Annotated in this window: 71 protein-coding genes and 1 pseudogene (2 of these 72 only partly in view); 35 read left to right on the top strand and 37 right to left on the bottom strand. The window is 71.3% G+C overall.

Translation table 11 applies throughout. The features are described from left to right. The 5 genes and pseudogenes from ACEN9V_RS12410 to pucL all read left to right on the top strand — a co-directional run. Nucleotides 1-258: the final stretch of a class I SAM-dependent methyltransferase gene (locus ACEN9V_RS12410; protein WP_413600566.1), read on the top strand. 528 nt of this gene lie to the left of the window's left edge; the window shows 258 of its 786 coding nt (coding positions 529-786); the start codon falls outside the window, past its left edge; the stop codon is at nt 256-258. Nucleotides 259-437: 179 nt separating this feature from the next. Then, nucleotides 438-920: an FBP domain-containing protein gene (locus tag ACEN9V_RS12405; protein ID WP_413600565.1), complete on the top strand. Its 483-nt coding sequence runs from the start codon at nt 438-440 to the stop codon at nt 918-920. A gap of 165 nt (nt 921-1,085) precedes the next feature. Further along, a pseudogene (uraD, locus tag ACEN9V_RS12400) lies at nt 1,086-1,547 on the top strand (2-oxo-4-hydroxy-4-carboxy-5-ureidoimidazoline decarboxylase); the annotation flags it as partial. Beyond that, nucleotides 1,545-1,883 carry a hydroxyisourate hydrolase gene (uraH, locus tag ACEN9V_RS12395; protein ID WP_413603058.1) on the top strand — a complete coding sequence of 113 codons (339 nt, stop codon included), beginning with the start codon at nt 1,545-1,547 and terminating at the stop codon, nt 1,881-1,883. The pseudogene uraD and the gene uraH, both read left to right, overlap by 3 nt. A gap of 3 nt (nt 1,884-1,886) precedes the next feature. Beyond that, on the top strand, nt 1,887-2,792 hold the full coding sequence (pucL, locus tag ACEN9V_RS12390) for a factor-independent urate hydroxylase (RefSeq protein WP_413600564.1): 906 nt from the start codon (nt 1,887-1,889) through the stop codon (nt 2,790-2,792). A 22-nt stretch (nt 2,793-2,814) separates the two neighbouring features. Here the strand turns inward: pucL and ACEN9V_RS12385 are convergent, their stop codons facing one another. Continuing rightward, nucleotides 2,815-4,203, bottom strand: coding sequence for a nucleobase:cation symporter-2 family protein (locus ACEN9V_RS12385; RefSeq protein WP_413600563.1), 1,389 nt, complete (start codon nt 4,201-4,203; stop codon nt 2,815-2,817). Nucleotides 4,204-4,382: 179 nt separating this feature from the next. Beyond that, on the bottom strand, nt 4,383-5,369 hold the full coding sequence (locus ACEN9V_RS12380) for an aldo/keto reductase (RefSeq protein WP_413600562.1): 987 nt from the start codon (nt 5,367-5,369) through the stop codon (nt 4,383-4,385). A 129-nt stretch (nt 5,370-5,498) separates the two neighbouring features. Between ACEN9V_RS12380 and ACEN9V_RS12375 the strand changes: the two genes are divergently transcribed. Continuing rightward, a complete protein-coding gene (locus tag ACEN9V_RS12375; RefSeq protein WP_413600561.1) occupies nt 5,499-6,026 on the top strand; it encodes an acyl-CoA thioesterase in 528 nt (175 codons plus the stop codon). A 44-nt stretch (nt 6,027-6,070) separates the two neighbouring features. Beyond that, nucleotides 6,071-7,615 carry an FAD-binding oxidoreductase gene (locus ACEN9V_RS12370; RefSeq protein ID WP_413600560.1) on the top strand — a complete coding sequence of 515 codons (1,545 nt, stop codon included), beginning with the start codon at nt 6,071-6,073 and terminating at the stop codon, nt 7,613-7,615. A gap of 139 nt (nt 7,616-7,754) precedes the next feature. Here the strand turns inward: ACEN9V_RS12370 and ACEN9V_RS12365 are convergent, their stop codons facing one another. Continuing rightward, the gene (locus ACEN9V_RS12365) at nt 7,755-8,138 is read right to left on the bottom strand and encodes a hypothetical protein (protein ID WP_281266189.1); all 384 of its coding nucleotides are present in this window, start codon (nt 8,136-8,138) and stop codon (nt 7,755-7,757) included. Between the two features lie 122 nt (nt 8,139-8,260). Between ACEN9V_RS12365 and ACEN9V_RS12360 the strand changes: the two genes are divergently transcribed. After that, a complete protein-coding gene (locus ACEN9V_RS12360) occupies nt 8,261-8,857 on the top strand; it encodes a YdeI/OmpD-associated family protein (protein ID WP_413600559.1) in 597 nt (198 codons plus the stop codon). A 33-nt stretch (nt 8,858-8,890) separates the two neighbouring features. Further along, complete coding sequence (locus ACEN9V_RS12355; protein ID WP_413600558.1) at nt 8,891-9,772, top strand: aldo/keto reductase; 882 nt, start codon at nt 8,891-8,893, stop codon at nt 9,770-9,772. 25 nt (nt 9,773-9,797) lie between these two features. Here the strand turns inward: ACEN9V_RS12355 and ACEN9V_RS12350 are convergent, their stop codons facing one another. Continuing rightward, complete coding sequence (locus tag ACEN9V_RS12350) at nt 9,798-10,529, bottom strand: SDR family oxidoreductase (protein WP_413600557.1); 732 nt, start codon at nt 10,527-10,529, stop codon at nt 9,798-9,800. Nucleotides 10,530-10,652: 123 nt separating this feature from the next. Between ACEN9V_RS12350 and ACEN9V_RS12345 the strand changes: the two genes are divergently transcribed. Further along, complete coding sequence (locus ACEN9V_RS12345; protein ID WP_413600556.1) at nt 10,653-11,243, top strand: TetR/AcrR family transcriptional regulator; 591 nt, start codon at nt 10,653-10,655, stop codon at nt 11,241-11,243. Between the two features lie 11 nt (nt 11,244-11,254). Here ACEN9V_RS12345 and ACEN9V_RS12340 read toward each other — a convergent pair whose 3' ends face one another. After that, nucleotides 11,255-11,464, bottom strand: a complete 210-nt coding sequence (locus ACEN9V_RS12340; protein WP_413600555.1) for a hypothetical protein — start codon at nt 11,462-11,464, stop codon at nt 11,255-11,257. Nucleotides 11,465-11,541: 77 nt separating this feature from the next. On the opposite strand from ACEN9V_RS12340, the gene ACEN9V_RS12335 reads away from it, so the two are divergent. Further along, nucleotides 11,542-12,522, top strand: coding sequence for an aldo/keto reductase (locus tag ACEN9V_RS12335; protein ID WP_413600554.1), 981 nt, complete (start codon nt 11,542-11,544; stop codon nt 12,520-12,522). Between the two features lie 83 nt (nt 12,523-12,605). Next, nucleotides 12,606-13,490: an aldo/keto reductase gene (locus ACEN9V_RS12330; RefSeq protein WP_413600553.1), complete on the top strand. Its 885-nt coding sequence runs from the start codon at nt 12,606-12,608 to the stop codon at nt 13,488-13,490. Between the two features lie 18 nt (nt 13,491-13,508). Here ACEN9V_RS12330 and ACEN9V_RS12325 read toward each other — a convergent pair whose 3' ends face one another. Together ACEN9V_RS12325 and ACEN9V_RS12320 are read right to left on the bottom strand one after the other, a co-directional pair. Continuing rightward, nucleotides 13,509-13,994, bottom strand: a complete 486-nt coding sequence (locus ACEN9V_RS12325; RefSeq protein ID WP_413600552.1) for a DUF4126 family protein — start codon at nt 13,992-13,994, stop codon at nt 13,509-13,511. A gap of 98 nt (nt 13,995-14,092) precedes the next feature. Continuing rightward, nucleotides 14,093-14,797: an SDR family oxidoreductase gene (locus ACEN9V_RS12320; protein WP_413600551.1), complete on the bottom strand. Its 705-nt coding sequence runs from the start codon at nt 14,795-14,797 to the stop codon at nt 14,093-14,095. 90 nt (nt 14,798-14,887) lie between these two features. Between ACEN9V_RS12320 and ACEN9V_RS12315 the strand changes: the two genes are divergently transcribed. After that, nucleotides 14,888-15,280 carry a MerR family transcriptional regulator gene (locus ACEN9V_RS12315; RefSeq protein ID WP_413600550.1) on the top strand — a complete coding sequence of 131 codons (393 nt, stop codon included), beginning with the start codon at nt 14,888-14,890 and terminating at the stop codon, nt 15,278-15,280. Further along, complete coding sequence (locus tag ACEN9V_RS12310; RefSeq protein WP_402727422.1) at nt 15,280-15,447, top strand: hypothetical protein; 168 nt, start codon at nt 15,280-15,282, stop codon at nt 15,445-15,447. Before ACEN9V_RS12315 ends, ACEN9V_RS12310 begins: the two co-directional genes overlap by 1 nt. Before the next feature lie 12 nt (nt 15,448-15,459). Here ACEN9V_RS12310 and ACEN9V_RS12305 read toward each other — a convergent pair whose 3' ends face one another. Genes ACEN9V_RS12305 through ACEN9V_RS12295 form a run of 3 tightly spaced genes read right to left on the bottom strand, consistent with a single transcriptional unit; the run spans nt 15,460 to nt 17,656 of the window. Next, nucleotides 15,460-16,065: a hypothetical protein gene (locus ACEN9V_RS12305; RefSeq protein ID WP_413600549.1), complete on the bottom strand. Its 606-nt coding sequence runs from the start codon at nt 16,063-16,065 to the stop codon at nt 15,460-15,462. Further along, the gene (locus tag ACEN9V_RS12300; protein ID WP_413600548.1) at nt 16,062-16,886 is read right to left on the bottom strand and encodes an endonuclease/exonuclease/phosphatase family protein; all 825 of its coding nucleotides are present in this window, start codon (nt 16,884-16,886) and stop codon (nt 16,062-16,064) included. Before ACEN9V_RS12300 ends, ACEN9V_RS12305 begins: the two co-directional genes overlap by 4 nt. A gap of 14 nt (nt 16,887-16,900) precedes the next feature. Beyond that, nucleotides 16,901-17,656, bottom strand: coding sequence for a glycosyltransferase family 2 protein (locus ACEN9V_RS12295; RefSeq protein ID WP_413600547.1), 756 nt, complete (start codon nt 17,654-17,656; stop codon nt 16,901-16,903). 94 nt (nt 17,657-17,750) lie between these two features. Here ACEN9V_RS12295 and ACEN9V_RS12290 point away from each other — a divergent pair, with 94 nt between their 5' ends. Together ACEN9V_RS12290 and ACEN9V_RS12285 are read left to right on the top strand one after the other, a co-directional pair. After that, nucleotides 17,751-18,587 (top strand): alpha/beta fold hydrolase, encoded by an 837-nt coding sequence (locus ACEN9V_RS12290; protein ID WP_413600546.1) that lies wholly within the window; start codon nt 17,751-17,753, stop codon nt 18,585-18,587. After that, the gene (locus ACEN9V_RS12285; protein WP_413600545.1) at nt 18,584-19,222 is read left to right on the top strand and encodes a hypothetical protein; all 639 of its coding nucleotides are present in this window, start codon (nt 18,584-18,586) and stop codon (nt 19,220-19,222) included. Before ACEN9V_RS12290 ends, ACEN9V_RS12285 begins: the two co-directional genes overlap by 4 nt. Here the strand turns inward: ACEN9V_RS12285 and ACEN9V_RS12280 are convergent. From ACEN9V_RS12280 to ACEN9V_RS12270, 3 genes are all read right to left on the bottom strand, one after another. Next, complete coding sequence (locus ACEN9V_RS12280; protein WP_413600544.1) at nt 19,210-19,959, bottom strand: glycoside hydrolase family 16 protein; 750 nt, start codon at nt 19,957-19,959, stop codon at nt 19,210-19,212. The two genes, ACEN9V_RS12285 and ACEN9V_RS12280, sit on opposite strands and share 13 nt — an antisense overlap. A gap of 146 nt (nt 19,960-20,105) precedes the next feature. After that, nucleotides 20,106-20,516 (bottom strand): NAD(+)--rifampin ADP-ribosyltransferase, encoded by a 411-nt coding sequence (gene arr, locus ACEN9V_RS12275; RefSeq protein ID WP_281266208.1) that lies wholly within the window; start codon nt 20,514-20,516, stop codon nt 20,106-20,108. A gap of 5 nt (nt 20,517-20,521) precedes the next feature. Further along, nucleotides 20,522-21,403, bottom strand: a complete 882-nt coding sequence (locus tag ACEN9V_RS12270) for an NAD-dependent epimerase/dehydratase family protein (RefSeq protein WP_413600543.1) — start codon at nt 21,401-21,403, stop codon at nt 20,522-20,524. Nucleotides 21,404-21,488: 85 nt separating this feature from the next. Between ACEN9V_RS12270 and ACEN9V_RS12265 the strand changes: the two genes are divergently transcribed. After that, complete coding sequence (locus ACEN9V_RS12265) at nt 21,489-22,067, top strand: TetR/AcrR family transcriptional regulator (RefSeq protein ID WP_413600542.1); 579 nt, start codon at nt 21,489-21,491, stop codon at nt 22,065-22,067. A 10-nt stretch (nt 22,068-22,077) separates the two neighbouring features. Then, entirely contained in the window at nt 22,078-22,515 is a 438-nt protein-coding gene (locus ACEN9V_RS12260) for a VOC family protein (protein ID WP_413600541.1), read from the top strand. Nucleotides 22,516-22,545: 30 nt separating this feature from the next. On the opposite strand, the gene ACEN9V_RS12255 is transcribed toward ACEN9V_RS12260, so the two are convergent. Continuing rightward, nucleotides 22,546-22,914: a VOC family protein gene (locus tag ACEN9V_RS12255; RefSeq protein WP_413600540.1), complete on the bottom strand. Its 369-nt coding sequence runs from the start codon at nt 22,912-22,914 to the stop codon at nt 22,546-22,548. Between the two features lie 62 nt (nt 22,915-22,976). On the opposite strand from ACEN9V_RS12255, the gene ACEN9V_RS12250 reads away from it, so the two are divergent. After that, entirely contained in the window at nt 22,977-23,438 is a 462-nt protein-coding gene (locus tag ACEN9V_RS12250) for a MarR family winged helix-turn-helix transcriptional regulator (RefSeq protein ID WP_413600539.1), read from the top strand. A gap of 94 nt (nt 23,439-23,532) precedes the next feature. Here ACEN9V_RS12250 and ACEN9V_RS12245 read toward each other — a convergent pair whose 3' ends face one another. Beyond that, the gene (locus ACEN9V_RS12245) at nt 23,533-23,808 is read right to left on the bottom strand and encodes a hypothetical protein (RefSeq protein ID WP_413600538.1); all 276 of its coding nucleotides are present in this window, start codon (nt 23,806-23,808) and stop codon (nt 23,533-23,535) included. A gap of 87 nt (nt 23,809-23,895) precedes the next feature. Here ACEN9V_RS12245 and ACEN9V_RS12240 point away from each other — a divergent pair, with 87 nt between their 5' ends. Then, nucleotides 23,896-24,414 (top strand): phosphotransferase-like protein, encoded by a 519-nt coding sequence (locus tag ACEN9V_RS12240; RefSeq protein ID WP_413600537.1) that lies wholly within the window; start codon nt 23,896-23,898, stop codon nt 24,412-24,414. On the opposite strand, the gene ACEN9V_RS12235 is transcribed toward ACEN9V_RS12240, so the two are convergent. The 6 genes from ACEN9V_RS12235 to ACEN9V_RS12210 all read right to left on the bottom strand — a co-directional run bounded on the left by ACEN9V_RS12235 (nt 24,398) and on the right by ACEN9V_RS12210 (nt 29,356). Then, nucleotides 24,398-24,529, bottom strand: coding sequence for a hypothetical protein (locus ACEN9V_RS12235; RefSeq protein WP_413600536.1), 132 nt, complete (start codon nt 24,527-24,529; stop codon nt 24,398-24,400). The genes ACEN9V_RS12240 and ACEN9V_RS12235 overlap by 17 nt on opposite strands. Nucleotides 24,530-24,590: 61 nt before the next feature. Beyond that, on the bottom strand, nt 24,591-25,361 hold the full coding sequence (locus ACEN9V_RS12230) for a GntR family transcriptional regulator (RefSeq protein WP_413600535.1): 771 nt from the start codon (nt 25,359-25,361) through the stop codon (nt 24,591-24,593). A gap of 12 nt (nt 25,362-25,373) precedes the next feature. Further along, entirely contained in the window at nt 25,374-26,240 is an 867-nt protein-coding gene (locus tag ACEN9V_RS12225) for a PfkB family carbohydrate kinase (RefSeq protein ID WP_413600534.1), read from the bottom strand. Next, nucleotides 26,237-27,178, bottom strand: coding sequence for a nucleoside hydrolase (locus ACEN9V_RS12220; RefSeq protein ID WP_281266219.1), 942 nt, complete (start codon nt 27,176-27,178; stop codon nt 26,237-26,239). The genes ACEN9V_RS12225 and ACEN9V_RS12220 overlap by 4 nt, the downstream gene beginning before the upstream one ends. Then, the gene (locus tag ACEN9V_RS12215) at nt 27,175-28,608 is read right to left on the bottom strand and encodes an MFS transporter (protein ID WP_413600533.1); all 1,434 of its coding nucleotides are present in this window, start codon (nt 28,606-28,608) and stop codon (nt 27,175-27,177) included. The genes ACEN9V_RS12220 and ACEN9V_RS12215 overlap by 4 nt, the downstream gene beginning before the upstream one ends. A 178-nt stretch (nt 28,609-28,786) precedes the next feature. Then, nucleotides 28,787-29,356, bottom strand: a complete 570-nt coding sequence (locus ACEN9V_RS12210) for a TetR/AcrR family transcriptional regulator (RefSeq protein WP_413600532.1) — start codon at nt 29,354-29,356, stop codon at nt 28,787-28,789. Between the two features lie 89 nt (nt 29,357-29,445). Here ACEN9V_RS12210 and ACEN9V_RS12205 point away from each other — a divergent pair, with 89 nt between their 5' ends. Continuing rightward, entirely contained in the window at nt 29,446-30,639 is a 1,194-nt protein-coding gene (locus ACEN9V_RS12205; protein ID WP_413600531.1) for an MFS transporter, read from the top strand. Here the strand turns inward: ACEN9V_RS12205 and pip are convergent. Beyond that, the gene (gene pip / locus ACEN9V_RS12200) at nt 30,596-31,537 is read right to left on the bottom strand and encodes a prolyl aminopeptidase (protein ID WP_413600530.1); all 942 of its coding nucleotides are present in this window, start codon (nt 31,535-31,537) and stop codon (nt 30,596-30,598) included. The genes ACEN9V_RS12205 and pip overlap by 44 nt on opposite strands. A gap of 55 nt (nt 31,538-31,592) precedes the next feature. On the opposite strand from pip, the gene ACEN9V_RS12195 reads away from it, so the two are divergent. Then, nucleotides 31,593-32,093 carry a GNAT family N-acetyltransferase gene (locus ACEN9V_RS12195; protein ID WP_413600529.1) on the top strand — a complete coding sequence of 167 codons (501 nt, stop codon included), beginning with the start codon at nt 31,593-31,595 and terminating at the stop codon, nt 32,091-32,093. Here ACEN9V_RS12195 and ACEN9V_RS12190 read toward each other — a convergent pair. Next, nucleotides 32,062-32,715, bottom strand: a complete 654-nt coding sequence (locus ACEN9V_RS12190; protein ID WP_413600528.1) for a hypothetical protein — start codon at nt 32,713-32,715, stop codon at nt 32,062-32,064. The two genes, ACEN9V_RS12195 and ACEN9V_RS12190, sit on opposite strands and share 32 nt — an antisense overlap. Continuing rightward, a complete protein-coding gene (locus tag ACEN9V_RS12185) occupies nt 32,708-33,625 on the bottom strand; it encodes a phosphotransferase (protein ID WP_413600527.1) in 918 nt (305 codons plus the stop codon). Before ACEN9V_RS12185 ends, ACEN9V_RS12190 begins: the two co-directional genes overlap by 8 nt. An 80-nt stretch (nt 33,626-33,705) precedes the next feature. On the opposite strand from ACEN9V_RS12185, the gene ACEN9V_RS12180 reads away from it, so the two are divergent. After that, a complete protein-coding gene (locus ACEN9V_RS12180; RefSeq protein WP_413600526.1) occupies nt 33,706-33,885 on the top strand; it encodes a hypothetical protein in 180 nt (59 codons plus the stop codon). 176 nt (nt 33,886-34,061) lie between these two features. Next, nucleotides 34,062-34,466 carry a GNAT family N-acetyltransferase gene (locus ACEN9V_RS12175; protein WP_413600525.1) on the top strand — a complete coding sequence of 135 codons (405 nt, stop codon included), beginning with the start codon at nt 34,062-34,064 and terminating at the stop codon, nt 34,464-34,466. A 31-nt stretch (nt 34,467-34,497) separates the two neighbouring features. Here ACEN9V_RS12175 and ACEN9V_RS12170 read toward each other — a convergent pair whose 3' ends face one another. Next, entirely contained in the window at nt 34,498-35,058 is a 561-nt protein-coding gene (locus tag ACEN9V_RS12170) for an MOSC domain-containing protein (protein ID WP_413600524.1), read from the bottom strand. Between the two features lie 100 nt (nt 35,059-35,158). On the opposite strand from ACEN9V_RS12170, the gene ACEN9V_RS12165 reads away from it, so the two are divergent. Together ACEN9V_RS12165 and ACEN9V_RS12160 are read left to right on the top strand one after the other, a co-directional pair. Next, the gene (locus ACEN9V_RS12165; RefSeq protein ID WP_413600523.1) at nt 35,159-36,559 is read left to right on the top strand and encodes a serine hydrolase domain-containing protein; all 1,401 of its coding nucleotides are present in this window, start codon (nt 35,159-35,161) and stop codon (nt 36,557-36,559) included. A 45-nt stretch (nt 36,560-36,604) separates the two neighbouring features. Next, nucleotides 36,605-37,486, top strand: a complete 882-nt coding sequence (locus ACEN9V_RS12160; protein WP_413600522.1) for an SMP-30/gluconolactonase/LRE family protein — start codon at nt 36,605-36,607, stop codon at nt 37,484-37,486. Nucleotides 37,487-37,580: 94 nt separating this feature from the next. Here ACEN9V_RS12160 and ACEN9V_RS12155 read toward each other — a convergent pair whose 3' ends face one another. The 4 genes from ACEN9V_RS12155 to ACEN9V_RS12140 are packed head-to-tail and all read right to left on the bottom strand — an operon-like array spanning nt 37,581 to nt 40,464. After that, nucleotides 37,581-38,477 (bottom strand): aminoglycoside phosphotransferase family protein, encoded by an 897-nt coding sequence (locus ACEN9V_RS12155; RefSeq protein ID WP_413600521.1) that lies wholly within the window; start codon nt 38,475-38,477, stop codon nt 37,581-37,583. Continuing rightward, complete coding sequence (locus tag ACEN9V_RS12150; protein WP_413600520.1) at nt 38,474-39,127, bottom strand: GNAT family N-acetyltransferase; 654 nt, start codon at nt 39,125-39,127, stop codon at nt 38,474-38,476. The genes ACEN9V_RS12155 and ACEN9V_RS12150 overlap by 4 nt, the downstream gene beginning before the upstream one ends. A gap of 39 nt (nt 39,128-39,166) precedes the next feature. Further along, nucleotides 39,167-39,928, bottom strand: coding sequence for a hypothetical protein (locus tag ACEN9V_RS12145; protein WP_413600519.1), 762 nt, complete (start codon nt 39,926-39,928; stop codon nt 39,167-39,169). Next, nucleotides 39,925-40,464, bottom strand: coding sequence for a histidine phosphatase family protein (locus tag ACEN9V_RS12140; RefSeq protein WP_413600518.1), 540 nt, complete (start codon nt 40,462-40,464; stop codon nt 39,925-39,927). Before ACEN9V_RS12140 ends, ACEN9V_RS12145 begins: the two co-directional genes overlap by 4 nt. 78 nt (nt 40,465-40,542) lie before the next feature. On the opposite strand from ACEN9V_RS12140, the gene ACEN9V_RS12135 reads away from it, so the two are divergent. Continuing rightward, nucleotides 40,543-40,782, top strand: coding sequence for a hypothetical protein (locus ACEN9V_RS12135; RefSeq protein ID WP_413600517.1), 240 nt, complete (start codon nt 40,543-40,545; stop codon nt 40,780-40,782). A 4-nt stretch (nt 40,783-40,786) separates the two neighbouring features. Beyond that, a complete protein-coding gene (locus ACEN9V_RS12130; RefSeq protein WP_413600516.1) occupies nt 40,787-41,212 on the top strand; it encodes a RidA family protein in 426 nt (141 codons plus the stop codon). Nucleotides 41,213-41,294: 82 nt separating this feature from the next. Here the strand turns inward: ACEN9V_RS12130 and ACEN9V_RS12125 are convergent, their stop codons facing one another. After that, nucleotides 41,295-41,636, bottom strand: a complete 342-nt coding sequence (locus ACEN9V_RS12125) for a MerR family transcriptional regulator (protein ID WP_413600515.1) — start codon at nt 41,634-41,636, stop codon at nt 41,295-41,297. Nucleotides 41,637-41,744: 108 nt separating this feature from the next. Here ACEN9V_RS12125 and ACEN9V_RS12120 point away from each other — a divergent pair, with 108 nt between their 5' ends. Next, nucleotides 41,745-42,614, top strand: coding sequence for an alpha/beta hydrolase family esterase (locus ACEN9V_RS12120; protein WP_413600514.1), 870 nt, complete (start codon nt 41,745-41,747; stop codon nt 42,612-42,614). Nucleotides 42,615-42,626: 12 nt separating this feature from the next. On the opposite strand, the gene ACEN9V_RS12115 is transcribed toward ACEN9V_RS12120, so the two are convergent. Further along, nucleotides 42,627-43,163: a cysteine hydrolase family protein gene (locus ACEN9V_RS12115; RefSeq protein WP_413600513.1), complete on the bottom strand. Its 537-nt coding sequence runs from the start codon at nt 43,161-43,163 to the stop codon at nt 42,627-42,629. A gap of 45 nt (nt 43,164-43,208) precedes the next feature. On the opposite strand from ACEN9V_RS12115, the gene ACEN9V_RS12110 reads away from it, so the two are divergent. Further along, entirely contained in the window at nt 43,209-43,802 is a 594-nt protein-coding gene (locus ACEN9V_RS12110) for a hypothetical protein (protein WP_413600512.1), read from the top strand. A gap of 101 nt (nt 43,803-43,903) precedes the next feature. Here ACEN9V_RS12110 and ACEN9V_RS12105 read toward each other — a convergent pair whose 3' ends face one another. Then, nucleotides 43,904-44,149: a PLD nuclease N-terminal domain-containing protein gene (locus ACEN9V_RS12105; protein WP_413600511.1), complete on the bottom strand. Its 246-nt coding sequence runs from the start codon at nt 44,147-44,149 to the stop codon at nt 43,904-43,906. A gap of 150 nt (nt 44,150-44,299) precedes the next feature. Here ACEN9V_RS12105 and ACEN9V_RS12100 point away from each other — a divergent pair, with 150 nt between their 5' ends. Continuing rightward, complete coding sequence (locus tag ACEN9V_RS12100; protein ID WP_413600510.1) at nt 44,300-44,584, top strand: YrhK family protein; 285 nt, start codon at nt 44,300-44,302, stop codon at nt 44,582-44,584. A 182-nt stretch (nt 44,585-44,766) separates the two neighbouring features. Here the strand turns inward: ACEN9V_RS12100 and ACEN9V_RS12095 are convergent, their stop codons facing one another. The 4 genes from ACEN9V_RS12095 to ACEN9V_RS12080 all read right to left on the bottom strand — a co-directional run bounded on the left by ACEN9V_RS12095 (nt 44,767) and on the right by ACEN9V_RS12080 (nt 47,558). Beyond that, the gene (locus tag ACEN9V_RS12095; RefSeq protein WP_413600509.1) at nt 44,767-45,534 is read right to left on the bottom strand and encodes an SDR family NAD(P)-dependent oxidoreductase; all 768 of its coding nucleotides are present in this window, start codon (nt 45,532-45,534) and stop codon (nt 44,767-44,769) included. 121 nt (nt 45,535-45,655) lie between these two features. After that, a complete protein-coding gene (locus ACEN9V_RS12090) occupies nt 45,656-46,312 on the bottom strand; it encodes an ABC-2 transporter permease (protein ID WP_413600508.1) in 657 nt (218 codons plus the stop codon). Further along, the gene (locus tag ACEN9V_RS12085) at nt 46,309-47,199 is read right to left on the bottom strand and encodes an ABC transporter ATP-binding protein (RefSeq protein ID WP_413600507.1); all 891 of its coding nucleotides are present in this window, start codon (nt 47,197-47,199) and stop codon (nt 46,309-46,311) included. Before ACEN9V_RS12085 ends, ACEN9V_RS12090 begins: the two co-directional genes overlap by 4 nt. Continuing rightward, nucleotides 47,184-47,558, bottom strand: coding sequence for a GntR family transcriptional regulator (locus tag ACEN9V_RS12080; protein WP_281266246.1), 375 nt, complete (start codon nt 47,556-47,558; stop codon nt 47,184-47,186). Before ACEN9V_RS12080 ends, ACEN9V_RS12085 begins: the two co-directional genes overlap by 16 nt. A gap of 77 nt (nt 47,559-47,635) precedes the next feature. On the opposite strand from ACEN9V_RS12080, the gene ACEN9V_RS12075 reads away from it, so the two are divergent. After that, nucleotides 47,636-48,427 (top strand): phosphatase PAP2 family protein, encoded by a 792-nt coding sequence (locus ACEN9V_RS12075; protein WP_413600506.1) that lies wholly within the window; start codon nt 47,636-47,638, stop codon nt 48,425-48,427. 62 nt (nt 48,428-48,489) lie between these two features. On the opposite strand, the gene msrA is transcribed toward ACEN9V_RS12075, so the two are convergent. Next, nucleotides 48,490-49,011, bottom strand: coding sequence for a peptide-methionine (S)-S-oxide reductase MsrA (gene msrA / locus ACEN9V_RS12070; protein WP_413600505.1), 522 nt, complete (start codon nt 49,009-49,011; stop codon nt 48,490-48,492). Nucleotides 49,012-49,441: 430 nt separating this feature from the next. Here msrA and ACEN9V_RS12065 point away from each other — a divergent pair, with 430 nt between their 5' ends. The 3 genes in view from ACEN9V_RS12065 to ACEN9V_RS12055 are tightly spaced (each overlapping or abutting the next) and all read left to right on the top strand, a layout consistent with a single transcriptional unit that may run on beyond the window. Beyond that, nucleotides 49,442-49,708 carry a hypothetical protein gene (locus tag ACEN9V_RS12065; protein ID WP_413600504.1) on the top strand — a complete coding sequence of 89 codons (267 nt, stop codon included), beginning with the start codon at nt 49,442-49,444 and terminating at the stop codon, nt 49,706-49,708. Further along, on the top strand, nt 49,693-49,878 hold the full coding sequence (locus tag ACEN9V_RS12060; protein WP_413600503.1) for a hypothetical protein: 186 nt from the start codon (nt 49,693-49,695) through the stop codon (nt 49,876-49,878). The genes ACEN9V_RS12065 and ACEN9V_RS12060 overlap by 16 nt, the downstream gene beginning before the upstream one ends. After that, nucleotides 49,862-50,065, top strand: partial view of an ArsR/SmtB family transcription factor gene (locus tag ACEN9V_RS12055; protein WP_413600502.1) — the 5' portion only. Its footprint extends 120 nt past the window's final position; the window shows 204 of its 324 coding nt (coding positions 1-204); its start codon is at nt 49,862-49,864; the stop codon falls past the right edge of the window. Before ACEN9V_RS12060 ends, ACEN9V_RS12055 begins: the two co-directional genes overlap by 17 nt.

The raw sequence follows: 50,065 nt of genomic DNA, 5'->3' as shown, positions 1-50,065 counted from the left end.
CCGATCCCCTTCACGTGCGTCGACGGGTTCTCCGAGGCGTACTACGGCCGACCCGAGCGGCTCCTCGACCCAGGCGCCCGCAAGGCGAACTCGGCGTGGTCCTTCGTCGACGAGATGAGCGCGGCCCGCAGTGTCGCCGCACTCCGCACCGCGCTCGAGACCGGCGCGTGGGACGACCGGCACGGCGCCCTGCGCGTCCAGCCCTCGTACGACGGCTCGCTCGTGCTCTTGACAGCGGCTCCTAGACTGGTGGGATGAGCATCCGTTCCGAGGAGGTCGTCGGCGCCCACAGCGCCGGCATCAGGGCCTGACGCCCCCGGTCGTGTCCGTCGGACGCGGCCACCGTCGTCGTGCACACGGCGTCGACCGTCCTCCAGAACACCCGCTCGGTGCGGCGCATCCACGCGCCCCGAGCGGCTCGACCGAAACGGTTCACCATGCTCCCCATCAGCGAGAAGACCATCCGCGCGTCCTTCGTCAACGCCTCCCGCAAGGAGACGAGCGACATCACCCTGCCCACCGACTTCGAGGACATCGTCTGGGACGACCTCGACTACCTCGGCTGGCGCGACCCGAAGATCGGTCGGCGTGCGTACGCCGTCGTGCCGACCCTCGACGGCGAGCTCGTCGGCATCCTGTTCCGCCAGGCCGACGCCTCGCCGAACTCCCGGGCGCAGTGCACGTGGTGCCAGGACGTGAAGCTCCCGAACGACGTCGTGTTCTACAGCGCGAAGCGGTCGGGCAAGGCCGGTCGGAACGGCAACACCGTCGGCACCCTGGTGTGCGAGGAGTTCCAGTGCTCCCGCAACGTCCGGAAGCTGCCGCCGCCCGCCTACGAGGGCTACGACGTCGAGGCTGCTCGGATCCAGCGGATCGAGGACCTGCAGCTCCGCGCGGCGGCCTTCGCCGCCGAGATCTGAGGCGACCACAGCGTCTGAGGCGACCACCGGGCGGACGGGAGGCACGGTGCCAGGCCGCCACGAGCCTCCCGTCCGTCGTCGGCCCCGTTTCAGGGCCGTGGCCGGCCGACCAAGGGGACACCGGACGGAAACGCCCGTGAAACACGCGTTCCATAGCGTTGCCGCATGGACCTCGGCGATTTCAACGACGCGACCGCCCTCGACGCAGCCACGACCGTCCGCGGGTGGGCCGATGTGCCCGACTGGGTGGACGCCCTCGTCGCAGCCCGGCCGTTCGGCTCCGTCGCCGCACTGATCGATCGTGCGCGCGCCGACGCTGCGGACTGGGGCGGGCCCGAGCTCGACGCGGCACTCGCGCACCACCCGCGCATCGGGGAGCGGGCGACCGACGCGTCCTCGGCGCGGGAGCAGTCCTCGATGCGCACCGCCGACGACGACGTCGCCGCGCGGATCGCATCCGGCAACGCGGCCTACGAGGAACGGTTCGGCCGCGTGTTCCTGTTGCGCGCTGCCGGACGGACGCCGTCGGAGCTGCTCGCGGAGCTGACCCGACGGCTGTCGAACGAGCCGTCCCGCGAGACGGACGAAGCCGCCAGGGCGCTGGCCGACATCGCCGTGCACCGCATCCGCGCGACGTTCGGCGTCGCGCACCTGACCACGCACGTCCTCGACGCGACGACCGGCACGCCTGCCGTCGGCGTCGCGCTGACGCTCCGCGGACCCGCCGGGGAGGTCGTCGCGACCGGGACGACGGACGCCGACGGCCGTGCCGCCCTCGGACCGGACGTGCTCGCTCGCGGTGACCACGAACTCCGCTTCGCGACCGGCGCCTGGTTCGCCGACGCGGGCGTCCCGACGTTCCACCCGTCCGTGACCGTGGCGTTCACCGTCGCGGGCACCGACCACCTGCACGTACCACTGCTGCTGAGCCCCTTCGCCTACAGCACCTACCGAGGGAGTTGACCCATGACCGTCCACCTGGGACCGAACAAGTACGGCAAGGCCGAGAACCGTCTGGTGCGGGTCACCCGTCACGGTGACCGGCACGAGCTCGCCGACCTGACGGTGACGTCGCAGCTCACGGGCGCCTTCGACGAGTCCTTCACGAGCGGTGACAACTCGTCGATCGTCGCGACGGACACGCAGAAGAACACGGTGTTCGCCTTCGCCAAGGAGTACGGCGTGGGGGCACCGGAGGACTTCCTCGCGCTGCTCGCCTCGCACTTCACCACCGAGTTCGACTGGGTGACCGGCGGGCTCTGGCAGGCGGAGGTGCACCCGTGGGAGCGCATCACCGTCGACGGGCAGCCGCACGACCACTCGTTCCGGCGGACCGGTTCGGGCACCAGGCTCGCGACCGTGCAGGTGTCGGACGGGCAGCAGCACGTCACCGGCGGGGTGCAGGACCTCGTCGTCCTGAAGTCGACCGGCTCGGAGTTCCACGGGTTCCCGCGGACGCGGTTCACGACGCTGCCCGAGGTCACGGACCGGATCATGGCGACCGAGGTCACCGCGCGCTGGCGCTACCTGCCGGAAGCGGTGTCGGCCGGGATCGACTACGACGAGGTGTACGCGTCCGTCGTGGCGGTGATGCTCGAGCAGTTCGCGACCGTGCACTCCCTCGCGCTGCAGCAGACCCTGTTCGAGATGGGCCGCGCGGCGATCGAGCTCCGACCGGAACTCGCCGAGGTGCGCTTCGCGATGCCGAACAAGCACCACTTCGTCGTGGACCTGTCGCCGTTCGACATGACGAACGAGAACGAGGTGTTCATCGCTGCCGATCGTCCCTACGGGCTCATCGAGGGGACGGTCGTGCGCGACGGTGTCGAGGACGCCCCCGCGGCGTGGGAGCACCTCCCCGCGTTCATCTGACGGGCGCCTCGCGGAGCGCGGCCTACTCGCGCACGGGCTGGAGCACGATCGGCGCCGTGGAACGGACCCCGTCGTAGGAGCCGACCGCCGGGTCCTCGCCGTACCGATCGGCCACCGAGCGCGACCCGAGCAGCAGGTTCAGCAGGATCGCCGCGACGGCCCCGGCCGAGATGCCCGAGTCGAAGACCAGCGTGAACCACGTCGGGAACTCGCCGTAGATCGAGGGCGCGATCGTCGGCAGCAGCCCGATGCCGAGGGGCAGCGCCACCACGAGCACGTTCCGGTTGTCGAACCGCACCTTCGAGAGCGTCCTGATGCCGCTCGCCGCGACCATCCCGAACAGCGCCACCCCGGCACCACCGAGGACCGCGTGCGGGATCGCCTCGACCACCGCGGCGACCTTCGGCACCAGCCCGAGCACGACGAGGATCCCACCGGCAGCCGTGGCGACGTAGCGCGAGCGCACCCCGGTCAGCGCCACGAGGCCGACGTTCTGCGCGAACGCGGTGTACGGGAACGTGTTGAACACCCCGCCGACGACCGTGCCGAGGCCGTCCGCCCGGAGTCCGTCGGCCAGGGTGCGCTTCGACACGGGACGCCCGGTGACCTCACCGACGGCGATCATGTCCCCGGTGGTCTCGGTCATGATCACGAGTCCGACGACGAGCATCGACACGATGGACGCCGGGTCGAACGTCGGCACCCCGAAGTGGAACGGCGTGACGAGCGCGAACCACGACGCGGACCCGATGCCCGATCCGTCCACCATGCCCGGCACGAACAGTGCTGCCACGGTGCCGACCAACAGCCCGAAGAGCACCGAGACCCGTGCGAGTCCCCGGGGCGCGAACCGCTCCACGAGGACGATCGCCAGCAGCACCCCTGCGGCGAACGCGACGTCGAGCGGCTTCGCTGCGCCGTCCTTCCCGCCGTCGGTGACCCACCCGGCAGCGACGCTCATGAGCGACAGCCCGATGATGAGGATGACGGTCCCGGTGACGATCGGCGGGAACAACCGGACCAACTGGGCGAACCAGGGCGCGACCACCACCATGAACACGCCGCACGCGATCGTCGCCCCGTAGACGGCGGTGATCCCGTGCTGCGACCCGATCGCGATCATCGGTCCGACCGCGGCGAACGTCACGCCCTGCACGAGCGGCAGCCGGACGCCGAACCGCCAGAAGCCGACGGACTGCACGATCGTGGCGAGCCCGGCGACGAACAGGTCGGCGCTGATCAGGAACGCGAGATCGGCGCTCGAGAACCCGAGCGCGCCGCCGACGATGAGCGGGACGGCGATCGCTCCGGCGTACATCGCGAGGACGTGCTGCAGCCCGAGCGGCAGCAGTCGTGCGAGCGGCGGAACGGCGTCGACGCCGTCCTCGCCCCTGGTCTTCGTGGTCGTCATGACTGCCCCTCGCGGTCGGTGGATTCCCTGTCCTCCGGACGCTATGCAGCCCCTGTTTCGCCGAGATGACGGCGGTGGGTCGCGTGGATCACGCGCCCCACCGCCCGAAACGCACCCCGGAACGGACGGGAGGCTCGGTGCCAGCGGGCACCGAGCCTCCCGTCCGGGAGACGGCCGGGTTACCGGCCGATGCCCGACATGTCGGGGTAGCGGTCGCCGGTCGGGGCTGGCAGCGCCGACAGGCGCGCCACCTGGTCGGCGGTGAGGGTGAGGTCGGCTGCGCCGACGTTCTCCTCGAGCCGCGAGACCCGCTTCGTGCCGGGGATCGGGACGATGTCGTCGCCCTGGGCCAGGAGCCACGCGAGGGCGACCTGCGCGGGAGTCGCGCCGGCCTCGGTGGCGACGGCCTGCACCTCGTCGACGATGCGCATGTTCGACGCGAACGCCTCCTCTTGGAAGCGCGGGTTGACGCGGCGGAAGTCGTCGGCGTCGAGGTCGGACGGCTTCGTGATCGCGCCCGTCAGGAACCCGCGGCCGAGCGGGGAGTACGGCACCAGGCCGATGCCGAGCTCCCGGAGGGTGTCGAGCACGCCGTCCTCCGGGTCGCGCGTCCACAGGGAGTACTCGCTCTGCAGCGCCGTGATCGGGTGGACGGCGTGCGCCTTCCTGATCGTCTCGGCGCCGGCCTCCGACAGGCCGATGTGGCGGATCTTGCCCTCCTGCACGAAGCCGGCGAGCTGGCCGACGACGTCCTCGATCGGCACGTTCGGGTCGACGCGGTGCTGGTACCAGAGGTCGATGTGGTCGGTGCCGAGGCGCTGGAGCGATCCCTCCAGCGCGATGCGCACCGACTCGGGGTCCGAGCTGATCGCGCGTTCGGTGCTCGGCGTGATCTCGCCGGGGGTGTGCGTGATGATGCCGAACTTCGTGGCGAGGACGACGTCGTCGCGGCGGTCCGCGATCGCGCGGGCGACGAGCTCCTCGTTGATGTACGGGCCGTACATCTCGGCGGTGTCGATGAGCGTGACGCCCAGGTCGAGTGCGCGGTGGATGGTGCGGATCGACTCGTCGTCGTCCGTGCCGGCGCCCGAGTAGAAGGCGCTCATCCCCATGGTGCCGAGGCCGATCGCGCCGACCTCGAGTTCTCCGAGCTTCCGTGTCTGCATGCTCCCGGTCTACTCCGCGCGGCTCGGTTGGAGGGAGGCACCGGTCGTACCGGTCACGGGCAGGCCCTGGTTCGTCCGGTTCCTCCAACGTCCGGGTCCGGTCGGCGCGCGTCTGCTCTGATCGGATGCGTGAACCTGTACTTCCGACTGCTGCTCCTGCGCCTGCGGACCCGCACCGGTCCGCGACTGTCGCTCTGGGACGAGGCGCGGACCCCGTTCCGGGTGACCCTCACCGACCTCGATCCGCTGCGGCACGTCAACAACGGCAAGTACCTGTCGATGCTCGACCTCGGGCGGCTCGACCTGATGATCCGGTCGGGGTTCTGGGGTTCGTTGACCGACCGCGGGTGGTACCCGGTCGTCGCGGCGCAGACGATCACGTACAAGCGGTCGCTGACGCTCGGGCAGCGGTTCGAGCTGGTGACGCGGGTGCTCGGGGTGGACGAGCGGTCGGTGTACCTCGAGCAGACGTTCGTCCGGCGGGGGAAGGTCATCGCGCGTGCCGTCGTGCAGGGGCGGTTCCTCCGGAAGACGGGCGGGACGGTGTCCCCGTCGGAGCTCCTCGACGCCGTGGGCGGGGCGCCGTCCGACCTCGCGCTGCCCGAGTGGGTGCACGAGTGGGCCGGTGCCGTCCGGATCAGCAGCGCCGCGGCGTGATCGAGGCAAGGGGAGCGCAGGCGGGGAGCGCGTAGAAAGGGTGGGTGACCGAGGGACGCAGCACGACCACACGCAGCACGACCACACGCAGGGGGCTCATCGCCGGGGGAGTCGGGCTCGGGCTCGCAGGGGTCCTGGCCGCCTGCACCGGGCCGTCGCCGTCGCCGACCCGCACGCGGACACCGAGTCCCACCCCGACACCGTCGTCACCAACGGGCCCGGACTCGTGGGACGCGCTGGCCGCCGCGGTCTCCGGCACGCTGCTGCGCTCCGGCTCGACGGGGTGGGACGGCGCACGCGTGCTCGAGAACCCCCGGTACGACGACGCCGACCCGCAGGGCATCCTCCGCGTCGCGAACAGCGACGACGTGGTCGCCGGGCTCGCGTTCGCGAGGAACACGCACACCCCGGTGGCGCTCCGGGCCGGCGGCCACTCGTACACGGGGTGGTCGGCCGGCGGTGCACCCGGGACCGACGTCCCGCGGTCGCTGGTGATCAGCACGCAGGCGCTGGACGGGATCGACGTCTCGGGCGACTCCGTGACGATCGGCCCCGGCGCACAGCTCGGCGACGTGTACGCGGCGCTGGCGAAGGCCGGCCGGGCGATCGGCGCGGGATCCTGCCCGACGGTGGGCATCGGGGGGCTGACGCTCGGCGGCGGTGTCGGCGTCCTCGTGCGGTCCTTCGGGCTGACGTGCGACCAGCTCACCGGAGCCACGGTCGTCACCGCCGACGGAGCCGTGCACGAGGTCTCGGCCACGCGCGAACCGGACCTGTTCTGGGCCTGCCGCGGTGGGGGCGGTGGAACCGTCGGCGTCGTGACGTCGATGACGTTCCGGACGCAGGCCGCGCCTCCCGTCCTGCTCTTCAGCATCGTGTTCCCCTGGTCGGCCGCCCGGGACGTCGTACGCGCCTGGCAGGACTGGGCGCCGAAGGCGGACCCGGCGCTCTGGTCGACGCTGAAGCTGCTCGCCGGATCCCGGCACAGCGCGCCCACCGTGACGGTCACCGGCACCTGGACCGGCGAGAAGTCGGGCGCGGACACCAGCGTCGACGGTTTCATCACGGCGACCGGAGTGACGCCGACCACACACACGGCGACCGAACTGACGTACGGACAGGCCATGGCGCAACTCGGCGGGAAGCCGCAGCGGGTGTCGCAGGCGGCGACCTCGTCGATCGGGACCGCCGCGTTGACGGACGCACAGATCGACGTGCTCGTGCAGCAGGCGTCGGGTGCGGGGCAGGTGTCCGGCGTGCTCGAGGGCGGGGTCGCGCTCGATGCCCTCGGCGGGGTCGTGGCCGATGTCGGGCGGACGGACAGTGCGTTCCCGTGGCGGTCGGCGCTCTGCACGGTGCAGTACACCGCGGTGTTCCGGAACGGTGCCGACCCGGCGCCGTTCGACCAGTACGTGCGCGGGTTCCGGAAGGCGATGACGCCGGCATGGGGCGACGGGGCGTACGCGAACTACTGCGACGCGGCGATCACGGACCCGGCGGCGTACTTCGACGTGAACACCTCGCGCCTGCACCGGATCGCCGAGCAGGCGGACCCCGACGGCCGCTTCGCCCAGCCGCACTGGGTGTGACGCGGGGGCGGCGGCGCGGTGCCGTCCGCGTCAGCACAACCGGAAGCAGCTCGAACCACCGACTTGCGTGGTGCGAGCTGCTTTCGGTTGTGCGGACGCGAAGCGCGCCGGGCGGGCCCCGCAGGCGCGCCCGCGCGCCTCAGCGGCGGAAGTAGGCGTTCGACGCGGGGAGGAACATCAGGATCGTCGCGATGATCACGGCGATGAGGCCGATCGTGCCGACGATGCTGAACGCGCTCACGACTCCGAGGACCTGCAGGATCGCCAGGACCAGCAGCACGATGCGGGCCCAGTTCCGGCCGTCGCGCATGCGGAACACGATGAAGAGCTCGACCAGGGCGATGACGATCGCGATGACCGCACCGATCACGAGGGCGGTGCCGCCGGCAGCCCCCTGCACCTGCGAACCGGAGGAAGCGAAGCCCACGATGCCGCCGATGATCCCGATCAGGACCGTCACCAGCCAGAGGACGAACGAGATGGTGACCGTGGTCGGCCGACCCGAGGCAGAAGAGCTGCTCATGATGTGTTCCCTTTCGTGGCCGACTTCGGCCGTGGCGACCGGGCGGTCGCTCGGATCAGAAGGTAGTCGCGCGCATCACTCACGTCCGGACCATCCGATCGACGCGTCCTACGATGTGCCGCATGGAGATCGAGCCGTTCGTCGTCGTGGACGCCGCAGCCTGGCGCGCGTGGCTCGACGCGAACGAGGACTCCTCGGACGGGGTCTGGCTCGTGCTCGCGAAGAAGGGCACGACGGAGCCGACGTCCGTGACCTACGCCCAGGCGCTCGACGAAGCGCTCTGCTCCGGGTGGATCGACGGTCAGAAGCGCAGCCTCGACGCCGCGACGTTCCTGCAGCGGTTCACGCCGCGCCGGAAGGCCTCGCTGTGGTCCGAGCGCAACATCGGGCTCGTCGCGACGCTCATCGCCGACGGGCGGATACGAGACCGGGGTCAGGCGGAGATCGACCGAGCGAAGGAGGACGGGCGCTGGGACCGCGCGTACGCCGGAGCCGCCTCGATCACGGTGCCCGACGACCTGCTGGCAGCGCTCGCCGCCGCCCCGGCCGCAGCCGCGCTGTTCGCGGAACTCGACGCGACGAACCGGTACGCGGTGCTGCACCGGATCACGACCGCCCCGAGCGCGACCGCGCGGACGAACCGGTTGACGAAGCTCGTCGAGATGCTCGAGCGCGGCGAGACGCCGTACCCGCGCCGGGCAGGGGGACAGGGCCGCTGAGGACGAGGCAGCGAGACGGGGTAGACCGGACACATGACGACAGGTCCTGACACCACCACCCGTCCCGCCGACGCCTCCGGTACGTTCCGCATCGGCGGCGACCTCGAGGTGAACCGCCTCGGGTACGGCACCATGCAGCTCACCGGCCCCGGGGTCTGGGGACCGCCGAAGGACCACGACGAGGCCGTGCGCGTCCTGCGGCGCGCCGTCGAGCTCGGCGTGAACTTCTTCGACACCGCCGACAGCTACGGCCCCTACGTCGCCGAGGAGCTGCTCCACGAAGCGCTCCACCCCTACGGCGACGACATCGTGATCGCGACGAAGGCCGGCCTCACCCGCACGGGTCCGAACGAGTGGCCGCCCGTCGGCCGACCGGAGTACCTGCGGCAGGAGGCCGAGATGAGCCTGCGCCGCCTGGGGCTCGAGCGCATCGACCTGTTCCAGCTGCACCGCATCGACCCGAAGGTCCCGCTCGAAGACCAGATCGGTGAGCTCAAGAAGCTCCAGGACGAGGGCAAGATCCGGCACATCGGCCTGTCCGAGGTCCAGGTGGACGAGGTGAAGGCCGCGCAGGAGATCGCCACGATCGTCTCGGTGCAGAACCTCTACAACCTGCAGAAGCGCGACGCCGAGGAGCTCCTCGACTGGTCCACCGAGCAGGGCATCGGCTTCATCCCGTGGTTCCCGCTCGCCACCGGCGGCCTGACCGGTGACGACTCCCCACTGACCGACCTCGCGAAGCGCAAGGACGCCACCCCGGCGCAGATCGCCCTCGCCTGGCTGCTCAAGCGATCACCGGTCGTGCTGCCGATCCCCGGCACCTCGAGCGTCGCGCACCTCGAGGACAACCTCGCGGGCGCGACGATCGAGCTGACCGACGACGAGTTCGAGGAGCTCTCCGCGCTCGGCAACTGACGCGCGAACGGGACGCGCGGGCCGCTCAGCCCGCGATGGCCGCCATCGCCTGTGCGGTCGCCTCGCCGAGGTCCTCGGCGGGGCGGCTCAGCAGTCCCTTGACCATCCGGGTGTCGTCGTCGGCGAGGACCTCGAACGCGCCCACGACCGCGCCGTCGTACGCCTGCGCGACGACGCTCGCCGGGCTCACCTTCGGCACGTCGAACCGTGCCCCCATCGCGGTGTCGATCATGCCGACGAGGACCCCGGTCACGGTCGTGCCCTGCGCCGCCAACTCGGTCCGCAGCCCGTTCGTCGCGGACCAGGCGGCCGCCTTGGACGCGGCGTACACCGTCGGGATCGGCGTCCACGCGGCGAGGGACAGCACGTTCAGCACGGCGCCGCCGCCGTTCCGGGCGAGCACGGGGGCGAACGCGCCGGAGACCTTGATCGTCCCGAACACGTTCGTCTCGAAGACGGACCGGAGCACGTCGTCGTCCGCGCTCGCGATCGAGCCGTCGGAGGCGGGGGCGATGGCGGCGTTGTTCACGAGGAGGTCGACGTCGGGAGCGGCCGTCGCCGCCGCTGCGATGGACCCCGCGTCGGTCAGGTCGAGAGTCAGCGGCACGATCCGGTCGTCGTCCCACTGCCGCGGGGAGCGGGCGGTCGCGTACACCTTGGCGGCGCCGCGTTCGAGGGCCTGGCGCACGAACTCCTCGCCGAGCCCGCCGTTCGCTCCGGTCACGAGAACGATCCGGTCGTCGAGTCGCTCAGTCATGGTCACTCCTGTAGGTTGAGGATGAAACGGGGATTGTCCCCGGATCAGTATGTGGGGAGTCCCCCCACTTCTGTCAACCGAGCCCCACTTCTGTCAACCGAGACGGACCAGATCGGAGACGCCGTGGACCAGACGACCACGAAGCCCATGCGCGCCGACGCACGACGCAACCGTGACGCGATCATCTCCGCGGCTCGACAGGTGTTCGAGCAGGACGGCATCCTCGCGCCGATCGACGGCATCGCGACCGCGGCCGGTGTCGGGAACGCGACGCTCTACCGCAACTTCCCGACGCGCGAAGACCTCCTCGCGGCCGTGATGGCGGAGAGCTTCCACGCAGCACTCCGCGACTCCCGCGACCTCGAGGAGCTGCCCGCCGACGACGCCCTCGCCGAGTGGATGTTCCGCGTGACCTGGCAGCTCCGGATCTGGCAGAACCTGCCGACCTGCATCGCGGGCGCGATCGGTGACGACGACTCGCCCGTCAGCAGCGTCTGCGCCGGCCTGACCGAGCGGACGGGGGAGTTCCTCGAGCGGGCCCGGTCGGACGGATCAGCGACCGACGCGGCGAGCGCCGAGGACGTCTTCGAGTTGCTGACGACGCTCTCGTGGGGAGTGGACCGGTTCGGCGACGACCAGGACCGAGCCAGGGCTCGGGTCCGGCTCGGCACCGCCGGCCTGTTCAGCGGCGCAGCGCGACCGGCGCAGCGCTGAAGGCTGCGCGCTCAGCGGCGCCGGAACAGGTCGGCGAGCGCCCACGGCCCCGGAGCCAGGCGCACCGCCATCTCGTCGCGCACCCGGGCTTCGCGCTCGCGGTCCCGCGTGAGCTCCGTGATCTCGGCGTTCACCGTCCACCACATCGCGACGCGCTCGCGCAACGAGGGCCGTCCGGCCGCGGGGGTCGTCGTCTCGATCGTGCTGGTGTCGTCGTGCATGTCTCCACGGTAGGAGCGGAACGCGCGGTGAAGGAGGCTCCACCAGTACACGGCCCAGCGGGACTACCGTCGTGACCATGCAGCGACGCACCCTGGCCAGCACCGGCCGTGAGACCTCCGTGATCGGCCTCGGCACCTGGCAGTTCGGCGGCGACTGGGGTCCGGTGGAGGACGCCGACGCCTTCGCGGTGATGGACGCCTCGTTCGAGTCCGGCGTGACCCTCTTCGACACCGCCGACGTCTACGGCGACGGTCGCAGCGAGGAGCTCATCGGGCGATGGCTCCGCGCCAACGCCGACTCCGGCGTCACGGTCACGACGAAGATGGGCCGCCGTGCGGACCAGGTCCCGTCGAACTACAGCGCGGCGAACTTCCGCGAATGGGTCGACCGCTCACGCACGAACCTGCAGCAGGACACGCTGGACCTGGTCCAGCTGCACTGCCCGCCGACCCCCGTGTTCGACGACGACGCCGTCTACGACGCGCTCGACGCGCTCGTCGCCGATCAGTCGATCGCCGCGTACGGCGTCAGCGTCGAGACCGCCGACCAGGCGCTCACCGCGATCGAGCGGCCCGGGGTCGCGAGCGTCCAGATCATCCTCAACGCGTTCCGCTTGAAGCCGCTGGACGCGGCCCTGCCGGCCGCACGGGAGGCAGGGGTCGCCGTGCTCGCGCGCGTCCCGTTGGCATCGGGGTTGCTCTCCGGCAAGTACACCACCGACACCGAGTTCGCCCCGGAGGACCACCGCACCTACAACCGCCACGGCGAGGCGTTCGACCAGGGCGAGACCTTCAGCGGCGTGCCGTTCGAGGACGGGGTCCGGGCGGCGCAGGAGTTCGCCGCCGCACTGCCCGACGGTGTCTCCGTCCCGCAGGCGGCGCTGGCCTGGATCGTCGCGCAGGACGGCGTCACGGCCGCGATCCCCGGCGCGCGGAACGCCGAGCAGGCCCGCTCCAACGCCGCCGCCGGCACGGTCGACCCGGTCCCGGGACTCGACACGACCGTGCACGAGCTCTACGACCGGTGGTTCCGCGCGACGGTGCACGAACGCTGGTGACCGCAGCGGGCGATCCGAGCACCGCGGGGGCAGGTACCGACAGGACCCGTCGCCCCGTCGAGCGCCGGCCTACCGTTGCCCGCATGGACAACATCACCCTCAACAACGGCGTCCAGCTCCCCCCGATCGGCTTCGGCGTCTTCCAGAGCTCCCCGGAGGACACGGTCGACGCGGTGCGGACCGCGCTCGAGGTCGGCTACCGCCACATCGACACCGCCGCCGCGTACGGCAACGAACGACAGGTCGGCGAGGGCATCCGCGCCTCGGGCGTCGACCGCGACGACATCGTGGTCGAGACCAAGATCTGGGTGTCCGACTACGGGTACGACGAGACGCTGCACGCGTTCGACAAGGCGACGCGCAAGCTCGGCTTCGACACGGTCGACGTGCTGATCCTGCACCAGCCCGCACCGGACCGCTTCGACAAGACCGTCGCCGCGTACCGGGCGCTCGAGCAGCTGTACGCCGACGGCCGGGTCCGGGCGATCGGCGTGAGCAACTTCATGCCGCACCACCTCCGCTCGCTCCTCGACCAGACCGACGTCATCCCCGCGCTCAACCAGGTCGAGCTGCACCCGTACTTCACGCAACCGGACGTGCAGCGGGCCGACGCCGAGCACGGGATCCTCGACCAGGCGTGGTCCCCGATCGGCGGCATCACGTTCTACCCGGGCTTCGGCGACGAGCGGGTCAGCGTGCTCGACGACCCGACGATCCGTGCGATCGGCGAGGCGCACGCCAAGACCGCTGCGCAGGTCATGCTCCGCTGGCACCTGCAGCAGGGGCGGAACGCGATCCCGAAGTCGACGAACCCCGGACGGATCGCGGAGAACTTCGACGTCTTCGACTTCGCGCTGTCCGACGATGAGCTCGCCTCCCTCGACGCCCTCGACACGGGGAAGCGCAACGGCCCGGACCCCGACGGCACGGACACGTCGCGCTTCGAGCGTGTCATCCCTGAGGACTGACGATCAGCGGACTGACGATCAGCGCGTGGTGATCACCTTGGACGAGCCCGCGATCACCGCGGCGTCCTCGCCGAGGGCGACGAGCGGGTCCCGGAGGCCCGTCGTGGTCCCGATCGCCTTGCGCAGGAAGTAGCCGGCGAAGCTGCCGATGAGCGCACCGACCGCGCCGAGGACCGCACCCTCGACGCGGCGGTCGCGCTTGCCGGTCGTGGCGATCGCCGCACCGACGAGGGCGCCCGACCCGGCACGCCCGATGAGCCCGGCTGCCGCGATGCGACTCGGGGTCTTCGGCAGCTTGTCCCCGACGAGCTCCCCGACGGCACCGGCGACGAGCAGCCCGCGACCGAGCTGCGTGCGGAACATCGGCCAGTCCTGCCACGCACCGGTGAGCTCCTTGCGGTCCCGGTTCAGCGCCAGCAGGGCCAGGGGCGTCGCGCTCCGACCGCCGCTCAGGATGCCGAGCAGCAGTGCTCGCGTGCCGGTGTGCTTGGTGTTCTTCGCCATCGTCTCTCGCCTTCTCGTGTCCGTCCGACGCTACGCGCGCGGGCTGACGACTGACGGGAGGCTCGTGGCGGGCCCGCCACGAGCCTCCCGTCCGGTGGTCAGATCCCGAACTGCGCGTAGAACGCGGCCGGATCGGCCGCCAGCGACGCCTTCACCAGCGCGCTCCACTCGTCGACGACGACCTCGGCCGCGTCCCGCTGGACCCCGTCCAGGGAGGCGATCGCGACCTCCATCGGGTCGATCATCTGGCCCTCGTACCCGGCCATGATGTCGGTGTCGGCGGCGCCGAGGTGGAGCCCCTGCACCGTGACGCCACGCGGCACGAGTTCGAGCCGCACGGCGTTCGTCATGTTCCACTCCGCTGCCTTGGCGGCCGCGTACCCTCCGCTGCCTGGATACGCGAACCACGACAGGGCCGACAGCACGTTGACGATCGTGCCGCCGCCGTTCCGCTCGATGACGGGCGCGAACGCCCGGACCATCGACAGGTTCCCCCAGAAGTGCGTGTCCATCTCGCGCCGCACGGTCTCGAGGTCGTCGGTCAGCAGCGAGGACTGCGTCGCGATCCCGGCGTTGTTGATCAGCAGCGTGACGTCCCCGGCGCGCTCGGCCGCGGCGGTGACGGACGCCTGGTCAGTGATGTCGAGTGGGAGCACCTCGACGCCCTCGATGTCCACGAGCTCGGGGCGGCGCGCGGTCGCGTAGACCTTGGCCGCACCACGCTCCAGGAGCTGCGTGACGAAGCGGCGACCGATGCCGCGGTTCGACCCGGTGACGAGTGCGACCGATCCGGCGATGTCCATGGTGTTCCTTCCGTCGACCGGGCACCTCCCGGACCGACGGAGGTACGCTAAGACCTCACATCCATGTCAGGTGCAAGTCGCGGAGGACACATGCGCATCGGGGACCTCGCAGCGAGGGCCGGCGTCAGCGTCCGGTCGCTCCGGTACTACGAAGAGCAGGGGCTGCTCGCGGCGACCAGGACGGCATCCGGCCAGCGGACGTACGACGCCGAGGCGGTCGACCGCGTCCGGCTCGTCCAGCAGCTCTACGCCGCCGGGCTCGCCAGCCGGACCATCGCGCAGCTCATGCCGTGCGTCGACGCCGGAGTCGCCACCGTCGAGAGCGCCGCGCTGCTAGTCCACGAGCGGGACCGGATCACGGCGCAGATCGCGGAGCTCGAGGCCGCGCGCGACCGCCTCGACGAGGTCATCCACATCAGCGAGCACCCGACCCCCGAGCACTGCCCTGCGCTCCGCACCGACAACGCACGGAGCGCCGCCTGATGCGCGTCGCGTGGCGCGTCCTCCGGTGGCTCGGATCCACCGTCGTCGCGGTGCTGCAGGTGCTGGCCGGTGTCATGGACTCCCTCGGGTCGGGCGGCGCGACCGGGCCGCGCGTCCCACCCACCACGACGCGGGCACACGGCCGTCGGGACGAGTACCGCCCCTGATCGCGCTCGACGTCACCGACGGGAGTCGACCACCCGCCGGTCACCGGCACACCAGCGCAGCACGAAGCCAGAGGCCACCGCGCCGAGGGTGTCAGCGGCGAGGTCGCCGATCGTGTCGTCGTAGCCGACGTAGATCGTCGCGTCGAGGTACGTGTGCCCCGCCCACTCGAACATCTCCCACAGCCCGCCGATCGCGAGACCGATCGTCCCGCAGACGACGACGGCGGTGGCGAGGTGCATCGATCTGGCGTCCGGCAGCACCCCGAGGTCCGCGGCGACGATCGCCACCAGGGCGCTCAACGCACCGATGAGCAGCAGGTGCACGATCTTGTCCCACCCGAACACCGTCGTGTACCAGTCGAGGACACTGCTCCACCCGGCGACCACCGACAGCACGCAGAGCGCGATGTCGAACCCCGGCCGGAGCCCGAGGATCCGCGGCAGCACGACCCCGAGCAGGGACAGCCCCATCACGGCGAAGGAGATCGCACCCCAGCCGATCGCCGCCACGGGGACGCTGACGAGCGCGAGCACGCGGAGGCCGTCCGCGACGAACTCCCACCCACGGGGGCGGCGGAGGAACGTGGACCCGGCGGACTGCACGAGCGGACGGCTCATCGGGGCTCCCATCGCAGGACGGCGTGCACGGGCAGGTGGTCGGACGGCCAGATCCCGGCCGGTCGCCGAGCCGAGATCGCCACACGGTCCACGGCTACACCGACCGACGGGGTTCCCCTGACCAGGACGCGGTCGATCCGGGCGCGACCAGGTCGAGGCGTGCGGTACGTGGCGTACGTGCCGACGGGCACCTGGCGTCCGGCGGGGTCGGCCAGCACCCACGTGTCGTCGAGCCCGGCAGCCGCGAGCACCGCAGCCGACGCCGAGCCCTCGCCGGCGTTCCAGTCCGCCAGCACCACGGCCGGCAGCCCCGTCTCGCGGACGACCCGCCCGATCAGCTCCGCGGACCGGGTCTGCGCCGGCCGTGAGAACGGGTCGACGTGCGTCGCGACGCCGGCGAACCGCACACCCGTGGCCAGGTCGTCGAACTCGCACACGACCGCGATGCGCGGGAACGGCGCACCCCACGCCCTGGCACCGACCCGCGACGGGTCCGGTCCGAGCGCGATCGTCCGCTCCGACACCACGCGCAACCGCTCGGTGTCCACGAAGAAGCCGACGCCCTCGCCACCACCGCCCGGTCCGCGCCCGGTGACCACGGGGTGCCAGCGCGCCCCGAAGGCGGCGCCGAGGTGCTGCACCTGGGTGGGCACTGCCTCCTGGACGGCCAGGAGGTGCGGTGTCTCGGACCGGACCAGCGTGGCGACGGCCGGTGCCCGCCGGACCCACGCGTCCGGGTGCCCGGACCGCAGGTGCGGGACCGGACGGCGCACGTTGAACGTCATGCAGTGCAGGCCGGGCGGCGCGACGGGCCCGACCACCGGAGCATCCGCGGTCACGGTCGGCGCACCACGGGGACGGCCCGCGTCCCGGCGAGCACGCGGCGCATGATCCGGCCGGGAGCGAACGCGCGCATCCCAGACGTCCACATCGTCCTGCCCGCCTTGCGGGTGCGGACCACCAGCCCCACCGGGTCACGGACGGGCGTGCCCGACACCGACGCGACCAGCGACGGGTCGAAGACCGTCCGCCATGCGGGGTCGAACTGGATCGACAGGTCCACGTCGTCGTGCACCTGTGGGTCGAAGCGGTGCACCCGGTGACGGATCGCCAGCCACGCGGTCCGCCGCATCACCATGTTCGAGCCGAACAGCGGCGGACGCGCCAGCGCCCCGGTCATGAGCAGGAAGTACGCGCGCATGTAGGCGACGTCCCAGAACACCGCGGCGACCGGCCCCAGCCCGCGGAACCGCCCCGGTCCGGTGACCGCGGTGACGAAGGGGTCGTCGAACCGGCGGGCGGCGCGCTCGACCCAGTCCGGCGGGAGCACCGAGTCCGAGTCCACCCGTGCGATCAGGGTCGAGGTCGCGGCGTCGTACCCGCGGCTCGCCGCCGCACCGATGCCGCGGACCGGTTCGTGCAGCACGGTCGCGCCCGCCGCTGCAGCCACCGCCCCGCTGCGGTCGCTGCTGCCGTTGTCGACGACGATCACCTCGGTCGGCAGGACCGTCTGTGCCGCGAGCGATGCCAGGCAGTGCGCCAGCTGGTCGGCGTCGTCGAGCACCGGGACGACGACGGAGACGGAACGCATCGACCCAGCCAACCAAGATGGTGCTGAGCGGACGGGAGGCTCCGGTCACGTCCGCCGTGTACCCGGCGGCGCGATCATGGCTAGGTTCGGGGCCATGGCAGCAGAGCAGCTCACCGTCACGACCGCAGACGGCACTGCGATCGCGGTGTCGCGCCGCATCGGGGGCGACGAGTCGGTCGTGTTCCTCCATGCCGGTGTCGCCGACCGCCGGTCCTGGTGGACGGTGTTCGATGCGCTCGAGGACACCGACCTCGACCTCGTCGCGTACGACCGTCGCGGGTACGGGGAGACGCCGGCCGCCGCGGATCCGACCGGGTTCTCGCACCTCGACGACCTCGTGACCGTGCTCGACGCCCTGGAGCTCGAGCAGGTGTTCCTCGTCGGGAACTCGATGGGCGGCGCGCTCGCACTCGACGCCGCGCTGACGGTCCCGTCCCGGATCGCCGGGGTCCTGCTCATCGGTGCCGGCGTCTCCGGGATGACCGACGAGGACACCCCGTTCGACTGGGTGCTCGACCCCGCGACCGCACCGCTGCTCGAGGTCGCGGAGTCGTCGGACGCCTCGGTCGACGACCGCGTCGCCGCGCTCGCGCACCTGTGGCTCGACGGGCCGGCGGCGCCTGCTGGACGCGTCGGTGGTGCTGCTCGGATGCTGTTCGAGGACATGAACCGGCGGATCCTCGAGGTCGCCGCACCGGACTCGGCGGGGTCGACCGGGGTTGAGGCGTGGACGCGGCTCGGCGAGATTCGGCTGCCGGTGCTGTCGACGTGGGGCGACCTCGACATCCCCGCCGACCTGCCGTTCTACGAGGAGACCGCGCGGCGCATCGGGCAGGAGCCGGGCCGGGTGCTGCCGGGGGTGGCGCACCTGCCGGGGCTCGAGCAGCCCGGGCTCGTGGCCGACCTGGTGCGCGAGGTGGTCGCCGCGTGAGCGCTGCGCGTCTCCCGCTCGCTCCCGTCGACCCGCGAGCCCTCGCACTCGCGGAGCACCTGGCGGAGGAGTCCGTCGCCGATCCGTTCCGTCCGCTGCCACGGTGGGTGCAGCACTGCGGCATCGCCGTGTCCGTCGCCGTGACGCTCCTGGCGGTGGTGCTCCGCATCGTCGGCGGCGACCTCGCATGGATCTTCCAACTCGTCTGCTTCGCGGGGTGCATCGTCGTGTTCGTCGCCGGTTGGATCGTCAGCGTCCGTCGGGGCTGGTTCCCAGCGTGGTCGTCATCGGTCGCGAAGCCGCTCGGTCGCCGCACGGCTCGCCGCGTGGGCTCAGCGGCGGTGGGACGCGTGGCCGTGCCCGACGGCTTGGAGGTCGTCGTGCTCGGCACGGCGAAGCAGACGGTGCGTCTCGCCCAGTGGCAGACGTTCACGCTCCCGGCGTTCGTCCTCCTGGAGGCGGGGAACGCGGTGGACTCGGACGGCGTCTTCGGGCCGTGGACCTGGGGCTTCGTCGTGCTCGCGGCGCTCATGACGGGCATGCTCGTGTGGACGGTGCACCGCGAACGAGCGGCCGACGCGGTGTTCCGCGCCGGCCGCGTCGATCAGCGGGTCGAGCGGGTTCAGCCGACGTAGTCGTACGTGCTGACCCAGTCGACGAAGAGGTGCCCTGGTGCACCCCAGTTGCCGACCTGGAACATGTAGCGGTGCGGCTTCGTCGGCACGTCGTCCGTGATCTTCTGGAGCACCTTGCCGTCGAGCAGGTACGTGACCGACTTGCCCGGGATCCACTCCACGGAGTACGTGTGCCATTTCCGCCAGTCGACGCCCGTACCGATGGTGGCCCGGTTCGCTTCCTGGCCGGGCGTCATCGAGTGGTGGTACCCGGTCGGCGATGCGTCGAAGTTGCCCTCGGGGTAGTCGATCTCCCCGTCCGCCCAGGTGTTCGACGTCGGCCACAGCATGAAGGCCGCGCCGTTCCCGTCGCCACCGCTGGCCTTCGCCTTCACGGTGAACTTGCCACCGACGTGCGACCATGCGCCGTCCGGGGTGCCGAACGTGCCGGCGGCACCGTTCGACCCGTCGAGCTTCACGTCCATCAGCCCGTCGTGCGCGCTGATCTGCGAGCCGGTCGAGTAGATCCCCTCGTCCGGGTACGGCTGCCAGGAGCCGTCGTACGTCTTCGCGAACCCCCCGTTCGCGGAGGCGTCGGTGCTGAAGTCCTCGACGAACGACTGCTTGAAGTCACCGATGTCACCACGGGGTGCGGTGACCCCGGCGACGGCGACCGACCCTGATCCGAGCGGCACCGCGATGAGTGCTGCGCTGAGGACCGTTGCGGCGAGTGCCGCTCTCTTCGTGCGTTGCTGCATGAGCTGTCACTCCCTGTTCATGACTCGCGACGCCGTCACCCCTGTCGGCGCCGGGACCGCCGGATCTCGGCGGGCCGCAGCGAGGGTAACCGCTCCTGGCGCCGATCCTGAGGACTTGACATCGACGGATCACCCCCGTATGGGGGTCAGTTGATGATCTCGCCGCGGGGCTCCGACCGGAGCGCGGCGAGCCGCTCGCGCCACCCTCGGAGGGCCTCCGGCGTCAGGCGGGTCCAGTCGTGCACCTCACGCACGATCCGGACCGGCGACGTGCTCCGGTACGACCGGGTCGGGTTGCCGGGGAACTTCTTGTCCGTGACGTTGGGGTCGTTCTCGTAGTCGCCCGTCGGCTCCACCTCGTACACACGCGGCGCGGCATCACCGGCGGCGAGTTCGGCTGCCAGGCCGGCGCCGTCGGGGAGCGCGGTGAAGTAGACGTGGTTCATCACGATCTCGGGACGGTAGTTCGAGCGGAACCCCGCCGTCAGCAGGTCCCCGACCTGCAGGTCGGCCTTCGTCCCGTGGAAGAACGGCCCGTCGTCCAGCGCTCCGGTCACGACGGTCAGCGTACGACGTTCTCGAGGTCCTCGAGCAGGCTCTCGTGCGTCGGCTCCCACCCGAGGGTCCGCCGGGTGTACTCGCTCGACGACGGCTGGTCCATCGCGAAGATCGGGGCGAACGGCCCGAACGCATCGTCCGCGACCCGCTCCACCGGCAGCCCGAGCCGCCGTCCGATGACGTCGGCGATGTCGCGGACCCGATCGGCCTCGTCCGCGACGGCGTGCCACGCGGTGCCGGCCGGGGCACGCTCCAGCGCGATCCGGAACAGCACCGCTGCGTCACGCGCATGCACGGCCGGCCACCGCTGCTCGCCGTCGCCCGGGTACCCGGCGACCCCGCTCTGGCGAGCGGTCTCGGTGAGGATGCCGGCGAACCCGCCCGTTCCGTCCGCGTGCACGGTCCTGGGGAGACGGATCGCGGAGACCCGCACGCCGCGCGAGGCCAGGTCGAGCGCGGCGAGCACCGATCGGGCACGGCCGGCGACCGGACCCTCGAGCGGGAGCGGGTCGGACTCGACGGAGGGCCGGCCGGGGACCCAGGGCGTGCCAGACACGACGACGAACGGCCGGTCGGACCCGACGAGCTCCTCACCGAGGGCGGCCATCGCTGCAGACTCCTCGGCGATGCCCGCGGCGAGCGCCTCGGGCGAGCTGAAGTCGTTCGAGAAGGCCAGGCTCACGACACCGTCCGCGTCACGGGCACCCGCTCGGAGGACGTCGAGGTCGGACAGCCCGCCACGGACGGGCTCCGCACCGGCCGCGGTGAGCGCTGCGGCCGATCGGTCGGAACGGGCGAGGGCGGCGACGGTGTGCCCGGCCGCGATGAGTTCGGCGACGACGGCCGTGCCGATCGTGCCGGTTCCGCCGGTGATGAAGACGTGCATGGGTTGCTCCTGACAGTGATGGGACCGTTGTCTCATCACTGTACACCCGGGATGGGACGATTGTCCCGTCACGTATGATCGTCCCATGGCGCGATGGGAACCCGGTGCTCGGGAACGACTGGTCCTGGCCGCGGTCGACCTGTTCTCCGAGCAGGGCTACGACGAGACGACGGTCACGCAGATCGCCGAGCGCGCCGGTGTGACGAAGAGCACGTTCTTCCGGCACTTCCCCGACAAGCGCGAACTCCTGGTCGCCGGGCAGGAGACGCTGAGCCGACTCCTCGCGTCGGGCATCACCGAGGCGCCCGCCGACGCGACACCGCTCGACGCCGTCGCCGCCGGGCTCCAGCGAGCATCGGACGAGATGGGCCCGATGAACCGCGAACTCGGACCACGGCTCAAGGCCGCCGTCGCCGCGAGCGCCGAACTCCAGGAACGCGATGCCCTGAAGAGCGTCGGGATGGCAGCCGCGATGACCGAGGCGCTCGTCGCGCGCGGTGTCGGCGCGGCACCCGCTCGCCTCGCCAGCGAGATGGGGGTGCTCGCGTTCAAGCAGGGGTTCGACCGCTGGTCGGGCGGGGACCGCTCCGACGACGACCGCCTCGACCACCACACCCTGACCGCCCTCTCGGAGCTCCGGGAAGCGGCTGCAACCCTCGGCTAGCCTGCACGCCATGGGCATCGCCTTCGAGAACATCGGCATCGCCGTCCGTGACCTCGAGGCCACGATGGCGTTCTTCACCGACCTGGGCCTCACCGAGGTCGGTCGGGACGAGATCAGTGGCACCTGGGCCGACACCGCCGTGGGGCTCGACGGAAACCACGCGAAGATCGCGATGCTCGAGACCCCGGACGGACACGGCCACATCGAGCTGTTCGAGTACGTCCACCCCGACGCGATCGAGACCGAGCCGACCCTGCCCAACGAGATCGGCATGCACCGCGTCGCGTTCCAGGTGGACGACCTCCACGAGTCGCTGGCCATCGCCGCGCGCCACGGCTGCACACCGCTTCGCGGCGTCGCGAACTACCAGGACGTGTACCTGCTCACGTACCTGCGCGGGCCGAGCGGGATCATCGTGATGCTCGCGCAGGATCTCCGCAAGGGCTGACCGCGGCTGGCCACTGGACGGGTGCGCGGATCAGGCCTTGTCGTGCAGCGTGATCTGGTAGCCGTCGGGGTCGGCGAACGTGAACGTGCGGCCGAACGGGCCGTCGATCGGCGCCGAGACGATGGTGTGTCCGTCGGCGGCGAGGGCGTCGTGGATCTCCTGGACCCCGGTGGCGTGCAGCCAGATCGCTGCACCGATGCCGGGCTGCGGGGTGCCGGCGATGTCCGTACCCGGGATGACGTCGCGGAGCGCGAACGCGATCGGCGTCGTCTCGAAGACGACGGCGTGCGGCGGGCCGGCCTGCGAGCGGACCAGGCCGAGGTACTGCTCGTAGAACGCCTGGGATGCGGCGAGGTCGGTCGCCTGGAGGTTGATGAAGTCGGGGCCGGTGACAGGCATGTGGTGCTCCTTCGTGGTGTGTCAGTCTTCTGACACGCACCAACCTATGTCAGACTACTGACATGAGTCAAGACCCGGTCGGCATCGACCTCGAGACCTCGCTCGGGTACCTGCTGAAAGAGGCGGCGAGTGCTCTGCGCGCCGCGATGGAGTCGGTGCTGCGCCCGCTCGGGCTGACGGTCACGCAGTACTCGTGCCTGGAACTGCTCGCGCAGCGACCCGGTCTGTCGAACTCCGACCTCGCACGGGGAGCGTTCGTCACCCGGCAGTCGATGAACGTGCTGCTGCAGGCGTTCGAGCGCGACGGCCTGGTGACCCGCCCAGCGGCACCCCCGGTGGGGAAGGCGCTCCCGACACAGCTCACCCCGTCCGGTCGGGACCTGCTCGAGCACGCGAGCGCCGCCGTGCGGTCGGTCGAGGACCGGATGCTCACCGGGATGTCGACGGACGACCGGGCGGTCGCGTTCCGGAGCCTGCGGAGCATGATCCGTTCGCTGCGGGTCGACGAGCAGCCTGGCGCGTGACGCTCGCGGGGACGGAGGTTCGGATTCTCCGATGACGAACCCGGTTCCCGAAACGCGGGTGCGCGGAACCGGATTCGTCAGGAGCGCCCGCGGATCACCGCCCCGACGCACCGGGAGGGACGAGACCACCGCCGGACGCAGGCCGTTGCGCTGACCGATCGGACCGGAGGTGCCGCCGGAGGGCGAACAGGCCGGCCGATGCCCCGACCGCGGGGATCGCGATGGACAGGAACGCTCCGATCGCGATCACGATCGACCGTTGCGTCCGCGCAGGATCCTCGCCGAGCAGCTGCGCGATCACCACGAGCACCCAGGTCGGGAGTGCGACGGCGATGGTCCACAGGACGATCACCGCGCAGGTGAGCACCACGACCCACGGCGAGCGCCTGGGCTGCGGTCGTTCATCGAGCTTCCGTCGAGTCAATCAGTTCGCGCACCGGACACGTACGGTGGGGTCGTGGATCTCCAGCGACGGACACCCGGCTCCCTCGTCGTCGTGTCGGGCGGGAGCCTCGCGGGGAAGTCGACCCTTGCCCGCGCACTCGTCGAACGACTCGGACACGACTGGGTGCTGATCGAGGCGGACACCGCCGCGCCGACCCTCGGTTCAACCGACGGCTTCGACCCGCCGCGGTTCGCGCGCACGCTCCACCTGGCCGCGTTCACGTGGCTCGACGCCGGGTACGACGTGATCCTCGACGGCGCCCTGCCCTTCCCCGAGACGGGGCACTTCTGGGAGTGTCTTGAACGCTGCCTCGAGCGCGGGGCGTTCTTCGTCGGCGTCCGGACCGACCCAGAAGGTCTCGCAACCCGTGCCGCGGCCCGAGCCGGGTCGGACCTGCGGTGGGCGAGGTCGGGGGCCGCAGCGGCGAACCACAACGTCCCGCTGGACATCGAGATCGACACGAGCGCGGAGCCGACAGAGGCGAGCGTCGAGCGCATCGCCCGGCGACTCCTGGTCAGTCGTGCGAGTTGATCAGGCCCAGGTAGCGGCCGAAGCGGGGCTTCGGCTCGTCACGCAGCGCACGCTGGGCTGGCCAGCAGTCGCGGTCGTCGAGGGTGGTGTTCGTCCGGTCGAGTTCGTGGCTCATCGGTTGCTCCTTCGCATGGGGTGACGGGTACGACACCGGGGAGCGACGGAACATTCCCGACTCAGGGCGCGCCGTGCGTGACGGTGATCCGGGCTTCGCGCGGGTTCACCAGGGTCTTCGAGACGTAGAGCGGACGCCCCGCGAACCGCAGGCTCCGTGTCAGCACGAGCACGGGCTCCTCGGCGGGGACACCCAGACGGTGCCCACGGGTCTCACCCGGGGTACCGATCGACACCTCGGTGGTGCCGGGCCCGGGGACGATGCCGGCGTCGAACATCGCAGCGAGCATCGTCCGGTCGGGTCGGCTCATCCGGATCAGCTCGCGGACGGGGGCGAACTCCCCGACCAGGGCGTCGTCGGGCGGCAGGTGCTCCTGCACGAGTCCGACGACGGTGTCCCCGCGGCGGACGACGCTCTCGACGAACCAGGACGGCGACGACTCCGCGATGCCGAGCGACTCCGCGGCGAACAACCCCGTGCGGTCTTGGACGACCATCTCCGTCCGCTCGACGTCGCCGCCCTCTGGAACGAGCAAGCGTTCAGGGGCCTCGACGCGCTCGAGCCCAGCGACCGGCAGGCGCTCCGCGACGAAGCGGCCGATGCCCCGTCGGGAGCGGATGAACCCGTCCTCCTCGAGGAAGATCAGCGCCTCGCGCACGACCGTCCTGGACACCCCCAGCAACTCGACCAGCTCCGCCTCGGACGGCAGCAGGATGCCGGGCTGGATGGCGCCGGCACGGATCGCGTCGCTGATGCGCATGTACGCGGCGACGCGGAGCGGGACTCCGGCGTGCGCAGGGAGCGGTCCCCGGAGGACGTCGGCGGTCGTCATGTGCTCAGCCTCTCAGACCGCGGTCCGTGCGGCGATCGCAGCCCGGGACCGGTACGACGTGAACGGCTCGAGGTCTGGCTGCGATGCCTCGTGCGCCACGGCCGCGGCGCCGACGTGCGCTGCGGTCGCGAGCGCGTCCTCGGCGGAGAGCCCGGCTGCGAACCCGATGGTCACAGCCGCGGTGAAGGCGTCACCGGCACCGACCGTGTTCCGGACCTCGGCGCGGACCGACGGAACGTGCACGACGAGGCGTCCGTGCTCGAACACCGAGGCACCCGACGACCCCGCCGTGACCACCACGCGGCGACACCGAGCGAGATCGGGGAGTGCGGCCCACTCGAGCTCGTTGACGACGAGCAGGTCAGCGCGGTCCAGCGTGGCCTGCGCGAGCCGTCGAGCGGGAGCGGCGTTGATCGCGACGAAGGCCCGGGACCGGACGACGACCTCGTCCACCACGGCCGGGTCGACCTCGAGCTGGCAGAGGAGCACGTCGGATTCGGGGAGTGCACCGGGCACGCCGACCAGGTCGTTCGCCCCCGGGAACACGGCGATCGCGTTCTCGCCGGCGGCGTCGACCGTGATCGCCGCGGTCCCGGTCGGCGCGGCCGAGGTCCTGGTGACCAGCTCCGTCCGGACGCCGACGAGCCGGAGCTGCTCGACCGCGAACGCCCCGTCCGGGTCAGCCCCGACGGCGCCGATCATCGTGACCGCTGCGCCGAGCCGTGCGGCGGCGACGGCCTGGTTCGCGCCCTTGCCGCCGAGGAACGTCCGCCGCTGGGTCGCGAGGACGGTCTCACCCGGGGCGGGGAGCTCGGGGACCCGCAGCACCGAGTCGACGTTGATGCTGCCGACGACGGCCAGCGAGGGCAGAGCGGTCACGCGGGCACCGTGTCGAGCTCGAGGATCCGGGTCCGGATCACGTCGGCGGCAGACGCTTCCGCCGTCACCACGACCCGCACCACCGGACCGTCTGCAACCGGCACGGTGCGGCCGCGCTCGTCGCCGTCCGTCACCACGTCGAGCGGGGTCTCGCGGACGGTCGGTGCGACCTCACCCGCGGCGATCGCCGCAGCGAGCGGGTCGTGCAGCGGCGCTCGGCGGACGTGGTCGACGGTCTCGTAGAAGTCGATGTAGCGGTGGAGCATCGTCCCGAGCGCCACCCGGAGCGGGTCGCCCGCGGCGATGAACCGGTCACCGTCGCTGTCGTCGAACCGGTGCTGGCGGGTGACGTCGAGCGGCACGAGCACCAGGTCGAACCCGGCGGTCAGGACCCGGCGCGCGGCTTCGGCGTCGTTGTGGATGTTCGCCTCTGCGGTGGGCGACACATTGCCGGGCTCCCACACCGCCCCGCCCATGATCGTCAGCGTGCCGACCAGCTCCGGCAGGCGCGGCTCCAGCTCGAGCGCGACGGCGAGGTTCGTGAGCGGGCCGATCGCCAGCACGTCGAGCTTGCGGTCGCCGAGCGCGTGGGAACGTGCCAGGCGCACCAGTAGTTCGGCGGCCGGGTCGGCGGCGGTGGCCACCCCGGCGGGCAGGTCGACACCGCCGACACCGTTCACGCCGTGCACGTGCGGGGCACCCCCGCCGTAGACGCCGCCGAGCGGGTCGTGCGCGCCGACGGCGACCGGCACCGATCGCCCGACCATGCCGAGCAGCGCCGAGGTGTTCACCGCTGCGGTCGCGGAGTCGATGTTCCCGGAGACCGTCCCGATGCCGACCAGGTCCACGTGCGGGACGTCGAGCAGGTACGCGAGGGCGAGGGCGTCGTCGACGCCGGTGTCGCAGTCGAGGAAGAGCGGGATCGTGGGGGTGGTCATGCGGTTGCGGCTCCTTCGGGGCGGGCTCCGGCGGGCAGAGCGTTCGGGGTGGGACGGAGGACGAGCGCAGCGGCGAACGCGGCGGCGGTGAGTGCGACGGAGATCCAGAGCGCCAGGTGGTACCCCTCTGGCGTGCCGGCGCTGACCGCAGGGCCGACCAGGGCCACGCCGGTGCCTGCTCCCAGTCCGAAGCATGCACCGTGGATCCCGGGCAGGGAACCCGGGGCATCGGCGGGGGCGTTCAGCACCGACAGGCCGTTCGCCGTCGCCTGGTACAGCCCGAGGTAGAAGACGCCCATCACGATGAGCAGCCCGAAGGCCACCCACTTGTCGAGGGCGAAGAACGCGAGCGCGATCGAGATCAGGAGGATCGCGCCGGTGGCCATGCGGAGCGACCGCACCCACCCGATGCGCTGGGCGATCCACCCGGCGGCCGGCGCCGTCAGCAGCCCGGCGACGGCGGTCGGGGTGAGGAAGAGCAGCCCGGACATCGCCGCGTTCAGGCCGAAGCCGTTCGCGCCGTCCTGGCTCAGCACGACGACGGTGAAGTTCGTCGACGCGAACACCCCGGACAGCGTCAGGAACGTGCACATCAGCACCGGCCACGCCGTCCGAGCCCGGAGCGCCGGGACCGCGATGAGCGGCTGGGCCACCCGCCGCTCGACGAGCACGAACGCGACGGCTGCCACGACCGCGACCGTCAGCCACACCAGCGTCAGCGGGTCGGCGATCCCGCGGGACGGCACCTCGCTGACGAACTGCGAGAACCCGACCAGGAACGCACCGAGGATCGTCGCACCGAGCCAGTCCATCCGACGAGCCGCACTCCGCCGGACCCGCGGCACGAACGTCAGCACCGACAGGGTGCCGAGCACCGCGACGACCAGGATCACGACGAACACGGCTCGCCAGCCGAACGCGTCGGTGACCGCACCGCCGATGTACCCGTCGAGCCCGCCGAGGCCGCCGTTCACCGCCGTCACGACCCCGACCGAGATGCCGAACTGCTTCGCCGTGAGCTCCTCGGACAGCACCAGGAACGCGATCGTCAGCGCCGCCGAGGACGTCCCCTGCAGCACGCGACCGGTCAGCAGGAGGGGAAGCGAGGGTGCGGTGACGGTCAGCAGCGTCCCCACGAGCAGCGCGGCCATCGTCACCAGGAGCGCCCGGCGCCGCCCGATCGTGTCCGACCAGCGCGACACCACCATGCCGAGCACCGACCCGGACAGGAAGAACAGCGACTGCACCTGGGACACGACGCCGGCCGAAGCGTGCAGGTCAACGGCCATCGACGGGATGGCCGGGGTGAGCAGGCTCGCGTTCAGCTGGAACGCGAGCACCGCGACGATGAGCGATCCGACCAGCAGGGGGATGCGAGCGCCGGAGAGGCGCTCGCGTTCCGCTTCGGGGCGAGCGGGGGCGACAGTCATGCGAACTCCTTCGTCCGGTTGTCGTACGTACCTGTAATACGGGTCCGTACTCTATGGGCCGGACGGCACGCTGGCAAGCGGGCCGACCCCGATGGCCGGTTCCGGCCGTGGAGTCGCCAGGATCGGACGGGAGGCACGGGTCGGGCCCGCACCGAGCCTCCCGTCCGGCGTGTGGTGACTACCGGATCGGCGCGATCATGCGGAGGACGTCGCGGACCAAGCGCCGCGGGCGCTCCTCGTCGACCGGCAGGGCGAAGGCGACGCGGTAGTACAGCGGCGCGATCACGTGGTCGAGGACCTGCTCGGCGGTCGGCACGGCCTCGTCCCGGTCGTCGGCGCGGCGGATGAGCGCCGATGCCTGCTCGAGACGGGTGTCGGTCACCTCGCAGTGTGCGACGACGTCCTGACGGGCGGCCACCATCGCCCGGAGGTACCGAGCGCGCTCCGGCCGGGTGATGTCGCGCGTGACGATCAGCGCCCACTCGGTCAGGTCGCCTGCGAGGGTGCCCGTGTCCGGGAGCTCGTCGCCGTCGCGGGTGAGGGCCGCGACCGCGACCTCTTCGAGGAGTTCGTCGACGTCACCCCACCGTCGGTAGAGCGTCGTCGGGTTGACGCCCGCTCGCTCGGCGATGACGGGGAACGTGATGCGCTCGGCGCCCTCGCCCACGAGCGCGCCGACGGCCGAGTAGACGGCGGAGAGCACGCGGCTGCTCCGCCCGCCTGGCCTGGTCGTCGACGTCGCGGACATGGTCCAACTATCGCAAAGTTCTTTGCTTTCTGGAACCGCGCGGGCTACTGTCCCAAAAGCAAAGTTCATTGCTTTTGATGGAGGACTCCATGGTGTTCCCTCGCCCGGTCGCGTTCCTGGTCGCCGGGGCCACCGGTGCTGCGACCCTGACGGCCGCTTCAGCTCCGTCGCCGCTCTACCCCGTGTACCAGCGGCTCTTCGGGTTCTCGGCGTTCACGCTGACGGTGGTCTTCGCCGTCTACGTCGGAGCACTCCTCGTGGCCCTGCTCACGGTGGGGTCGCTCTCCGACCGGATCGGACGTCGACCCGTGGCGTCCGGGGCGATGGTGCTGCTCGCGCTCGGCATGCTGCTCTTCGTGGTCGCCGGCGGGACCGGCGGGCTCGTCGTCGCCCGGGTCGTGCAGGGGTTCGCGGTGGGCGCGGCGACCGGCACGGTCACGGCGATGATCCTCGACGCCGCCAAGGACCCGCGGCGAGGGTCGATCGTCAGCAGCGCCGTCCCGTCGCTCGGCATCACGATCGGCGCGGTCCTGGCGGGAGCACTCGTCGAGTTCGCGCCGTTCCCGCGCCAGCTCGTGTTCTGGGTCCTCGCGGCCGCGTACCTGCTCCTCGCCGTGCTCGTCTGGTGGGTCCCGGAGCGCAGCCGACCGGCGGCGACCGATCAGGGACCGCTCTGGCGCGCACTCCTGCCGAGCGCGGCGCTGCCCTCCGTCGTCCGCCCGGCGTTCCTCGCGCTCGTCCCGTCGATCGTCGCGACCTGGGCGCTGTCCGGCCTGTCGTTGTCACTCGGGTCGTCGGTCATCGGCACGCTGCTCGGGGTGCACAGTCACTTCGTCGTGGGGCTGGTGCTCGGGGCGTTCTTCGTCGCGGGGACGATCGGCGGCGCGGTCTCGACGATCCTGCCGCCGTCGACACGGCAGTGGTTCGGGTACGGGACGCTCGCCGGCGGCGTGGTGGTCATGCTCGTGGCGGTCATGGCGACAGCCCTGCCGATCTACGTCGTGGGGTCCGCGATCGCCGGGCTGGGCTTCGGCAGCACGTTCCAGTACGCCGTCACGACGCTCGGCGCGGCTGCTCCCCAGGACCAGCGCGGCCAGGTGTTCGCGACGATGTACATCGTCAGCTACGCGGCGTTCAGCGTGCCGGCGCTCGCGGCCGGCCTCGCCACCGCGGCGGTCGGGCTCGAGCCCACCGTGCTCGCGTACGGGGCGTTCGTGGTCGCCCTGGTCCTGGTCGCGGTCATCGCCGGGCCGCGAACGCGTCGATCGCCCGCTGCGCGATGAGCATCTCGGTCGGCCCGCCGTGCCCCTCGTCCTCCACGACCTCCAGGCGGCTTCCCGGCCACGCCCGGTGCAGTTCCCACGGGGTGACCACGGGACCGCTGACGTCCCGACGACCGTGGATGAGGACACCGGGGATGCCCGCGAGTTCACCCGCGCGCGACAGGATCTCGTCCGGGCCGAGGAAGCAGTCGTTCGCCCAGTAGTGCGTGACGAGGGTCGCGAAGTCCTGCCGGTGGCGCGCGTCCGGGTGCAACGGGCCCACGGGCGATCCGAGGTCGAACGAGATGTGCGTCGCTTCCCACTCGTCCCACCGTTCGGCAGCAGCGACACGCACCGCGGGGTCCGGGTCGCGGAGCAGCCCGGCGTAGTGCTCGACCACGCGAACGCCGTCCGGGACACCGGCGGCGAACGCCGACCACGCCTCCGGGAACAGCGCGCCGACGCCCTCGGTGATCCAGTCCAGCTCCCGACGGGCGCCGGTCGTGACCGCCACGAGCACGATCTCGGTGACCCGGTCCGGGTGCGCGAGGGCGTACGCCAGGGCGAGGGTGCTGCCCCACGAGACTCCGTGCACGAGCCAGGACTCGATGCCGAGCCGTTCCCGGAGCGCCTCGATGTCCGCGATGACCGTCTGCGTCGTGTTCGTGTCGAGCGCGTCGAGGTCGTCGATCGCCCACGGGGTGCTCCGCCCACAGCCACGCTGATCGAGTCCGACGATCAGGTACTGCGCGGGGTCGAACCGCCGGCGGTAGCCGCCGGCTCCGAGGCCCGAACCGGGACCGCCGTGCAGGTAGAGGGCCGGACGCCCCGTGGGATTCCCCGAGGTCTCCCAGTGGATCCGGTTGCCGTCCGGGCGCTCGAGGGATCCCGAGTCGAAAGGTTCCAGTTCCGGGTGCATCCCGGCAGCCTAGGGCGGCCGGGGGACGACGACGAGGTGCACACTCGGGTCCACCATGCCGTCCGACATCCGCGCGCTCGACAGCTCCGACGTCGACGCCCTCCAGGCGTTGCTCGAGGCGACCCCGGACCACTCGGAGCGGGTCACCGGCTACCCGCCGGGACCGTCGGATGCGCTGAGCGCCCTCATCGCAGTCCCTCCCGGGTACGACCCGGCGGGCAAACGGGGCGTCGGTCTCTGGGTCGACGGGGAGCTGACCGCGTTCACCGACGTCCTGATCGGCTACCCGGATCCCCGCACCGCCTACCTCGGCCTGCTCATCGTCCGGAGCGATCGCCGGCGGCGTGGACACGGCCGTACCCTCCACGACGCCCTGCTCGCGGACCTCCGAACTGCGGGTGTCTCCGTGGTGCGGGTCGGGGTTGTCGACAGCGTCGGGCGCGAGGCCGCTCCGTTCTTCCGCGCTCTGGGCTACAGGCCGACCGGTGAGCAGAAGCCGTACCGATACGACCACTTGACGAGCGTCACCCGCTTCTGGGAGCTCGCGGTGGGGTGAGTGCGAGCGCGTGGATCCAGGGGTGCCCTGGATGCGCCCGTTCCAGAGAGCTGCGCAGCCAGGCCGCGGCGGCCTCGCTCAGGAGCGGCAGGCAGGCGTCGAAGTCCTGCTGGTCCTGCGGCCGGAGTCCAGGCGCCTTGTGGAGGAGCTGGACCTCTGGCCTGAGGTGTCTGATCCCGTCGCGCTCCCAGAGGAGCTCCGACACCGGCAGCGTGATGCTCCGGTCTCGCTTGTAAGCCCACTTCCCAGAGTCGATGTCCATCAGGAGGACGTCGTACTCCCACGGGTCCGATCCACTCGGACGGAGCCAGAGGTTGCCGCACGTCTCGGGCAGGGCGTCCGTCTCGTCGACCAACGGCCGCAGGGCTCCCTGATCGGCTGCCCAGACGTCCATCCGGCCCGCGAGGTGCGCGCGAAGCAGGGGCAGGTCGGAGCGGGCGATGCTCGGGTCGAGGTCCCCGTGCGGTCGACTCCGACCCGTGAAGGTCTCGATCGCCCATCCGCCGGCGATCCACCAGATGCCGGGGAAACCCGCGAAGAGCGCTGCGACGTCCGCAGGGGTGCGCGGACGCCAGGGTCCGTAGAGACGCACGAGTTCGTCGTGCTCGAGTCCGTCACCCACGTCCGACCTCCTCCCGGATGCGCCCGAGCCCGGCGCGACACTGCGAGAGGTACTCGTCGTACAGGTCCGGACGCCGGTCGCGGGCCCACCGGGTGACGTCGACGAGGTGCAGTGCCGTCATCGCGGCCAGCGTCCGTCGAGCAGCATCCGACCCGAGTCCGGCGCTGGCGACGAACGCGTCGTACTCCTGACGGGTGATGGACCCGTCGACGAAGGCCCACCGGAACACTCGTCGCGCGTCCGTCCACGGCGTCGGGCCGGTCTCGGCGGCACCCCAGTCGATGAGCACGGGCGGCGCGTCGGGACCGCGCGAGATGAGGTTCCGCGGGGCGAGGTCCCCGTGCGCGAGCCCGAACTGGACCGCCTCGCGGGTCAGCGGTTCGAGCAGTGATCGGACGTCCACGGCCGCTGCGTACGCGCCGTCTCGTCGGAGGGGGTCCTCCTCGACGAGTGCGGCGAGGTTGTAGTCCAGGTGCGCCGCCCAGGCCTGGCGTAGGTCAGGCCCGAACCGGGAGTACAGCGACACCGGCGCCCTGTCGAGCGGGATCGTGCCGACCGCCACCGCGTATCGACCGAGCCACGCCCACGGCTGCTCGATCGGACGCGGATCGGGCTCGACGTACTCCGAGATCGCGAACGGGATGCCGGCCTCGACGCCGTGCAGGACGGGTGCCGCAACCGGGATGCCGACCTGCGCCGCTTCCGCCGCAGCCCACGCCTCGACGGGGAACTCGTCCTCGCGGAGCGGATCGACGGGGAAACGCAGGACGATCGGAGACGCATCGACTCGTTCCACCCGGAGGGTGTGGTTGACCGAACCGCCCGCGAGCGGGGCCACGTGCTGCGTCGTGGCACCGACCGCCCCCAGGACCGCACCGAACCAGGGCTCGCCGACCGCTTCGTTGGACACGGACCCATCATGGCCCGGTGCTTGGGGGTGACGTCTGCCCGTGTCCGACGTAGGGTCGAGCGCAACGACAGGGGGAACACATGGGGAAGTGGACTGTGAGTGAGATCGTCATCGCGGCATGCGCAGGCATCTGCGTCGTCCTCGGGCTGATCGTCGCACCCATCGCATCCGGGTCCGTGTGGATCCCGCTCCTGATCGGCGCCGCGCTGATCGCGATGCTCGTCCGCATGCGTCGACAGCGAGCACGGCCCACCCGCTGAACAACCGTCTGGTCGCGCCGGGCGTCCCGATGGTCACCTGGCCAGGTGGCAGGTTCGAATCCGTCGGTGACCGATCCGGTACCCGGAACCCGGGTTTCGGGAACCAGATCGGTCACGGCCCGTCCCGAACTCCTGGTCATCGCGCGTCGCATGCTCCGTTCCGCCATGCTGGGTCGATGATGCACGACGACGTGACACTCAGCTGGCGGACCCCCGTCGAGGACCGGGAGCTCGTGGAACTCACCGCCGCGCACGGTGGGACCCCCGAGGCCGGGTGGTGGGACCGCGTCCGACCGCACTCGCTCGGCTGGGTCGCTGCTCGAACGCCTGACGGAGCGCTCGTGGGCTTCGTCAACGTCGCGTGGGACGGCGGCGACCACGCGTTCCTCATCGACACGAAGACGCACCCGTCGCACCAGCACCAGGGACTCGGCACCGCGGTCGTCCGGCACGCCGTCGCCGAGACGCGCGCTGCCGGGTGCGAGTGGCTCTTCGTCGACTACAGCGCCGACATGGCCCCGTTCTACGAGGACGCGTGTGGGTTCGCTCCGACCAGGGCGGGCCTGGTCCACCTCCGCTGACGGGGCGGGAGCGATCGCAGCGGACGCGCGGTCAGACCGGGGCGAGCGGCTGTCGCTCACCCGTCGGGAGCTCGACCCGGATGCGGTCTCCCGGTCGGACGGTCCCGCCGGTCACGACGACGCTCATGACGCCGCCCTTGCGTTCGACCGAACCGTCCTCGGCTCGGCCGAGCACCGCGCGGAGGAGACCCGGCTCGAAGTCGTTGATCTGCTGGCACGGGTTCCGCAGCCCGGTGACCCGGACGCACGCCTCGTCGCCGAGGTGGAGCAGCGTGCCGGTCGGCAGCCCGAGCAGATCGACCCCGCGGGTCGTGAGGTTCTCGCCCATCTGCCCCGGCTCGACCGTGTACCCGGATCCAGCGACCTCGTCGAACAGCTCGGCGTGGATCAGGTGCACCTGGCGCAGGTTCGGTTGCGACGGGTCCCGTGCCACCCGGGAGCGGTGCTGCACGGTCGTGCCGGCGTGCGCGTCACCCTCGATGCCCCAGCCCGCGACGAGCGTGACCTCGTCCACCACCGGCTTGCTGAACCGGTGCCCTCCGTCGCGACTCACCGCGACCACCCTTGCTTCGTCCTCGAGTTCCCCGCTCATGGCTCGATCCTCTCGGACTCCACGGGATCGCGCGACCCCCAGGGTTGCACTGCGATCCGGTCGCCTCGACGCACTCCGCTGGTAGGGGCATGGTGGATGCATGACCACCACTGCAACGCTGCAGGAACGCATCCAGTCCGAGCTCACCCGGCTCCGTGAGCAGCACGGCGTCCCGGGCGCCTCCGTGGCGATCGAGGTGGGACCCGACGTCGTCGAAGCGGCCTCCGGCGTGCTGAACACCCGCACCGGGACCCCGGTCACCCCTGCTTCGCTGTTCCAGATCCAGTCGATCACGAAGGTGTTCACCGCGACCCTCGTGATGCAGCTCGTCGACGACGGGCTCGTCCAGCTCGACGACCCGGTCCGGACGTACCTGCCGGAGTTCCGCACGGCCGACGAGGCGGTCAGCGCCGGGATCACCGTCCGGCACCTCCTGACCCACACCGGCGGCTTCGAGGGCGACCTCTGGCGGCCCACGACCGACGGCCCGGACGCCCTCGACCGCTTCGTCCGCGACCTGGTGCGCCACGCTCCGCAGCACAGTGCGCCGGGGGAGCGGTGGGCCTACTGCAATGCCGGCTACGGCACGCTCGGGCGGCTGATCGAGGTCACGCGGGGCACGACGTACGAGCTGGCACTCCGGCGGTTCCTGCTCGAGCCCCTCGGCATCGAGGACGTCGCATTTTCCGCGAGCCAGGCCCTGGCGTACGGGACGGCGATCCCTCACGTCCATCGATCGGACACGGGCGAACTCGGTCCGTCCCGTGAGTGGGCACTCATGCCGCCGTCGAACCCGGCCGCCGGCAACCAGCTCGCCATGTCCGCGCGGGGCGTCCTCGCCCTCGGACGGCTCTTCCTGGCCGGCGGGGTGGGCCCGACCGGGCAGCAGGTGCTCTCGGGGACGTCGACCGCGATGATGCTCCGACCCGAGGTACCGATCCGCGGCATCGGCCCCGTGCCGTCGTTCCAGTCGCTGGGCTGGGCCCTTCTCCGGCCAGGCATCGCCGAGCACGGTGGCGGCGCCCCCGGCGTGGCCACCCAGCTGGCCATCGCAGAGGACGGGTCGGTGGCCGCTGCCGTCCTCACGAACGCCGATGCTGGAGGGCAACTCGCGCGCGAGCTGCTGGACCCGGTGTTCGCCGAGTTCGCCGACATCCGTCCGACCCCGCCTCCGACCGTCCCGGGGCCGACACACCTGGTCCCCGACGCGACGCCGTACCTCGGTCGCTACGCCACCCGGCAGACCGAGTCCGAGGTCACCCGCGATGCTGATGGGCGGCTCTGGCTCACCGAGGAACCCGTGCGCGAGGGCGCTGCCATGTACCGCGCTGCCGGGGCGACGACCACCGTCTCGAGGTACGAGCTCCGTCCGCTTCACGCCGACACACTCGGACTGGTCGCGGACGAACAGCTCGTCGGCGACGTCGAGTTCCTCGAGCCCGACGAGCACGGCAGGTTCCGGCTGCTCGCGAAGGCGCGGATCGCCGAGCGACGGTCCTGAGCGCGGTCTGCCTGCCGGCCAGGCTCCGACTGGCAGGCTGGGACCGTGCACACCACGCTCGACTCCGCGACCGACGTCGTCACCGGCATCCGCTTCCCCGAGGGCAACCGCTGGCACGACGGACGGCTGTGGTACTCGGACATGCACACCGGCGAGGTCTTCTCGATCGACCCGGACTCTGACACGGATGCCGGACCACGGCTCGAGGCCACGGTCGACGGCCAGTCGTCGGGGCTCGGGTGGCTCTCCGACGGGCGGCTGATCGTCAGCGCGATGGAGTCCCGCACGGTCGTGGCCGTCGAGCACGACGGGACCACGTCGGTGTTCGCCGACCTGTCGGCGGTCGAGTCGTCGCTCGTCAACGACCTGGTCGTCGACGACGCCACCGGCCGGACGTACATCGGCGCGTTCGGCTACGACCTCTACGGCGGCGAGGAACTGCGCCCCGGGCCCCTGTACGTCATCGAGCAGGACGGCTCCGTCCGCCTGGCTGCCGATGGCTTCGTCTTCCCGAACAGCGCGAACGTCCTCCCCGGCACGCGGACGTTGGTCGTCAGCGAGACGTGGGCGCACCGCCTGACCGCGTTCGACATCGCACCCGACGGGTCACTGAGCGGCCGGCGCGAGTGGGCGGCGCTACCCGATGGTGTGACCCCCGACGGCAGCACGGTCGACGCCGAGGGGGCGATCTGGGTCTGCTCGGTCGACACCGGTGAGTTCCTCCGCGTCCTCGAAGGCGGCGAGGTCACCGACCGCATCGATGCCCCGGGTCGGTGCGCGATCGACTGCGCCCTCGGCGGTGAGGACGGGCGGACGCTCTACCTCGCGACCGCGGACAGCTACGACCCGGCCACGACGGCGCGGACGCGGGACGGGCGCATCAGCGCCATGCGCGTCGCGGTACCGGGCCAGGCAGCGGGCCGCTGACGGTCCGGCCGGCGCTCCGGTACCGGCCACGGACGGACGGGAGGCTCGTGGCGGGCCCGCACCGTGCCTCCCGTCCGGTGCGTGGTCGGGCCGGTCACCCGTCCAGGTGCGCGACGCGGCGGAGGAGCTCGAGGGCGAACGAGTCGCCGGTGTGGAGCCGTTGGTACAGGTAGGAGCTGGTCGCTCGTGCCTGCACGCAGGCGAGCGCGAGTCCGGCGTCGACGTCGGCGGCGGTGGCGAAGCGCCGGATCCGATCGCGGAACGCACGCTCCGGGTCGGCCGCGTCCAGCAGCGCCTCCCGCTTGCCCGCGGCGACGGTGAACGCGTCGTACGCAGCCGTGCCGCGCCAGCCCTTCGGGTCGATCGCCAACCACGGCTGCCGCTCCGCGCTGAGCACGTTGCCGAAGTGCAGGTCGCCGTGCAGCATCGTGGACGTCGACTCGGTCGCGAGTGCCCGGATGGTGTTCCTCGCACGGTCGACCACCGTCCTCGGCAGGGCGTCGGGAAGTGCGGCGACCTGCTGATCGAGCTCGGCCGCCCAACTCTCGGTCGTGTCGGCGAGCGCCGGCGTGCCCGCCGGTGCCGGGACCGCGAGCCGGCGAGCGAGGTCGCCCGCGATGTCGATCGCCTCCTCGGCCGTCGCGACACTGTCGAGCGACTGCGGCCCGGCCCGTTCCAGGAGCAGCGCGAAGGCGTCCTCGTCGGCGTCGAGGAGCCGGACCGCGCCGTCGCCAGCGAAGCTGCGGAGCGCGTGCGGCTCGCTGCGGTTGCCAGGGTGCGGGAACGAGACCTTCAGCGCTGCTGGCACATCGCCCTGACGAACCGGCAGGACGACGGCGACCTCGCCGTGGGTCGGGGCACCGTCGAGCGCGCAGCCCCACTCGTCGAGCAGCCGCGAGACGATGCCCGGCAGCTCGGCGAGCCAGGCCGTCCCGGCCGCTCCTTCGCGGCTCGTCGTCGCACGGGTCAGGCCGTCGGGGACGTCGATCATCCGGGACCCGCGATCCCGAGCTGTGCGAGAGCGGCATCCGCGCCGTGGACCGTGGCCCGCCAGTCCGGGCGTCGGAACCGCCGCCGATCGAGGCGGACGCGTACCTCGTCGACCGGTTCACCGGGGCGAGGTGCCACGCGCGTCACACCGTTCGGTTCGTAGCCGAGCGAGCGGGAGACCGCCAGTGACCGCTCGTTCCAGGACGCCGCGCTCGATTCCGCCCACTCCGCACCGAGCACGTCGAACGCGAAGAGCAGCAGGCCGGCACGCATCTCCGTTCCGAACCCCCGGCCCTGCGCGGACGTCGTCAACCACGAGCCGGAGCCGACGGTCCGGCGATCGGCGAAACCGCGAGCGCTGAGGTCCTGCACGCCGACGAGTGCTCCGTCGACGTGGACCCCGAACGCGATCGACCAGTTCTCGGGCGACACCTGACGGAGGCTCCACTGGTACATCGCGAGGTTCCGGGGGATCTCCTCGGGGGCAGCATCCGTCCACGGCACACCGAACGGCATGCGGTCCGCATCGTGGATGCCCTGCAGTGCGGCGACCGCCAGAGCGGGGAGGTCCTCGTCGCGGATCGGGCGAAGGGTGAGCCGCGGCGTCCTGATCTCGAGTGCGAACAGCGGCCAGACGTCGTCGATCCCCATACCGACGAAGGCTAACGTGGCCCCCCGACGGATCACGGGTCAGGTTCGGTCGAACTCCACGATCGCCGTCACGTGTGCGGTCGCCGTCACCATGCGCTGGTGCCACTCGCGGGGATCACCGTCACGCCGATCGACGTCCTGCCCGAAGTCGTCTCGCGCCCGGAACCGGATGGCGTCACCGTGGAACGCACCCACGGTCCCGCCTCGCGCGGCCACGAGCATCGGCCACGTGACGTCACTCGCGATCGAGGGCTCGCGGCTGTGCGTGACGATCGTCTGCGCGGTGGCACGGTTCATCAGGCGCATCGCGATCATCAGATCCCACCGGCCATCGAGTCCGTTCGCCAGTCCGTAGACGTGGTTGACGAGTTCCTCGGTGCGTCGGAGTCGCTCCGGCGCCTCCGCCATCGCGGCTGCGGAACGCCCGACGACGAGGAGGTCTTGGTCGCGTTCGGCCAGGCAGCGCTCCACCTCGTCCCGCGCGGTGCTCAGCCAGCGCAGGACGTGGTCGAGGTCGGAGTAGAACACCCGGGCGAGGCCGCTCCCGACGCCGAGCGCGAGGGCGTCCTGCCGCGCGGTGCCGATCCCCACCGTGCCGGCGCCGTGCACGCCGAAGGACGTCGGCAGGTCGAGTGCCCGCAGCGCGTCGATGGTCGCCGGGTGGGTCTCGGCCGTCGCGTTCACCGCCAGAGCGCCGAACACCTCGGAGAGGCTGCGGCCCGCGTCCTCGATGCCCGGGGCGAACCGGCCCAGCGGGTCGTGGCAGGTCACGGCGAGCGCGACGTCGCTGGCGGTGCTCATCTCGACCGCCCGCCATCCGGAAACGGGACGTGCTCGCAGAATCCGACGGTCCTGCCATCGATGCCCGTGAGCGCTTCGATGACGAAGGCGTGCGTGACCACCAGCACCGCAGCGCCGTCCCGCGGGAGTCGCGCGAGCGCTGCTGTTGCGCGCTCACGGATCTGCTCGGCCCCTTCCCAGCGTGCACCGGCCTGCGGGACTCCGTGATGGTCGCGGAACTGCTGGGTCGCCCGCTGCCACCCGGCATGGGTCTCCGTTGGGGAGATGCCCGATTCCCACTCGCGGAGGTCGATGTCGACCGTCAGCGGGAGCCGTAACCGCAGCGCGATGATCGCCGCGGTCTGGAGCGTGCGGGTCATCGGTGAGCTCACGATCTCCGACAGCCCGAGGCGCTCGAGCACTGCGGCGGCTTCGTGCGCCTGCTGTCGGCCCGCTCGCGACAACGCCGCGGTGTCCCGAGACCGGAAGTCGAGACCGCGTGCCTCGATCGCCTCGTAGTCCGGCTGCGCGTGCCGGAGCAGATGGATTCGGGACACCGCTCCACATTAGGACGGCTCCCTCGACAAGCGTGTCGAAACGGGGCAGGCTCGGCTGCAGGACGAACGGGGGACGCAGTGAACCGGCTGGCGGCATGGACTGCGGTTGCGATCACCAGCACGCTGATCGTGGTCTTCTTCGCGATGTACCAGGTGAGCATCTGTGCGGATGCCGCGCCGGGGCATGGGGACAGCGTGTGCACCTCCGGCCCCGCGATCGGCGTTCCCGGTCTCTCGGTGGTGTCGATCATCGGCGCAGTCGTCGTGGCCGTTGCCGTGTGGCAGATCGTCCGAGCATGGCGGGTCCTGTCACGATGACGTCGTGAACAGCGTCGTGCGTCTCATCCGCTCCGCAGCCCTCAGCGACACGGCGGAGTACGCGTACGCGGCCACGGCACCCAGCGGCACGCGCTTCGTGTTCCTCGCGGGTGCCTGCCCGCTCGAGGCGGACGGTTCGACGGCGGCGGTCGGAGACTACGCCGGGCAGGCGGCGAAGTGCGTCGAGACGATGCAGGAGGCGCTCCGAGCCGCCGGCGCGACCATCGAGGACGTCATCAGCACGCGGGTGCTCGTCGCGTCCGCCCGACAGGCCGACCTCGTCGCCGCATGGGAGGTCGTACGGGACGCGTTCGGAACCCACGACGTCCCGAGCACACTGCTCGGCGTCACCGTCCTCGGCTACGACGACCAGCTCGTCGAGATCGAGGCAGTGGCAGCGGTTCGCGACGGCGAGCCCGCCGTCGGGTGACCCGCTCGAGCTGGCTCGCATGACGGAGAAGGCGTCGACGACGCGGACCGCGGCCCACTTCCCGCCGGCGTGACCGGCCCGATCAGCGGGTCGCGAGGAAGTCCGTCAAGGACGCCCGCGTCGCGACGAGTTCGTCGATCCGCTGCGTCATCTCGTCGCGCATCCGCTCCACGGTGTCCATCACGGCTTCCCGGTCGACGGTGTCGTGCCGGCCGGTCACACACGGGGAGATCTGTCGGACGTCGTCCCGCGAGAAGCCGATCTCGAACATCGTGCGGATCGTCCTGGCGAGCTCGACCGCCGATTCGGAGTAGTTCCGGTAGCCGTTCGCCGAGCGCTCGGCGGTGAGCAGCCCCAGTTCCTCGTAGTAGCGGAGGGACCGGGGGCTGACGCCGGAGCGGGCACTGAGTTCGCCGATGTTCATCCCGAGGCCTCCTGCCCACTTGACCTTCACATGATGTCAGACATTACCGTGACGGTCGACGAGGGACACCCGACCACGGCATCCCACCACGGAACGAGGAGCAGGACCATGCGGAAGACGATCGACGTCGGTGGACGTGCACGCACGATGACCATCGTCGGGGCCACGGCTGCCGACCGACCACGCGACCTGCTGCTGGTGCTGCACGGGTCGAGGCAGCAGGGCGAGTCCCACCGCGCCTCCACCGGGCGGATGTACGACGGATTCGCAGCCGACGGGGGTGCGGTCGTGGCGTACCTCGACGGACACCGTGGCAACTGGAACGACGCCAGGCGACAGAGCTCGTTCCCGGCCCGACTCGACGACATCGACGACGTGGGTTTCGTCCGGGCAGCGATCGCGTCGCTCGTGGGCTCGCACGGCATCGACCCGACGCGCGTCTTCGTCGTCGGCTACTCGAACGGCGGTCAGATGGTCATGCGCCTCGTCCACGAGGTGCCGGAGCTCCTCGCAGGCGCGACCGTCATCGCCGCGACGATGCCGGCGGCGGAGGACTTCCTCGCCGCCGATGCCCTCGCTGTCCCGATGCCGATGCTGCTCGTCCACGGCACGTCTGACCCGATCGTCCCGTTCGGCGGCGGCCCGATGAAGCGCTGGGCCGAACGCGCCTTCAAGGTGGGCGGCACGGCGCTCTCGGCACCGGACACAGCTGCGTACTTCGCTTGGCGCAACGGCATCGCGGCAGCTCCGACGACCGCGCGTCGTGGCGCCGGGAAGGTCTGGACCGAACAGGTCGACCACGCCGAGCCCGGACGTGCGCCCGTGCGGTTCCTCGCCGTGCACGGTGCCGGGCACACCGTGCCTGGGCCGAAGCGCGCTCCGTTCGTCATCGGCCGGACGGAGCGCAGTTGGTCGATGGCCGACGAGATCGCGACCTTCTTCGGGGTCAGGACGCGCGCTGCGAGCGGGTCCCGCTGACCGACGTGGGGCTCACGACAGCTCCACCCGGTCGTGCGGCACGGCGGCGAACCGCTGACCGGGGTACCGCAGGCCCGCGAAGTACATGTTCGTGTGCGCGACGATCTGCTCGCCGGTGATGACGACGCCGTCGTGCTCGGCGTCCGTCGTCGTGTGCGCATCGGACACCAGCGTGACGTCGAACCCGCGTGCCGCCGCTGCCTGCGTGGTCGTCCGGACGCAGTAGTCGCTCTGCGCCCCGGCGACGACGAGGTGCTGCACACCCAGCCCGTCGAGCACCTCGGCCAGGTCCCTACCGGCGAAGGAGTCCCGGAACTCCTTCCGCACGAGCGGCTCGTCGGCATCGCGCACGAGCGGTTCCGCCAGCGCCCAGCCGTCTGACCCCTCGGCGAAGTCGTCGTGGTCCTGCACCCAGACGACCGGCACCCCCTCGGCACGGGCACGATCGACGAGCCGAGCGACGCGGTCGAGCACGGCGTCGGCGTCGAAGCAGTCCACGACGACACCGCGCTGCAGGTCGATGACGAGCAGAGCGCTGGAGACGGTCACAGCGCAAGTGTCCCATTGCACGCCGGACTCTGGCATCGTCGAGCCGTGCGCCCGTCGACGATCCTCCTCGCCGCCATCACCATCGTCTTCGGAGTCGCGACGGTCGTCCTCGCGGTCCTGATCGGTCCCGACGAGGGACGGGCCCTGTCCACCGAGCTCCGCCTCGGCATCCTCGTCACGTTCGGGTTCGGCGTCGCCTGCGTCACCACCGAGGTCAACCACCGCCGGCGGGCACGCCTCCGGCACAAGACCGACGCCCATCCCGGCACCGCGTTCGTCACCGCGCACGCGACGGATTCGACGGCCGCCGACCTCGCGGCCTGGAACCCCAGCCTGCGCATCTGGTTCCCGTGCGACCTCGGCTTCGACCGGACGGGGATCAGGAGCTGGTCGACGCGCGACGACGGGCAGGGGATGCCGATCGCCCTCCGATCGGAGGTACTCGGCTTCGACGTGTTCAGCGAGCCCACGCCGCGCGGTGTCGCGTACCGATGGGGGATCGTGGTCCGCCTCGCGCCGAGGAGGTCGGGCCCCGGAGCGGTCCACCTGTGGGTGGCCGACGACCAGCCGGCGCAGGACGAGTACGCGATGCGCCGGACGATCAGTCGGATCGAGTCCGCACTCGGCACCGGTCGCTGACCGGCACCGTCCGGCGGCGGTGAGCGGTCACCGGACGGGAGGCTCGTGGCGGCCTGGCACCGAGCCTCCTGTCCGGTGCGGGACGCGTGAGCGGTGCCGGTTCAGCTGCCCGACGCCCCGGACCGGTTCAGCCGGTCTGCGGCACGGCCGAGCAGCCAGTTCACCGCCCAGCCGACGAAACCGATCACCGGCAGGAACAGGACGGCCACGGTCCAGGCGACCTTGACGACGTCCGACCGGCGCGGATCACGCCACACCTGGACCAGCGCGACCGCGTCCAGCGCCAGGATCAGCGCGGTCACCAGCAGGTGCAGCCCACTCATGTTCTCGAGCACGTCGTCCTCCATCGGTCGTCCAACAGGTCGACGGCAACGTCACGAAGGCGTCGACGGCATCGCGTCCCTCGCGCGAACGACATCGTGTCCGGCTGGCGCACCGACTCGCGGCCGCGGAACCGTCGGCGTCCGGCGGCGCGACGACTCTGGTTTGATGCACGGATGAGCGGGAGCCAGCACGACGTCACCCTCCGGATCGGACCGGACGAACTCCGCATCCGTGGGCTCTACGAGACGATCAGCATCGTCAACGACGTCATGGTCGCCCTCTGGTTCGTGGTCGGGAGCATCCTGTTCTTCTCGGAGTCCACCACGATCGCAGGGACGTGGCTCTTCCTGATCGGCAGCGTCCAGCTGCTCATCCGCCCCGTCATCCGACTCGCGCGCCGCGTCCACCTCGGCCGCATCGCCCCCGGTTCGCCCGCGTCGTCCGCCCGAGACTTCTGACCGCGCGGGACTGTTCCGATCCGACAACGGTCTCCCGTACGGACGTCGGAACCGAGTCCTCCGGGTGATCGCGGCTGCCCTGGAGACGGCAGCCGCGACCCATCGGATTCACTCCCCACCACGAGTCTGCGTCGGCCGGTCGGCCAGCGACATCCACCGAGAGGACGAATTCCGAGCCGGGGTCAGAGACCGACGCTGCCCTGCGAGATCCCGCCGTCGATCGTCACGGTCGTGCTCGTCATGTACGCGGCCTTCCCGGACGCCAGGAAGACGACGACCTCGGCGATCTCGTGCGGCTTCGCCGGCCGTCCGAGCGGGATGGCCGCGTCGAGCTGCTTGAGCTTGTCGGGATCGGACGTCGTCGCCGTGTTGATCGGGGTGTCCACCGCGCCGGGGGCGATGTTCACGATCCGGACACCGTGCGGGCCGAGCTCGACGCCACCGCTCCGCGCGAGCATGCGCATCCCGCCCTTCGACACGCAGTACGCGAGGTTGCCCGGCATCGGCCAGTCCTCGTGCACGCTGGAGATGTTCAGGACCAGACCGCCGGAGCCCTGCGCGATGAACTGCTTGGCGGCCGCCTGCGTCCCGAAGAACGCGCTCTTCATGTTGACGGCCATCACCTTGTCGTACCCCTCCTCGGTCTCCTCGAGCAGGGACTTCCGGTCCTCGATGCCCGCGTTGTTGACCAGGACGTCGAGGGATCCGAACGAGTCGACGGCCTTCTGCACCATGCGGTGCAGATCGGCCGAGGTCGTGATGTCCGCGTCGACCCCGACCGCGTGACCGCCGGCCTGCTCGATCCGGTCGATCAGCGAGTCCGTCTCGTCCGGATGTGCGACGTAGTCGATGACGATGTTCGCGCCTTCGGCAGCGGCGGCGAGGCAGATCTGCTCGCCGATCCCGCTGTTCCCGCCGGTGACGACGATGGTCTTGCCCTCGAGCAGCATGCGGACTCCTTGTGTGGGGGATGGTGCACCCCACGGTGCTCCGCCGCGGCTGGGGTCGCCCGCACGATCCGCTGAAGCATCGCGCAGGCGGGGCGCTGCGGTGACCGGGTGACGGCCCGGTTCAGAGTTCGCGCCGCCGGTACACGCGCACGGCGACCGCAGCAGACCCGACGAACAGCGCGCCCACCGCCACGAGCACGAGTGCCGCGAGCCACGGTGCCGGTGTGAGGACGTCCGCGGGGCCGATCCCGTCGAACCACCCGGTCTGCCCGACGACGAACCCGACGACCGCGATGATGCCGACCGGGATGTAGATCATCGGCCGCCCGCGGGTGAACCCCAGTGCGAAGAACCACGGCAGTTGGACGGCGAACGAGATCCCGACGCAGGCGGCAGCTCCGAGGAGCATCGTCGCGACGAGCGGCCACCCGATGTCCTGGTGGCGGACCGCCCCCATCACGAGCGTCGTCGCCGTCCCGATGCCCACCGCGACGACCGCGAACACCAGCATCGACAGGTAGCGACCGAGCACGACCGCGGTGCGGCCGATCGGTGCGATGCCGTAGAGGGTGTCGAGCCGGCCACGCTCGTCGCCCTGGAAGGGGATCGACGCCGAGACCGCCGCGACGACGGCCCCCACGGCGATGCCCATGCCCGGGACCGGCAGGGTGACGCAGCACACGACGGTGAAGAGCAACGGCAGCAGCACGCGCAGGGGCTGCGTGCGAGCCATCGCGACGAGGTCGAACCGAGCGAAGCGGATGACGGCGGCACTCATGCGGTGATCTCCTTCCTGGTGGAACGGGTGTCTTCGGCGAGGTGCACGACCACGTCGTCGGTGGTGGCCTGGTCGATGACGACGTCCGGCCCGAACCAGGCCGTGTCGTCGGAGCGGATGAGTCCCTCCCACCGACCGGTGGTGTCGTGCCGCACGCCGATCGTCGACGGCCGTGCCACCTCGGGGAACGGACCGGCACCGCGTACGACGGCGAAGCGCTCGTGCAGTTCGTCGACGGCACCCTCGTACGCGACCGTCCCACCGGCGAGCACCACGAGGTGGTCGGCGAGGTCGTCGAGCTCCTCGGTGATGTGCGTCGAGAACAGCACCGTGTGGCCGGGGTCGAGGACGAACTCCCGGATCGTGTCGGCGAGTTCGCGCCGTGCCACGGGGTCGAGGCCGCTCGACGGCTCGTCGAGCACGAGCAGCTCGGGGTCGTGGGCGAGCGCCATCGCGAGCGAGAGCTTCACCGTCTGCCCGCGTGACAGTCCGCCGACGCGGTTCCCGGCGGGGACGTCGTACCGGTCGAGCAGGTCGCGGAAGCTGCGGTCGTCCCACCGCTCGTACAGGAGCCCGGCGTAGCGGCCGACAGCGCCCACCTTCCATTCCGGGGCCGCGCTCACCTGGTCGAGCACGACGCCGATCCGCTCGCGGACCGCGGTGTCCTGCGGGCCGCCTGTGCCGAAGAGCTCGACGGAGCCGGAGTCCGTGCCGACCAGGCCGAGGATGCTCTTGACGAGGGTCGTCTTCCCGGCGCCGTTCGGCCCGACCAGCCCGGTCACGAGCCCGGTCGGGACCGTGACGTCGACGTCGTGCAGGGCGAACGTCCCCTGTCGCCTGTGGAGGGAACGGACCGCGATCGCGGTGTCGGTCAGTGTCGGTTCCATGCGTCTTCGACCTTCCGTCGGATGTCGTCGATGGTCATGCGTGCTGCGCGGGCCGCCTGGACGAGCTCGTCGGTCGCGCCGTCGACCCGTGCGGCGAGGGCGGACCCCGCGGCCCCGGCGTCCACGGCCCGGACCACGAACCCGCGGCCGTGCTCGTTCCGGACGAGCCCCTCGGCCACGAGGTCGTTGTAGGCGCGCGTCACCGTGATGACGCTGACCCGCAGTTCGAGGGCGAGCTGGCGGAGCGACGGCAGGAGCGCACCCTCGGCGAGCTCCCCGGCGTGCACCGCGTTGCGGACCTGGGTCTTGATCTGTTCGTACATCGGCACCGAACTGGTGCTCGAGAGGATGATCCGCAAGCCGTGCTCCAACTGTTTATGTACAGCAGAACAGTACGGAACCGACAACAGCCAGTCAAGAGGAGCACGATGATGTCGTGACCGATGCGACGACGACGGTGTTCGGGCGAGACGTACGGACGTGGTCGACCCGACCGGGCGAACGGCTCGCCCGCGCGCACCGGAAGGTCGCGGAACGGGTCGGCGGGCGCGCGGCGTCCACGCTCGGCCTCGTCGCCGGAGGCGTCGTCGTCGCGATGAGCACCGCCGCCGCGATCGCCGTCTACGACGACGTGACCGGTCGGTCCGGGGTGCAGCGACTCGACGGTCCGGCGCTCCGACTCGCGAAGCGCCTCCGCTCACCGTCGGTCAACACCGCCGCCGGCTCGATCGCGTACGGGTTCGGACCGGTCGGCATGCCACTGCTCACGCTCGGGACCGGCGCCGTGTTGGCGCTGCGGTCCCGCAGCGCCACACCGCTCGCATTCGTCGCGGCTGCCGGCGGTGGCTCCCTGACGATGACGTTGCTCGGGAAGCGGATCGTCCACCGCAACCGGCCGCCCCGTCGCGAAGCGGCGCCGCCGTACGAACACTCGCCGTCGTTCCCGTCCGGACACACCATCAACGCGGCCTCGGTCGGCGCGGTCGTCGCGTACCTGCTCATGCTGCAGCAGCGGCGGCGAGGGAACGAGGTCGCCCTCGCCACCGCCGCCGGCACGACCATCGCCGCAGTGGGAGCGTCCCGGGTCCTGCTCGGCGCGCACTGGTTCACCGACGTCGTGATGGGGTGGACCACCGGCCTCGGCTGGGCGACCGCGGTCATCACCGCGCACCGACTCCACCTGTCGCTCTCCGAGGACCGGGCGGGCGACGCGGGCCAGGCCGACTGAACGGATGACGGGAGGCGCGGTGCCAGCTGGCACCGCGCCTCCCGTCCTGCGTCGTGACCGGGTCAGACCGCCGCGGTCGCCTCGTCACGGTGCGGCAGCTTCCAGCCCGGCCGCACGAAGTGGCAGGTGTAGCCGGCCGGGTACTTCTCGAGGTAGTCCTGGTGCTCCTCCTCGGCCTCCCAGAAGGCTCCGGCGGGCTCCACCTCGGTGACGACCGGGCCTGGCCAGATCCCCGAGGCGTCGACGTCTGCGATCGTGTCTCGTGCGACCCGCTCCTGCTCGGGCGACGTGAAGAAGATCGCCGAACGGTAGCTGCGGCCGACGTCGTTGCCCTGGCGGTCCTTCGTCGACGGGTCGTGGATCTGGAAGAAGAACTCGAGCAGGTCGCGGTACGAGATCACGGACGGGTCGAACACGATCTCGACCGACTCAGCATGGTCGCCGTGGTTCCGGTAGGTCGCGTTCGGGGTGTCGCCACCCGAGTAGCCGACGCGCGTGCTGATGACGCCGGGTCGACGACGGAGGAGCTGCTGCGCTCCCCAGAAGCAGCCTCCGGCGAGGATGGCGGTTTCGGTGGTGGTCATGCTGGCCTCCTTCAGTCGTGCCACTGGTTCGGGCACTGCTCGGTGCAACACGGGACGGGTGTTCCCTGTTCCCGTCGTCCGGGGCAGAGTCGGATCATGTCATCCTCCCGCCGGCTGCTGCACGCCCCTCGTGGGGTGTCGCTGACCGTCGCGCCGGGAACGGCTGCGACCGGATCGTCACTCGTGCTCCTGCACGGATCGGACGGCCACGAGACCGACCTGCTGCCGCTTGCCGGTCGCGTCGCGCCCGGCAGCGCGACGATCGCACTCCGTGGCGCCGCGACGACCCCGCTCGGCCACGCGTTCTTCGACCGGCGAGCAGACCGGACGATCGACGAAGCGCTGGTCTGCCGACGAGGACGTGGTGCGTACCTGGCTCGCTCAGCAGATCCCTTGACAAGACCCTCGACAACGGCAACCATTTGGTTGCATGAACGATCGCATCGAGACGAGCGTGGACATCACCGCCAGCCGTGAGCGAGTGTGGGAACTCGTCTCCGAGCCCGGGTGGTGGATCAACACCGGCACCCTCGGCGGCCATCGGATCGAGCGCAGTGGCACGGAGTGCACGGTCACCGATGCCACGCTCGGTGCCTTCACGGTCGGCGTCGTGGCGCTGGAACCGATGACGAGGGCGGTCTTCACGTGGCGACCCGGGGCGACGACGTCCCGCACACGACGGTGGAGTTCAGGCTGACGGACGTCGATCCGGGCACCGTGCGCGTGTCGGTCGTGGAGAGCGGCTTCGCGCAGATGGACCCGGATCAGCACCGACGCAACTACGGCGACAACGTGTCCGGCTGGACCGAGGAGCTCGGGCTGCTCCGGCAGCGGTCGGAGCGCGAGTCCGATGCCCCTCGCCCCTGAGACGCGGAGCGTCCTCGCCGCGCTCTCGGACCCCACCCGTGTCACCATCTTCGACGCCCTGTCGCGCTCTCCCGCGAGCATCACGACGCTGTCACGCGATCTGCCCATCACGCGTCAGGCGACGACCAAGCACCTCGCGGTCCTCGAGACGGTCGGCCTGGTCCGGTCGCACCGCGTCGGACGCCAG

Source organism: Curtobacterium sp. Curtsp57, from assembly GCF_047324335.1.
Classification (GTDB): Bacteria; Actinomycetota; Actinomycetes; order Actinomycetales; family Microbacteriaceae; genus Curtobacterium.
The sequence above is the reverse complement of the archived record's forward strand: the minus strand, read 5'-3'. Positions and strand labels throughout refer to the sequence as shown.

What these genes read in the sequence shown, in the direction of transcription:
- ACEN9V_RS12365 (WP_281266189.1), bottom strand. Translation starts at nt 8,138, where the DNA reads ATGAGCAGCTCTTCTGCCTCGGGTCGGCCGACCACGGTCACCATCTCG.
- ACEN9V_RS12210 (WP_413600532.1), bottom strand. Translation starts at nt 29,356, where the DNA reads ATGTCCGCGACGTCGACGACCAGGCCAGGCGGGCGGAGCAGCCGCGTG.
- ACEN9V_RS12250 (WP_413600539.1), top strand. Translation starts at nt 22,977, where the DNA reads ATGAGTCAAGACCCGGTCGGCATCGACCTCGAGACCTCGCTCGGGTAC.
- ACEN9V_RS12065 (WP_413600504.1), top strand. Translation starts at nt 49,442, where the DNA reads ATGAACGATCGCATCGAGACGAGCGTGGACATCACCGCCAGCCGTGAG.
- ACEN9V_RS12360 (WP_413600559.1), top strand. Translation starts at nt 8,261, where the DNA reads ATGGAGATCGAGCCGTTCGTCGTCGTGGACGCCGCAGCCTGGCGCGCG.
- pip (WP_413600530.1), bottom strand. Translation starts at nt 31,537, where the DNA reads ATGCACCCGGAACTGGAACCTTTCGACTCGGGATCCCTCGAGCGCCCG.
- ACEN9V_RS12090 (WP_413600508.1), bottom strand. Translation starts at nt 46,312, where the DNA reads ATGAGTGCCGCCGTCATCCGCTTCGCTCGGTTCGACCTCGTCGCGATG.
- ACEN9V_RS12270 (WP_413600543.1), bottom strand. Translation starts at nt 21,403, where the DNA reads ATGCACGTCTTCATCACCGGCGGAACCGGCACGATCGGCACGGCCGTC.
- ACEN9V_RS12165 (WP_413600523.1), top strand. Translation starts at nt 35,159, where the DNA reads ATGACCACCACTGCAACGCTGCAGGAACGCATCCAGTCCGAGCTCACC.
- pucL (WP_413600564.1), top strand. Translation starts at nt 1,887, where the DNA reads ATGACCGTCCACCTGGGACCGAACAAGTACGGCAAGGCCGAGAACCGT.
- ACEN9V_RS12340 (WP_413600555.1), bottom strand. Translation starts at nt 11,464, where the DNA reads ATGCACGACGACACCAGCACGATCGAGACGACGACCCCCGCGGCCGGA.
- ACEN9V_RS12170 (WP_413600524.1), bottom strand. Translation starts at nt 35,058, where the DNA reads ATGAGCGGGGAACTCGAGGACGAAGCAAGGGTGGTCGCGGTGAGTCGC.
- ACEN9V_RS12260 (WP_413600541.1), top strand. Translation starts at nt 22,078, where the DNA reads ATGGGCATCGCCTTCGAGAACATCGGCATCGCCGTCCGTGACCTCGAG.
- ACEN9V_RS12230 (WP_413600535.1), bottom strand. Translation starts at nt 25,361, where the DNA reads ATGACGACCGCCGACGTCCTCCGGGGACCGCTCCCTGCGCACGCCGGA.
- ACEN9V_RS12175 (WP_413600525.1), top strand. Translation starts at nt 34,062, where the DNA reads ATGATGCACGACGACGTGACACTCAGCTGGCGGACCCCCGTCGAGGAC.
- msrA (WP_413600505.1), bottom strand. Translation starts at nt 49,011, where the DNA reads ATGACCACCACCGAAACCGCCATCCTCGCCGGAGGCTGCTTCTGGGGA.
- ACEN9V_RS12195 (WP_413600529.1), top strand. Translation starts at nt 31,593, where the DNA reads ATGCCGTCCGACATCCGCGCGCTCGACAGCTCCGACGTCGACGCCCTC.
- ACEN9V_RS12355 (WP_413600558.1), top strand. Translation starts at nt 8,891, where the DNA reads ATGACGACAGGTCCTGACACCACCACCCGTCCCGCCGACGCCTCCGGT.
- ACEN9V_RS12205 (WP_413600531.1), top strand. Translation starts at nt 29,446, where the DNA reads ATGGTGTTCCCTCGCCCGGTCGCGTTCCTGGTCGCCGGGGCCACCGGT.
- ACEN9V_RS12215 (WP_413600533.1), bottom strand. Translation starts at nt 28,608, where the DNA reads ATGACTGTCGCCCCCGCTCGCCCCGAAGCGGAACGCGAGCGCCTCTCC.
- ACEN9V_RS12235 (WP_413600536.1), bottom strand. Translation starts at nt 24,529, where the DNA reads ATGAGCCACGAACTCGACCGGACGAACACCACCCTCGACGACCGCGAC.
- ACEN9V_RS12280 (WP_413600544.1), bottom strand. Translation starts at nt 19,959, where the DNA reads ATGCAGCAACGCACGAAGAGAGCGGCACTCGCCGCAACGGTCCTCAGC.
- ACEN9V_RS12180 (WP_413600526.1), top strand. Translation starts at nt 33,706, where the DNA reads ATGGGGAAGTGGACTGTGAGTGAGATCGTCATCGCGGCATGCGCAGGC.
- ACEN9V_RS12405 (WP_413600565.1), top strand. Translation starts at nt 438, where the DNA reads ATGCTCCCCATCAGCGAGAAGACCATCCGCGCGTCCTTCGTCAACGCC.
- ACEN9V_RS12155 (WP_413600521.1), bottom strand. Translation starts at nt 38,477, where the DNA reads ATGATCGACGTCCCCGACGGCCTGACCCGTGCGACGACGAGCCGCGAA.
- ACEN9V_RS12145 (WP_413600519.1), bottom strand. Translation starts at nt 39,928, where the DNA reads ATGAGCACCGCCAGCGACGTCGCGCTCGCCGTGACCTGCCACGACCCG.
- ACEN9V_RS12320 (WP_413600551.1), bottom strand. Translation starts at nt 14,797, where the DNA reads ATGGACATCGCCGGATCGGTCGCACTCGTCACCGGGTCGAACCGCGGC.
- ACEN9V_RS12125 (WP_413600515.1), bottom strand. Translation starts at nt 41,636, where the DNA reads ATGAACATCGGCGAACTCAGTGCCCGCTCCGGCGTCAGCCCCCGGTCC.
- ACEN9V_RS12350 (WP_413600557.1), bottom strand. Translation starts at nt 10,529, where the DNA reads ATGACTGAGCGACTCGACGACCGGATCGTTCTCGTGACCGGAGCGAAC.
- ACEN9V_RS12385 (WP_413600563.1), bottom strand. Translation starts at nt 4,203, where the DNA reads ATGACGACCACGAAGACCAGGGGCGAGGACGGCGTCGACGCCGTTCCG.
- ACEN9V_RS12290 (WP_413600546.1), top strand. Translation starts at nt 17,751, where the DNA reads ATGGCAGCAGAGCAGCTCACCGTCACGACCGCAGACGGCACTGCGATC.
- ACEN9V_RS12295 (WP_413600547.1), bottom strand. Translation starts at nt 17,656, where the DNA reads ATGCGTTCCGTCTCCGTCGTCGTCCCGGTGCTCGACGACGCCGACCAG.
- ACEN9V_RS12265 (WP_413600542.1), top strand. Translation starts at nt 21,489, where the DNA reads ATGGCGCGATGGGAACCCGGTGCTCGGGAACGACTGGTCCTGGCCGCG.
- ACEN9V_RS12315 (WP_413600550.1), top strand. Translation starts at nt 14,888, where the DNA reads ATGCGCATCGGGGACCTCGCAGCGAGGGCCGGCGTCAGCGTCCGGTCG.
- ACEN9V_RS12325 (WP_413600552.1), bottom strand. Translation starts at nt 13,994, where the DNA reads ATGGCGAAGAACACCAAGCACACCGGCACGCGAGCACTGCTGCTCGGC.
- ACEN9V_RS12220 (WP_281266219.1), bottom strand. Translation starts at nt 27,178, where the DNA reads ATGACCACCCCCACGATCCCGCTCTTCCTCGACTGCGACACCGGCGTC.
- ACEN9V_RS12105 (WP_413600511.1), bottom strand. Translation starts at nt 44,149, where the DNA reads ATGGAGGACGACGTGCTCGAGAACATGAGTGGGCTGCACCTGCTGGTG.
- ACEN9V_RS12150 (WP_413600520.1), bottom strand. Translation starts at nt 39,127, where the DNA reads ATGGGGATCGACGACGTCTGGCCGCTGTTCGCACTCGAGATCAGGACG.
- ACEN9V_RS12330 (WP_413600553.1), top strand. Translation starts at nt 12,606, where the DNA reads ATGGACAACATCACCCTCAACAACGGCGTCCAGCTCCCCCCGATCGGC.
- ACEN9V_RS12310 (WP_402727422.1), top strand. Translation starts at nt 15,280, where the DNA reads ATGCGCGTCGCGTGGCGCGTCCTCCGGTGGCTCGGATCCACCGTCGTC.
- ACEN9V_RS12100 (WP_413600510.1), top strand. Translation starts at nt 44,300, where the DNA reads ATGAGCGGGAGCCAGCACGACGTCACCCTCCGGATCGGACCGGACGAA.
- ACEN9V_RS12305 (WP_413600549.1), bottom strand. Translation starts at nt 16,065, where the DNA reads ATGAGCCGTCCGCTCGTGCAGTCCGCCGGGTCCACGTTCCTCCGCCGC.
- ACEN9V_RS12085 (WP_413600507.1), bottom strand. Translation starts at nt 47,199, where the DNA reads ATGGAACCGACACTGACCGACACCGCGATCGCGGTCCGTTCCCTCCAC.
- ACEN9V_RS12095 (WP_413600509.1), bottom strand. Translation starts at nt 45,534, where the DNA reads ATGCTGCTCGAGGGCAAGACCATCGTCGTCACCGGCGGGAACAGCGGG.
- ACEN9V_RS12120 (WP_413600514.1), top strand. Translation starts at nt 41,745, where the DNA reads ATGCGGAAGACGATCGACGTCGGTGGACGTGCACGCACGATGACCATC.
- ACEN9V_RS12255 (WP_413600540.1), bottom strand. Translation starts at nt 22,914, where the DNA reads ATGCCTGTCACCGGCCCCGACTTCATCAACCTCCAGGCGACCGACCTC.
- ACEN9V_RS12380 (WP_413600562.1), bottom strand. Translation starts at nt 5,369, where the DNA reads ATGCAGACACGGAAGCTCGGAGAACTCGAGGTCGGCGCGATCGGCCTC.
- ACEN9V_RS12335 (WP_413600554.1), top strand. Translation starts at nt 11,542, where the DNA reads ATGCAGCGACGCACCCTGGCCAGCACCGGCCGTGAGACCTCCGTGATC.